At 71.8% G+C, this 56,814-nt stretch carries 48 protein-coding genes, 3 pseudogenes and 1 riboswitch (2 of these 52 only partly in view); of the genes and pseudogenes, 23 read left to right on the top strand and 28 right to left on the bottom strand.

The features are described 5' to 3' along the window. Positions 1-692 (top strand): annotated as a pseudogene (locus tag ABTY40_RS18965) (tyrosine-type recombinase/integrase) (its annotated part extends 61 nt beyond the left edge of the window); the annotation flags it as partial. Positions 693-838: 146 nt separating this feature from the next. Here ABTY40_RS18965 and ABTY40_RS18960 read toward each other — a convergent pair. Together ABTY40_RS18960 and ABTY40_RS18955 are read right to left on the bottom strand one after the other, a co-directional pair. Beyond that, a complete protein-coding gene (locus ABTY40_RS18960) occupies positions 839-1,195 on the bottom strand; it encodes a DUF7674 family protein (protein ID WP_352060550.1) in 357 nt (118 codons plus the stop codon). Beyond that, positions 1,195-8,469, bottom strand: a complete 7,275-nt coding sequence (locus tag ABTY40_RS18955; protein WP_352060549.1) for a polymorphic toxin-type HINT domain-containing protein — start codon at positions 8,467-8,469, stop codon at positions 1,195-1,197. Before ABTY40_RS18955 ends, ABTY40_RS18960 begins: the two co-directional genes overlap by 1 nt. Before the next feature lie 712 nt (positions 8,470-9,181). Between ABTY40_RS18955 and ABTY40_RS18950 the strand changes: the two genes are divergently transcribed. Beyond that, entirely contained in the window at positions 9,182-12,331 is a 3,150-nt protein-coding gene (locus ABTY40_RS18950) for an FG-GAP-like repeat-containing protein (protein WP_352060548.1), read from the top strand. A gap of 387 nt (positions 12,332-12,718) precedes the next feature. Next, a complete protein-coding gene (locus tag ABTY40_RS18945; RefSeq protein WP_352060547.1) occupies positions 12,719-13,777 on the top strand; it encodes a hypothetical protein in 1,059 nt (352 codons plus the stop codon). Here ABTY40_RS18945 and ABTY40_RS18940 read toward each other — a convergent pair. The 3 genes from ABTY40_RS18940 to ABTY40_RS18930 all read right to left on the bottom strand — a co-directional run bounded on the left by ABTY40_RS18940 (position 13,774) and on the right by ABTY40_RS18930 (position 16,336). Next, a complete protein-coding gene (locus tag ABTY40_RS18940) occupies positions 13,774-14,049 on the bottom strand; it encodes a hypothetical protein (RefSeq protein ID WP_352060546.1) in 276 nt (91 codons plus the stop codon). The two genes, ABTY40_RS18945 and ABTY40_RS18940, sit on opposite strands and share 4 nt — an antisense overlap. Continuing rightward, the gene (locus ABTY40_RS18935; RefSeq protein ID WP_352060545.1) at positions 14,046-14,609 is read right to left on the bottom strand and encodes an RNA polymerase sigma factor; all 564 of its coding nucleotides are present in this window, start codon (positions 14,607-14,609) and stop codon (positions 14,046-14,048) included. Before ABTY40_RS18935 ends, ABTY40_RS18940 begins: the two co-directional genes overlap by 4 nt. Before the next feature lie 287 nt (positions 14,610-14,896). Next, positions 14,897-16,336: an MFS transporter gene (locus ABTY40_RS18930; RefSeq protein ID WP_352060544.1), complete on the bottom strand. Its 1,440-nt coding sequence runs from the start codon at positions 16,334-16,336 to the stop codon at positions 14,897-14,899. Between the two features lie 299 nt (positions 16,337-16,635). Here ABTY40_RS18930 and ABTY40_RS18925 point away from each other — a divergent pair, with 299 nt between their 5' ends. Continuing rightward, entirely contained in the window at positions 16,636-17,310 is a 675-nt protein-coding gene (locus ABTY40_RS18925; RefSeq protein ID WP_352060543.1) for an HD domain-containing protein, read from the top strand. Positions 17,311-17,564: 254 nt separating this feature from the next. After that, positions 17,565-18,785, top strand: coding sequence for a Cmx/CmrA family chloramphenicol efflux MFS transporter (locus tag ABTY40_RS18920; RefSeq protein ID WP_352060567.1), 1,221 nt, complete (start codon positions 17,565-17,567; stop codon positions 18,783-18,785). A gap of 68 nt (positions 18,786-18,853) precedes the next feature. On the opposite strand, the gene ABTY40_RS18915 is transcribed toward ABTY40_RS18920, so the two are convergent. Both ABTY40_RS18915 and ABTY40_RS18910 read right to left on the bottom strand, forming a co-directional pair. Then, on the bottom strand, positions 18,854-19,123 hold the full coding sequence (locus tag ABTY40_RS18915; RefSeq protein ID WP_345278735.1) for a DUF4031 domain-containing protein: 270 nt from the start codon (positions 19,121-19,123) through the stop codon (positions 18,854-18,856). Between the two features lie 70 nt (positions 19,124-19,193). Continuing rightward, on the bottom strand, positions 19,194-19,550 hold the full coding sequence (locus ABTY40_RS18910) for a DUF8819 family protein (protein ID WP_352060542.1): 357 nt from the start codon (positions 19,548-19,550) through the stop codon (positions 19,194-19,196). 136 nt (positions 19,551-19,686) lie between these two features. Here ABTY40_RS18910 and ABTY40_RS18905 point away from each other — a divergent pair, with 136 nt between their 5' ends. The 3 genes and pseudogenes from ABTY40_RS18905 to ABTY40_RS18895 all read left to right on the top strand — a co-directional run. After that, positions 19,687-20,604 carry a MurR/RpiR family transcriptional regulator gene (locus tag ABTY40_RS18905; protein WP_309057325.1) on the top strand — a complete coding sequence of 306 codons (918 nt, stop codon included), beginning with the start codon at positions 19,687-19,689 and terminating at the stop codon, positions 20,602-20,604. A 24-nt stretch (positions 20,605-20,628) separates the two neighbouring features. Further along, a complete protein-coding gene (gene murQ, locus ABTY40_RS18900) occupies positions 20,629-21,564 on the top strand; it encodes an N-acetylmuramic acid 6-phosphate etherase (RefSeq protein ID WP_352060541.1) in 936 nt (311 codons plus the stop codon). Between the two features lie 218 nt (positions 21,565-21,782). Beyond that, positions 21,783-22,502, top strand: a pseudogene (locus ABTY40_RS18895) (aldo/keto reductase); the annotation flags it as partial. Between the two features lie 31 nt (positions 22,503-22,533). Here ABTY40_RS18895 and ABTY40_RS18890 read toward each other — a convergent pair. The 3 genes from ABTY40_RS18890 to ABTY40_RS18880 form a co-directional block, all read right to left on the bottom strand. After that, positions 22,534-23,034, bottom strand: coding sequence for a DinB family protein (locus ABTY40_RS18890; RefSeq protein ID WP_345278747.1), 501 nt, complete (start codon positions 23,032-23,034; stop codon positions 22,534-22,536). 53 nt (positions 23,035-23,087) lie between these two features. Beyond that, positions 23,088-23,219: a hypothetical protein gene (locus ABTY40_RS18885; RefSeq protein ID WP_352060540.1), complete on the bottom strand. Its 132-nt coding sequence runs from the start codon at positions 23,217-23,219 to the stop codon at positions 23,088-23,090. 79 nt (positions 23,220-23,298) lie between these two features. Further along, entirely contained in the window at positions 23,299-24,288 is a 990-nt protein-coding gene (locus ABTY40_RS18880; protein WP_352060539.1) for an NAD-dependent epimerase/dehydratase family protein, read from the bottom strand. A 290-nt stretch (positions 24,289-24,578) separates the two neighbouring features. Here ABTY40_RS18880 and ABTY40_RS18875 point away from each other — a divergent pair, with 290 nt between their 5' ends. Together ABTY40_RS18875 and ABTY40_RS18870 are read left to right on the top strand one after the other, a co-directional pair. Further along, positions 24,579-25,343, top strand: coding sequence for a class I SAM-dependent methyltransferase (locus tag ABTY40_RS18875; RefSeq protein ID WP_352060538.1), 765 nt, complete (start codon positions 24,579-24,581; stop codon positions 25,341-25,343). Between the two features lie 44 nt (positions 25,344-25,387). Then, positions 25,388-25,513: pseudogene (locus ABTY40_RS18870) on the top strand (deoxyxylulose-5-phosphate synthase); the annotation flags it as partial. 104 nt (positions 25,514-25,617) lie between these two features. Here ABTY40_RS18870 and groL read toward each other — a convergent pair. The 4 genes from groL to thrC all read right to left on the bottom strand — a co-directional run bounded on the left by groL (position 25,618) and on the right by thrC (position 29,868). Further along, positions 25,618-27,240: a chaperonin GroEL gene (gene groL / locus ABTY40_RS18865; protein ID WP_345278755.1), complete on the bottom strand. Its 1,623-nt coding sequence runs from the start codon at positions 27,238-27,240 to the stop codon at positions 25,618-25,620. 383 nt (positions 27,241-27,623) lie between these two features. After that, positions 27,624-27,827: a cold-shock protein gene (locus ABTY40_RS18860; RefSeq protein ID WP_005315736.1), complete on the bottom strand. Its 204-nt coding sequence runs from the start codon at positions 27,825-27,827 to the stop codon at positions 27,624-27,626. 412 nt (positions 27,828-28,239) lie between these two features. Further along, positions 28,240-28,518, bottom strand: coding sequence for a MoaD/ThiS family protein (locus ABTY40_RS18855; RefSeq protein WP_352060537.1), 279 nt, complete (start codon positions 28,516-28,518; stop codon positions 28,240-28,242). Between the two features lie 15 nt (positions 28,519-28,533). Further along, positions 28,534-29,868, bottom strand: coding sequence for a threonine synthase (gene thrC, locus ABTY40_RS18850; RefSeq protein ID WP_352060536.1), 1,335 nt, complete (start codon positions 29,866-29,868; stop codon positions 28,534-28,536). Next, a riboswitch (SAM riboswitch) is annotated at positions 29,853-30,006 on the bottom strand. (Overlaps the previous gene by 16 nt.) 120 nt (positions 30,007-30,126) lie before the next feature. Between thrC and ABTY40_RS18845 the strand changes: the two genes are divergently transcribed. The 3 genes from ABTY40_RS18845 (at position 30,127) to ABTY40_RS18835 (ending at position 34,156) form a co-directional block, all read left to right on the top strand. Next, positions 30,127-31,068: a glucosyl-3-phosphoglycerate synthase gene (locus ABTY40_RS18845; RefSeq protein ID WP_352060535.1), complete on the top strand. Its 942-nt coding sequence runs from the start codon at positions 30,127-30,129 to the stop codon at positions 31,066-31,068. A 38-nt stretch (positions 31,069-31,106) separates the two neighbouring features. After that, positions 31,107-32,615 carry a hypothetical protein gene (locus ABTY40_RS18840; RefSeq protein ID WP_352060534.1) on the top strand — a complete coding sequence of 503 codons (1,509 nt, stop codon included), beginning with the start codon at positions 31,107-31,109 and terminating at the stop codon, positions 32,613-32,615. Between the two features lie 95 nt (positions 32,616-32,710). Beyond that, the gene (locus tag ABTY40_RS18835; RefSeq protein ID WP_352060533.1) at positions 32,711-34,156 is read left to right on the top strand and encodes an alpha,alpha-trehalose-phosphate synthase (UDP-forming); all 1,446 of its coding nucleotides are present in this window, start codon (positions 32,711-32,713) and stop codon (positions 34,154-34,156) included. Here the strand turns inward: ABTY40_RS18835 and ABTY40_RS18830 are convergent. The 5 genes from ABTY40_RS18830 to ABTY40_RS18810 form a co-directional block, all read right to left on the bottom strand. Continuing rightward, complete coding sequence (locus ABTY40_RS18830; protein ID WP_502990619.1) at positions 34,153-34,692, bottom strand: GNAT family N-acetyltransferase; 540 nt, start codon at positions 34,690-34,692, stop codon at positions 34,153-34,155. The genes ABTY40_RS18835 and ABTY40_RS18830 overlap by 4 nt on opposite strands. Before the next feature lie 43 nt (positions 34,693-34,735). Further along, entirely contained in the window at positions 34,736-35,227 is a 492-nt protein-coding gene (locus ABTY40_RS18825; protein WP_352060564.1) for a lasso peptide biosynthesis B2 protein, read from the bottom strand. A 71-nt stretch (positions 35,228-35,298) separates the two neighbouring features. Then, a complete protein-coding gene (locus ABTY40_RS18820) occupies positions 35,299-37,122 on the bottom strand; it encodes an albusnodin/ikarugamycin family macrolactam cyclase (protein ID WP_352060532.1) in 1,824 nt (607 codons plus the stop codon). Positions 37,123-37,199: 77 nt separating this feature from the next. After that, a complete protein-coding gene (locus tag ABTY40_RS18815) occupies positions 37,200-37,334 on the bottom strand; it encodes an albusnodin family lasso peptide (RefSeq protein ID WP_352060531.1) in 135 nt (44 codons plus the stop codon). A 173-nt stretch (positions 37,335-37,507) separates the two neighbouring features. Beyond that, positions 37,508-37,714, bottom strand: coding sequence for a hypothetical protein (locus ABTY40_RS18810; RefSeq protein WP_352060530.1), 207 nt, complete (start codon positions 37,712-37,714; stop codon positions 37,508-37,510). Between the two features lie 391 nt (positions 37,715-38,105). Between ABTY40_RS18810 and ABTY40_RS18805 the strand changes: the two genes are divergently transcribed. After that, entirely contained in the window at positions 38,106-39,350 is a 1,245-nt protein-coding gene (locus tag ABTY40_RS18805; RefSeq protein ID WP_352060529.1) for an NsdA family TPR-like regulatory protein, read from the top strand. A gap of 5 nt (positions 39,351-39,355) precedes the next feature. Then, entirely contained in the window at positions 39,356-39,919 is a 564-nt protein-coding gene (locus ABTY40_RS18800; protein WP_502990616.1) for a GNAT family N-acetyltransferase, read from the top strand. A 136-nt stretch (positions 39,920-40,055) separates the two neighbouring features. Here the strand turns inward: ABTY40_RS18800 and otsB are convergent, their stop codons facing one another. The 3 genes from otsB to ABTY40_RS18785 form a co-directional block, all read right to left on the bottom strand. Next, positions 40,056-40,907: a trehalose-phosphatase gene (otsB, locus tag ABTY40_RS18795; RefSeq protein ID WP_352060528.1), complete on the bottom strand. Its 852-nt coding sequence runs from the start codon at positions 40,905-40,907 to the stop codon at positions 40,056-40,058. A 75-nt stretch (positions 40,908-40,982) separates the two neighbouring features. After that, on the bottom strand, positions 40,983-41,249 hold the full coding sequence (locus ABTY40_RS18790) for a DUF3263 domain-containing protein (RefSeq protein WP_309051483.1): 267 nt from the start codon (positions 41,247-41,249) through the stop codon (positions 40,983-40,985). A 145-nt stretch (positions 41,250-41,394) separates the two neighbouring features. After that, entirely contained in the window at positions 41,395-42,678 is a 1,284-nt protein-coding gene (locus ABTY40_RS18785; protein ID WP_352060527.1) for an extracellular solute-binding protein, read from the bottom strand. 209 nt (positions 42,679-42,887) lie between these two features. On the opposite strand from ABTY40_RS18785, the gene ABTY40_RS18780 reads away from it, so the two are divergent. The 3 genes from ABTY40_RS18780 to ABTY40_RS18770 all read left to right on the top strand — a co-directional run bounded on the left by ABTY40_RS18780 (position 42,888) and on the right by ABTY40_RS18770 (position 46,090). Then, the gene (locus ABTY40_RS18780; RefSeq protein WP_352060526.1) at positions 42,888-43,856 is read left to right on the top strand and encodes an ROK family protein; all 969 of its coding nucleotides are present in this window, start codon (positions 42,888-42,890) and stop codon (positions 43,854-43,856) included. Further along, positions 43,856-45,025 carry an N-acetylglucosamine-6-phosphate deacetylase gene (gene nagA, locus ABTY40_RS18775; RefSeq protein ID WP_352060525.1) on the top strand — a complete coding sequence of 390 codons (1,170 nt, stop codon included), beginning with the start codon at positions 43,856-43,858 and terminating at the stop codon, positions 45,023-45,025. The genes ABTY40_RS18780 and nagA overlap by 1 nt, the downstream gene beginning before the upstream one ends. 144 nt (positions 45,026-45,169) lie before the next feature. Beyond that, positions 45,170-46,090 (top strand): 1-phosphofructokinase family hexose kinase, encoded by a 921-nt coding sequence (locus ABTY40_RS18770; RefSeq protein WP_352060524.1) that lies wholly within the window; start codon positions 45,170-45,172, stop codon positions 46,088-46,090. A gap of 155 nt (positions 46,091-46,245) precedes the next feature. On the opposite strand, the gene ABTY40_RS18765 is transcribed toward ABTY40_RS18770, so the two are convergent. Together ABTY40_RS18765 and cdgB are read right to left on the bottom strand one after the other, a co-directional pair. After that, on the bottom strand, positions 46,246-47,226 hold the full coding sequence (locus ABTY40_RS18765; RefSeq protein ID WP_352060523.1) for a CBM35 domain-containing protein: 981 nt from the start codon (positions 47,224-47,226) through the stop codon (positions 46,246-46,248). Positions 47,227-47,335: 109 nt separating this feature from the next. Further along, complete coding sequence (gene cdgB / locus ABTY40_RS18760) at positions 47,336-49,063, bottom strand: diguanylate cyclase CdgB (RefSeq protein WP_352060522.1); 1,728 nt, start codon at positions 49,061-49,063, stop codon at positions 47,336-47,338. A 268-nt stretch (positions 49,064-49,331) separates the two neighbouring features. Between cdgB and ABTY40_RS18755 the strand changes: the two genes are divergently transcribed. Beyond that, positions 49,332-49,895, top strand: a complete 564-nt coding sequence (locus ABTY40_RS18755) for a flavin reductase family protein (protein ID WP_345278783.1) — start codon at positions 49,332-49,334, stop codon at positions 49,893-49,895. Between the two features lie 148 nt (positions 49,896-50,043). Here ABTY40_RS18755 and arfB read toward each other — a convergent pair whose 3' ends face one another. Continuing rightward, positions 50,044-50,475, bottom strand: a complete 432-nt coding sequence (gene arfB / locus ABTY40_RS18750; RefSeq protein WP_352060521.1) for an alternative ribosome rescue aminoacyl-tRNA hydrolase ArfB — start codon at positions 50,473-50,475, stop codon at positions 50,044-50,046. Positions 50,476-50,630: 155 nt separating this feature from the next. Between arfB and ABTY40_RS18745 the strand changes: the two genes are divergently transcribed. Continuing rightward, a complete protein-coding gene (locus ABTY40_RS18745; protein WP_309057418.1) occupies positions 50,631-51,206 on the top strand; it encodes a TerD family protein in 576 nt (191 codons plus the stop codon). A 186-nt stretch (positions 51,207-51,392) separates the two neighbouring features. Here ABTY40_RS18745 and ABTY40_RS18740 read toward each other — a convergent pair whose 3' ends face one another. From ABTY40_RS18740 to ABTY40_RS18730, 3 genes are all read right to left on the bottom strand, one after another. Then, positions 51,393-51,833: an NUDIX hydrolase gene (locus tag ABTY40_RS18740; protein WP_352060520.1), complete on the bottom strand. Its 441-nt coding sequence runs from the start codon at positions 51,831-51,833 to the stop codon at positions 51,393-51,395. A 31-nt stretch (positions 51,834-51,864) separates the two neighbouring features. After that, a complete protein-coding gene (locus tag ABTY40_RS18735; RefSeq protein WP_352060519.1) occupies positions 51,865-53,265 on the bottom strand; it encodes a M1 family metallopeptidase in 1,401 nt (466 codons plus the stop codon). A 109-nt stretch (positions 53,266-53,374) separates the two neighbouring features. Further along, positions 53,375-53,914 (bottom strand): GlcG/HbpS family heme-binding protein, encoded by a 540-nt coding sequence (locus tag ABTY40_RS18730; protein WP_352060518.1) that lies wholly within the window; start codon positions 53,912-53,914, stop codon positions 53,375-53,377. A 415-nt stretch (positions 53,915-54,329) separates the two neighbouring features. Between ABTY40_RS18730 and ABTY40_RS18725 the strand changes: the two genes are divergently transcribed. The 3 genes in view from ABTY40_RS18725 to ABTY40_RS18715 are tightly spaced (at most 59 nt apart) and all read left to right on the top strand, a layout consistent with a single transcriptional unit that may run on beyond the window. Beyond that, positions 54,330-55,460, top strand: a complete 1,131-nt coding sequence (locus ABTY40_RS18725; RefSeq protein WP_352060562.1) for a sensor histidine kinase — start codon at positions 54,330-54,332, stop codon at positions 55,458-55,460. Further along, positions 55,457-56,077 carry a response regulator gene (locus tag ABTY40_RS18720; protein ID WP_345278795.1) on the top strand — a complete coding sequence of 207 codons (621 nt, stop codon included), beginning with the start codon at positions 55,457-55,459 and terminating at the stop codon, positions 56,075-56,077. Before ABTY40_RS18725 ends, ABTY40_RS18720 begins: the two co-directional genes overlap by 4 nt. Before the next feature lie 59 nt (positions 56,078-56,136). Next, positions 56,137-56,814, top strand: partial view of an FAD-dependent monooxygenase gene (locus ABTY40_RS18715; RefSeq protein WP_352060517.1) — the 5' portion only. 558 nt of this gene lie beyond the right edge of the window; the window shows 678 of its 1,236 coding nt (coding positions 1-678); the start codon lies at positions 56,137-56,139; its stop codon lies beyond the right edge, outside the window.

Below are 56,814 nucleotides of genomic sequence, written 5' to 3'. Positions count from 1 at the left end.
CCCGACGCTTCGAACCCCTCACCACCGACGAAGCCCGCCAGTTCCTCACCGCCGCCCAGGACCACCGGCTGCACGCGCTGTTCGAACTCGCCCTCCACACCGGACTCCGCAAGGGCGAACTCCTCGGCCTGCGCTGGGAAGACCTCGACCTCGACGCGGGCACCGCCGCGATCCGCCGCACCTTGCAGCGCACCGCCGCAGGCGGGCTCACCACGCTGCCCACCAAGACGCGGGCCTCCGAGCGCCGCATCGCGCTTCCCACCCGCTGCGTCCAGTCGCTGGAGCTCCACCATGAGCAGCAGAAGGGCGAGCGTGATGCCGCGGGCACCACGTGGCAGCACGACGGGCACGTGTTCACCACCACGCAGGGCCGACCGATCGACCCGACCAACCTCACCCGCACCTTCATCACACTCCTCCGCAAGGCCGGCCTCCGCCGCATCCGCTTCCACGACCTCCGGCACTCGACCGCCACCTTGCTCCTGGAGCAGGGGGTTGAGCTGGTCGTGATCAAGGAACTTCTCGGCCACGCCCACATCGGCGTCACCGCCACCGTCTACGCGCACGTCCGACTCCGCCTCCAGCGAGACGCCATCGACACCCTCAGCACCGCACTCGGCAGCCCGGAGACCACCAAGACGGTCAGCTCCGACGGCGACGAGCCGCCACCCTGCGCCGCCCTCGTCCGCTGACGTTGCCGTCAACTACTGCCGTCACCCCACGCAGAAGCCCCGCCAGGACGCACCTGGCGGGGCTTCATCTTTGCTGAGGCTATCTGACTTGAGTGCGATGAAATCGCTTTGAGCAACCACGTCTTGCGACTCAGCATTCGCAGAGTTTAACGCTCCGTAAACATCTTACGGAGATTCCCCGTCAGGTGTTCACGAATGCGGAACCCCTCTTGACCAGAGTAAGGCAGGTTTTCAACGAACGAAACCCTGACCAATTCCCTGACTGCGCAATCGCCATGCACGTACGCATCCTCGATGAAATTGATCAACCGAATCCCGGTGGCTTCCTCGGTCGAACTCTGGCCAGCCTCACTGAACAAACCTACCGCCCATCGGACGACGTCTGCCAGGAAAACATGGGAGAGGAACTCTTCGTAGAACTCCACATGCTCGGCATGCAAGCTCTCAAGCTGTGGAAAGTTCTGAAGGAGGCCATGAAAGAACTGATCTTCGTTCATCTCCATCAATTCCCTGCGAGGGCCGACTTGAGGTCGGCAAGTAGGCTTCTCGCCACGATCAAGTCGTGCGGGTCGCCGTCTCTGTGATTCCTTGAAATCCACTTATTCAGCGCCTTGGCATACTGGTTCCCCTTGGCTACATGGTTGCGGCCATGTACGAGTTGACCTGAGCTGAGCTCCTCGCGAATCGCCGACATCGTCGTACCATCTCCAGTTCGGGCCGTATTAGTCGTCCCCTTATAGAGATCGTCAACCAAGTTCTGAAGCTTGGAATCAGAGACGCTTGGCGTTGGCAGGATGTCGCAGTTGCTGTTGTGAACGAGTACCGGCGTCTTGCCCGCCAGCACATAGTACGTGTGGAAGTCGGCAACCGTGAGGTTGCGCACGCTGGCATTCTGCGTCCAAGCCCGAACCGCAGAGATCTGGACCTTGGTGCCGGCGCTGGTGCGAAGCCACTGGCCCGCCTTCAGGTCCTTCGCCTCGACCCACTCGCGGAGGTCGGGTACCCAGAATGGGTGGCCTTCGGTCGCAGTAAGCGAGGTGGTGCGATCGCCCTGAGAGCCGTCCGCGTCGACTACGACGCGGACCAGCCGCTTCTCGCCTTCACCCTCGATCGTCGCAGTGACGTCCTTCGCGACCGTCTCCCCGGTCTCTTCATCCGTCGCAAGGACCTTGTCACCAGGCTCGAGATCCTTTATTGCCCTGGTGGTGCCATCCGCGAGTACGACCCTTGTTTCAGAGGTGAAGCTATTGCAATCGCCCTCCATGTCGCCCCGAGGCTTGGGCTTCTTGAGCTTGGCGCTGGATCCTCGTCCACCGCCTAGAGCAAGAGATTCCGCCATGTTGGTGTAGCGCTCTTCATAGAGATCGTCGGAGCATTCCACACCATCCTGATGGCAGGCCGACCAATGGGCGTTCAACTTCTGCCAGGACTCATTTGAGCGCCAGCTATCCGGCGAATAGCCGACAGCTTTGAGCGTCTTGTGGTACGACTTCAGATATCTAGCAAGCCCCTTCGTGACCTTGGGCAGGGGGGCACTTCCCTCCCCGTACTTCAGATAGGTCGTTTCGTTGACCGCCGGGCGCTCCTTGTACCGGTAACTACTCTTGGCCGGCGCAAACTTCCCCCCCGAATTCACCACGAAAACCGTGTTGGTCTTCTTGAGGAACGCGTCTTCATCGCGTGCGTTGCCACCCGTGATCATCGGCCTGAGACCGGTCGGGTCGGAAAGAGTGACAGGGCTGTTGTTGGCGTAGGCGTACCCGTTCATCTGAAGCGGGTCCGTCAGGTCCATGATCGGGTCCGCCGACAGGAAGCGGCCCGTCGTCGCGTCGTACTCGCGGGCGCCGATGTGGGTGAGGCCGGTGGTGGGGTCGTCGACGCCGGTGCCTACGAAGCTCTGGCGGCCGGGCCATGCGTTCGGCTCGGTGCCGCGGGGGTTGCCGTAGGGGTCGAAGGCGCGGCGGGTGACCGTCTGGTGTTCGTCGGTCTGCTGGACGGAGGTGATCGGGGTGCCGTGGTGGTCGGTGAGGAGCAGGTTGAGCTTGTGGGCGGAGCCCAGTGCGGTGCGCACGGTCGTGGGGGCGCCGGGGTGGCTGTAGTAGCGCTCGGCGCGCAGGGGCGTGCCCGTGGTCGTGACGGTGACCTGGGCGTCGGGCAGGTAGAGGGTGCGCGTGGTCGCGGTGGTCTCGATCAGGCGGTTGCCCGACGCGTCGTAGACGTAGCTGGTGGCGTCGCCCAGGCGCCACTTCTGGGAGTTCTGCTGGGTGCAGGGGGCGAGGGTGAGGTCCTTGCCGTCCGTGTATTCGGCGTTGGGGACCGCGACGCAGGTGTTGGTCGCGGCGTTGTGGAGCGAGTCGTCGGCGGGGCGGTGGGTGAACTTCTGCTCCGGGCTGCCGTCGCAGTTCTCGATGACCAACTGGGTGCCGGCGACGGCCGCGCACTTGGTGAGGACGCGCAGGGTGCCTTCGGTCAGCTTCCACTGCTGCGGGCCGGTGTTGTTGCAGGTGTGGAGCTGGATCGGGGTGCCGGGAGTGGTGTTGCCGCTCTGCAGGTCCAGGCACTTGCCGGACGGATTGACGAGCGGGCCCTTGCCGTTGCCGAATCCGGTCACCGAGGTGAGCTTGTTACGGCGGTCCCAGGTGAGTGACTGGCTGTCGCCTCCGATGACGCGCGCCGTCGTGTTGCCGAGGGCGTCGAAGGCGTGGGTGGAGGACGCGGTCACCACCGAGCCCGCGTTCTTGGTGGTGGAGTCGACCCTCGCCAGGGTGTGCGGCTGGCTCGTGGCCAGGGGTTGGGTGCCGTTGTTGGCGTCGGTCCTGCCGTAGGTGTAGGTGTGGGTGTCGTCCAGTGCCGGGTCCGCGAGGTCGTGAACGGTCAGCTTGGTGCGGTTGCCGATCGCGTCGAACTCATAGCTGTGCCAGTAACCGCCTCCGTTGGTGCCCGGGGAGAGCTGGCTCAGGCTGGGGCCGGCGACCTGGGAGGTGGTCGACGCCGTGGTGGGGCAGCCGGCGTTGCCGGTCCAGGCGTGGACGAGCCGGCCCATCGGGTCGTAGGCGAAGCACTGGCGGTCGGTGGCCAGGGTCTTCGAGGTCTGCCCGTTGGTGGTGGTGACGGTCGTCTGGAGGTCGCTGATCGAGGTGATGTTGCCGACGGTGTCGTAGCCGTAGGAGACCGTGGAGATGTGCGCGTTGGGAATCGTCGATTCCCGCTGGCTCTCGGTCGACGTGAGACGGCCGGTGAAGTCGTCGTAGATGTTGCTCGTCCACACGCGCTTCGGGGACTGTCCCGAGGTCGTCCGCAGGACCTGGCCGTAGGGGCTGTAGTAGGTGCCCGAGGTGTACCAGGCGTGCCCGGAGGTGGTGATCGGGGCACCGTCGGCGTTGTACCGGGTGACCAGCTGTTCGGCGTTGAGGCCGGCGGGAGTGGCGGGCAGGCTCGTCTTCAGGAGCTTGCCGGTGGGGCTGTAGGTGTAGCCGTAGGCGTACGTCCCGTCGATGCCGGCGGTGTCCACGGTGGACGGGATGGTGATCTTGGTGCCGGTGGGACGGTACTCGGTGTCGTACCCCGTGACCTCGCTGGTGTACGGAGCACCCTGGTGGTACTGGACGGAGGAGACGGCGAGCCCCTTGGCGCCGGGGAGGCTGTCGTACGTCCACTTGGAGATGAGCTTGCCGGTGGAGGAGTCCTCCCGCAGTTCGGTCGCACGGCCGAGGACGTCGTACAGGGTGTGCTGCGTGCGGCCGAGGGTGTCCTCGGTCCAGGTCTTGCGGTCGAGTTCGTCGTAGCCGAAGGACGCCCTGCCGATGTCGGGGTCGGTGGAGGCGACCAGCCGGCCGCGGGTGTCGTAGGCGTAGGTCCAGGCGTTGCCCTCGGCGTCCGTGACCTTGGAAAGGTTGCCTCGTACGTCGTAGGCGTAGGTCGTGACGAGACCCGCGGGATTGGCCTGGGCGAGGTCGGTGGTGGTGAAGTGCTTGACCTCGGTGGTACGGCCCAGGGCGTCGGCCGTCGTCTTGACGGCACGGCTTCCGGAGAGCGGCGCGGTGCCGTTGGCCGACATACCGGTGCGCGTCAGGGTCCAGGTGTCGCCGTACTGCGTGGTGGTGGTGTGGTGGGCGACGTCATTCTTGAGGGTGGTGACCCTGGTGGGACGGCCGAGGCCGTCGTAGGCCGTCTTGGTGGACGCCGGGATGTCGAAGACCGTGACCGGCGGGAAGATCTTCGTCTCCGGTTCGCCCTTGGCCAGGTAGGCGCTGGTGGTCTCGCTGACGGATCCAGCGGCGTTGTACAGGGTGTCGGTGACGAGTCGGCCACCGCCCATGGCCTCGGTCTGCGTCTGGCGTGGGCGGAGGAAACCGTCGTAGAGGGCGACGGACGTCGCGTAGGTGCCGTTGTCACGGAGGGTCTTCGTGACGACAGCCGGGACCTTGTTGTCGGCGATCTGGTAGACGAACTCGGCCGAAGGCGATCCGGCCGTGCTCCGTGAAGGTGACCAGACCTTGAGCACTCGGCCGAGGCCGTCGTAAGTGCTGGTGGTCTTGCGCCCGTTGGGGTCCGTGACGGTGAGGACCGAGCCGCGACCGGGGTCGACGCTGCTCGTCGTGGAATGGGTCGCGGCGTTGGTGACGGTGGTCTCGAACGCCGGCCCGGTGGCGGGCTTGTACGTGGTGGTGGTGGCGTTGTTCTTGGCGTCGAGGGCCTTGATCACGCGTCCGAGCGCGTCGTAGTCGGTACGGACCGAGGTGATCCAGCCGGTGCCGTCGGCCTCGATGGTGTCGACCTGCCGCGGGAGGCCCTTCGTCGGCGCGTTGCCGAAGGAGTCGAAGGCGTCGTAGGAGGTCCGGGTGGCGGAGACGATCCGGTCGGTGGCGGGAGGTGTGGTGACGCAGCCGCCGGCGATGGTCAGCTCGTGCGCCGGGAGCCCGATGACGTGATCATCGGTGTTGTGGACGTACTGCGTGGTGGTGCAGGTCTCGTCGGTGAGGCTCCCGTCGGGACCCACCGTGGCGTTGTGCACGGTGGTGGGAAGACCGTACGCGTCGTCGTAGGTGGTCTCCGTGCGGCTCTTGCGGGTCTTTCCGCCGCTGAGTGCCTGGATGGTCTCCGTCTTGACGGTCCGGGTGCGGTGTGCGGTGAGATCCGGCAGCCCGTCACCGCGTACGCGCTTCGCGATCTGCGTCGTCGTGGGCCAGCTCAGCTCACGCGCGTGTACCGCGCCGTTGTCGGCAGCGGTGTAGGTGATCGTCTCGGCGGCGCGGCCTTGGTAGACGGACAGGTCCTCGCCGAGGAGCTCGCCACCGGAGGCCGTGACGAAGACCGGTTCGGCGCTCTTCTCCTTGGACATGCCCTGGAAGTAGCGGGTGACGGTCTTGGACTTCTGGGTCTCCGTGGGAGTGCCGACGTTCTGGGTCGCTCCGCGGGTGACGGTCACCTCGGCGTACCCACGCCACTGGCTGTAGGTGCGGTGCTCGGGCTTGGAGAACTCGTCGGTCTCCTTCGCCCAGGCGGCCTCGTCCTTGCCCTCGCTGTTCTTGTAGGTGTACGCGGTGACCACGTCCAGCCCCTGGGCGGCCCGGTCCCGTTCGCTGACGCTCTCGACGACGTACTTGTTGAACCACTCGATGCCGGGCGTGTCGTCGTCGGGGTCGACGGACCAGTGCACCGGGAAGCAACGGCTGGTGTTGTCCTTCGGCGCGGGGCGTGCGGCTCCGACCGCACAGGGGGCGGAGTAGTCGACCTTGATCTCGCCGCCGGTCTCGGTGCGGATGGTTTCCACGCGGAGCCGGTCGAAGTCCGGTGTCTTGTCCTGTGCGCTGGACAGGACCCGGTTGGGCATGTCGACTTCGTTCGCTTCGAACGCCACGGGCGGCATGGGAGTGGCGCTTCCGTCGGCGCCGTATCCGGTGCGCGTGATGGAGTCGAGCCACAGCGGCGGGTGCGAGTCGAATCGGTCCTCGGGGAAGTCCTGCTTGAGGGTCCAGCTGTCGACCTTGGACAGCGCGGTCGAGTTCGGCGTGCGCTGGCCGTAGGTGTTGACCGCGACGAGGCGTCCCTTGGTCCAGAAGGTGGGAGCCGTGACGTAGCAGGTGGTCGCCTTGAACTTGCAGTGGAGGGTCGCGGGGGTGTCCCACCACGGCTGCTTGTCCGCGTAGTTCTTCGACTCGAACTCGGACAGGACACAGGCGACGGGTCCCTGCTTCTCGCAGCGTTCGTGGACGATGAACTCGACCCTGCCCGCCGGAGGACCGGTCAGGTTGTCGCTGCGCAGACCGTAGAGGATCTGCGTGGGGTAGCCCCCGCGGATGTAGTCCTTGACGTTCTTGTGGTCACCGTTCTGGCCGTAGCGGTTGGCCTCCGGGAACCAGTCGATGACCATGGCGTTGCCGTGTACGTCCTCGACGTAGTCGAGGTTCCAGCGCCAGGCCTGCTTGCAGAGGGACGCCGCGAAGGTGGCTTGGTGGCACGGTTCCCCGCTGTGGTTGCCGGCCACGTCCACGGTGAACACGGAGCGGGTGAGGGCGCGGGTGCCGGCACCGTCCAGGTCGTCACGGCCGAAGTGGTACTTGGTGCCGTCGCGGGTGGTGAGCCGCCAGTACTCGCCGGCGTACTCGCCGGTCTGCTTCCCTTCGGCCTTCGCCGCGCCGTTCCTGTCGAGGTACTCGATCTCGGTGCCGTCGTCGTTCGCGGCCACCCAGCGCCCGTCCGCGTCGTGGACGAGTTCGGTCGTGGTTCCGCCCATGGACAGGACGAGATTGTCACTGGCCCAGCACAGATCCGACTTCTTCTTGTCGTTCTCGTTGTTCGGGGCGTTCTTCCGGTCGTCGGAGCACGTGCGGTAGCGCCGCTCGACGAAACCGGGGTGGTAGTCCCAGCCGTCCCCGATCCAGGAGGCCTGGCCGTTCGCGACGGACGTCTTGCCGTCGACCGCCTGGGAGGAGTAGGAGAAATCGATCTTCGGGGCGGGGCCCGCTGCCGGCGCGGGTACGGCAAGGGGGTAGGACCAGGAGAAGCCTCCACCACTGCCACCCGCCGTCCAACTGCCCGTGGGAGACAGAGAGGACGCCTTGAAGGAGCCGGCGCCGCCGGCGCCGGAGTCCACGGGTGCGAGGACGGTCGTGCCGCCGCCCGCCTGCGCGGACAGTCCCTGAACGGGGGTATCGGCGGGGTCGACCGTCGCGGTGACCGTGCCCGTGGCGGGATCGTTCACGCTCGGCACATCGGTGGGAGTGGAGCACTCGGGCAGTTCGGGCGTGCTGAGGAAACACTCCGGCAGCTGCACGAGCTTCATCCGGGAAGCCCACTCGGTCCCGTAGAGGTCGGCGAACTTGCTGTAGTCGAGCTGGACGTCGACGGGGGTGGACCCGCCGGCCGGGGGCGTGACGGTGAGAAGGGTGCCGTCGACACCCACGGCCTCACTGGTCGCCTGCGACTCCACCTCGACGTTCCAGGTGCCGGTGGGAGCGGGCGGTGCCGGTTCGGCCTCGGACGGGCTCGCCTGTCCGATCTTCACCGGAAGGTCTTCGACGGGCACCAGCTGTCCGGCGGCCTGGCTGAGGTTCGCGGCGCCCGCGTCCGGTGCCGGGACGGTGGCCTCGTTGGGGATGTATTCGGCGGGGGGCTCCGCAGGGGTGCCGGACCAGTTGCTCAGCTGTTCCGCTTTGGCCTCGTCCTTGGCCGCTTCCTCGGTCTGCTGCAGGGCGGGAAGCTCGACGGCGTGCGGCTGCGGATCGTCCGGGGGAGGCGCGGCCATGGCCTCGGTCGGGATGAGCGAGACGGCCACGGCCGTGGCGAGAAGGACACCGGTTCGCCGGCGGCCTCGGCGGCGTGTGCCGCGCCGAGGCGTGCGGAACGGCCATCCCGAGCGGGACCAGGACATGAAGAGACCCCCACTTCCGCCGCGGGTCCGGGCGGGCCGGCTGCGCGGGGAAAACCAACAGATATTCAGCAGATTCTGCAGGCCGCCCTCACGGGAAATCCACAGACCGCCGACATGGGTGACTTACCTCACGGGTCATTTGAATTCAGAAAGGGAGTGTGCGGGATGAATTCCTCGGCAGGGATTCAATGATCGGAGATGCCCACGCAGCACGCGGATGCCGCCAACCCTTGCCCGGTGGGGCATAACCCCTTCCCCCGTGGGCTGGTCTGCCCTGATCTGCTCTTTCCGTCCCTGCCAGGTCCGGCCTTCTCACTGATAAGAGCGTCTGGGGCGGCCTTACGGTTCCCGACTCCCTCCGTCCGGGCACCACGTGACGAAAGCGTGAAGATGCGCGATGCTCTGCTGGCACTCGTGTGCGTACCGAAGGAATTGCCAGGGCTCCGCTGCGCGGCGCTCCGGACCAGGGGGGAAAGGGACTCTCATGGACGCCTCAAGGAGGCCGGAAAACGCCGGGCAGCCACCCACCGGAAAAAGCGGCAGTGATTCTGGGACGGCCTTCGCCAGGGGCATCGGCCGACGGCGGAAGTCACTCCTTGCCACGGCGGCCGCCGCCTTGTGCGCGGTCGTCGCCCTCCCGGTGCTCGTCCACGAGCGCGGCACCCCCGCCCCCACGCCCAGGCCGCAGAAGCAGAACAAGGCGCAGGCCGACCCCGCGACCGATCGGGGGATCACCGCCGCACAAGCCTCCCGGGAGGCACGGCGGACGGGCAAGGACGTCGAGGTGACGGCGGACCGTACGGCACACTCGACGGTCTGGGCACAGCCTGACGGAATGATGAGGATCCGTACCCACAGCGACACCATCCGTGCCAAGTCCGGTGGCGAATGGAAGAAGATCGACACCACGCTCCGACGCGTCGAGGGGGGCTACGCGCCCACCGCGGTCAACACCCCGTCGCTGTTCAGTGCCGGTAGCGCTGCACGGGAAGCCGGTACCCAGGAGCGTGTCTCCCGGGCGCTTCCTCGTGGACCGCTGCCGGCGTCGGCTGCCGCTGCCGCGGAGGACGGTACGTGGAGCGAACTCGTCCGCCTCACCTCGGGCAACCACGACGTCGTCGTGAGCTGGCCCGGCCCCCTGCCCGCCCCTGTCGTGGACGGTTCCAGGGCCCTGTACCGGAACGTCCGGCCGGACATCGACCTGCTCATGACCGCGCGTGACGGCGGCTACTCCCATGTCCTGATCGTCCACACCAGGCAAGCGGCAGCCGATCCGCTGCTCGGCGAGCTGAACTACCGCCTCTCCTCCCCCACGCTCGATTTCCGCCTGGACGCCACCACCCATGCGGTCACCGCGGTCGACAGCGCCGGCACGGAGATCGCCGTGGCCCCCACGCCGTACCTGTGGGATTCCGCGGGCGAGCCCGCCACCACGCTGGGCGAGAGCGGCGCCACCGCCGGCCCGTCCCCCGATCCGTCGCTCACACTGCCGGGCCTCGCCGGCCCGCAGCCTGGCAGCCACGGCACGCCCCTCGGCGCCACCCTCACGGACGGGGTCCTCGACCTGGCCGTGAACACGCGTGTCCTCAACGACGCCGACACCGTCTACCCCGTCTTCATCGACCCCTCCTTCAAGGTGCACAGGAACGGCTGGGCCCTGCTCTACCAGAGCGCCCCCTCATCCAGTTTCTGGAACGGGCAGAACTTCAACGACGGCACGAACGAAGCGCGCGTCGGGTACGAAGCCACGACCAACGGGCTGTCCCGCTCGGTGTTCAACTTCCCCCAGGACCGCGCACTCCACGGGGCGGCCGTGAGGTCCTCGACCTTCAAGGTGTGGCAGACCTACTCGTGGGGGTGCACCGCTCGCCAGTACAACGTCCACCTCACCAGCGGAGCGACGCCTTCCCATACCTGGAACAGCCAGCCGGCCTGGGGCCGCGTCATCGACGGTGTCAGCAACGGCTACGGCTACCGGGCGGACACCTGCCCCGACCAGTGGGCCGGCGTCGACATCAAGTCGGTCGCCCAGGAAGCGGCGACCGGCCGTTGGAGCCTGATCGCCCTCGGCCTGCGTGCCGCGAACGAGGCCGACACCGGCGCGTGGAAGAAGTTCATGGCCAACGGCGAGTTCTCGCCCTACATCGAAACGGTCTACAACCACCCGCCCAACGAGCCCCTGCAGGTGGGCATGTCCACCGTCCCCGGTGGCACCTGTGATCTCACGAACCCGTACGTCACCATCGGCAAGAGTGACATCACCTTCCGCGTCACCGGCGTCGACATCGACCGCGACGACCTGCGCTACGTCCACCTCAAGGTGTGGCCCAACGACAACCCCGCCGCACCGGTCATCGACTACGACTTCACGCCCTACGAGGACGGCACCATCGCGTACCGCATCGACTGGGAGAAATTCGCGAGCAAGACCTACTCCTGGACGGCGTGGACGGTCGACCACTCCGGAGCCAGATCCGCCGCCGGTCCGTCCCGCACGAACGCGTACTGCCAGTTCACCGTGGACCAGAAGGCACCCGGCAGCCCGACCGTCACCTCCGCGCAGTTCCCTCCTCCCGGCCGGGATCTGGACCAGTGGAGCACGGTTGAGTTCGGCACCGCCGGCACCTTCACCTTCTCCACGGCCGTGACCGTCGCAGGAGTGACGAAGGTCGACACCAGCGTCTCGCGCTACGAGTACTCCCTGAACATCGCGAACCACACGGCCAATCCCTACCTGCCGACCAGCAGCGGGGCCGCCGTGAGCAAATCGCTCAGGCCGACCGCCGCCGGACCCAACATCCTGTACGTGTGGGCCGTCGACATCGCCGGCAACCGCTCGCCTTCGCCGACGAAGTACGTCTTCTACGTCAAACCCCGGAAGAACCCGGATCCGGCGGGTGACCTCACGGGCGACGGCACACCCGACCTCCTCGCCATCGACGGCGAGGGCAACCTGCTGACCTACACGTCCGAGCCGGAGGGTGACATCGCCATCTCCCTCCCCGCCGGACTCGACAGCGCGGGCCAGGTCCTCGACGACGGTCACTGGAAGAACAGTGCGGGCGCGCCCGCGCTCATCACCCACCGCGGGGACTGGTACCCCGGCGACGGTGTCAACGACATGCTCGCCCGGATGCCGGACGGCAAGCTCTACGCCTACCCCGGTGACGGATACGGCAGCTTCAACACGTCCGAACGCGTCGATGTCCTGATGCCTCCCGGCTCGCCCAGCACCGCGTCTCTGACCCAGATCACCGCCGTCGGCGACGTCACCGGGGACGGGCTGCCGGACGTGTTCGCACGGGCCGGTGGCCAGCTGTGGGCGTTCACCGGATACACCGGAGCCAGTTTCGCCCAGGCCCGTCTCCTCGCGAGTTCGGGGTGGGACACGCGCGACATCGTCACTGCCGGTGACATCACGGGTGACGGGGTCGCCGACCTCCTCTTCCGTACTGAGGAGGACGGCCGGGGACTCCTCCTCCGCCACGGCAAGGCGGCGGCCGGCGGAGGCGTCGACCTCGCCTCCCTCGCGGCCGCGGCGAGCTCGGGGACCGGTAAGGACGAGGTCTACGGAACCGGAGGCTGGGACCGGGCGGGCATGCCCAGGATCGTCGGCATCCCGGATTCCAACGGCGACAAGATCCCCGACCTCTGGGCCGTGTCCTCGAACGGCAGCATCTACTTCTACCCGGGTACGCGCACCGGTCACGGTTCCCCCGCCGTCGTCGGCGCCGGGGGCTGGGACAACCTGCTCGCCCTCGGCTAGAACGGGCCGGCGCATTGCGCCAGTCGGCCTGCTCTCGTCACTTCGCCCCGCTGGATCCGTCCAGCGGGGCGAAGTGCTGTCACGGACCGGAAGCATCAAAAAATACCGAGGAGCCCGTTGGGAATTGTCCTTCTGTTCGAACCCTGACGGGGGGCGTGCTCTCGTCTGCCGACTGTTCACGGCGGCCCGGCAGCCGTCGGGCCGGATCGGTGCTTTACCGAACTCGTGTGATCGCCAACGGACTTGGTGATCACTCGAACGGGGGGTTCTTCACTCTGCGTGGCCGAAGTGGCATATGCGCGCTGTACGTTCTCAGCAAACAGCCCCCGCGTTGGTAGCAGCCATCCGCGGGGGCCTGAATCACGAGTGGAAACAGGCAGACCACCCATGATCTATCGGCACTTTATCGCGCCCACTCAGGGCTACACCCTTTTTCAGCACACGATCATCCGGCATCCGCGCCTCAGCCCCGACGCCGCGCGCATCCTCACCTGGCAGTTGTCGTTCCGTCCCGACGAGCGGGAACCGCTGTGGGAGACGGCCAGGAAGGCCAAAATCGGTGCGAGTGCGTTCATCACGGCCAAGCGGCAGCTCAAGGCCGAGGGATTCCTGCACGAGAAGCGTGTGCAGGGGCCGGGCGGGAAGTGGGAGACGTGCCAGCTCGTCACCAACGAGCCGCTGTCCGCCGCCGAGGCCGCCGAGCTGCTGGCGTGGATGTCGTCGCAGGTGGCGCCGAGTGACGGCGTTCCGGCCGTCGGTGGGCCGACCCGTCGGGCGGCCGACGGTCCTCCAAAGAGAAAACCGGTAGAAGACTCCTCCTCCTTCCGTCCGCCGCTCCAGGAAGCCGAGCCCGCACCGGAACCCGCACCGGAGCCTGAGCCGGAACCCGAGCCCGTGGCCGTCACCGGTCCCGAGGTTCCGCCGCCCCCGGCCCCCGACCCCGTCGCGGAGGAGGCGCGGGCGCTCATCGGGGCCCTGCCGCTGCTGTCTCCCGCACTGCGGTTCGTACCGGCGGGAATGCGGGCGGAGTTGACGCACCTGGCGGCACGGTGGCTGGTCGCCGGGCACACCTCCGCCGACGTACGGGAACACGTACGGCGCTGCCTGCCACGCGACGGCACTCCCGTGCACCGGCCCGGCGGCTTCCTGCGCTACCTCCTGCGCGAGGTGCCGCCCCCGCCGCCGCCCGACGTGCCGGACGCGCCCGACGTGTCACCCGTGCCCGACCGGCCGCGTCTGTCGCCGCGGCTCGTGGGGGCGCGGGAGTGCGAAGGGGAGCACATCCAGCCCATGCTGTTCCGGCCGGTCGGGGACGAACGGCTCTGCCGGGCCTGCTCCGAAACCGGGGCCGACGTCAAGTCCGCGACCGGGGCCAGAGACGGGGCCGGAGCCAGGGTCAGGGCCGGAGTCAGGGCCGGGCGTGCCGTCCTCGCCGGGGTTCCCTAGCGCGCCGTGGTCAGCTCGCACCTCCCGTCCGCGCACGAGCGGCGCAGGCGGCCCGCCGAGACCGTCTCCGCCAGGCCCATCACCCAGCACATCGGGCAACCGCGCAGCGCGACCAGCCCGGCCGGGAGGAGCAGGAGGCTGAGGGGGCCGAGGGCGGGGAGCAGCGCCAGGGCGCCCGCGAGGGCGCCGAAGCCGAGGGCACCCCGGGCCAGATGGCGGGGCACGGTGGCGCTCGCGAAGCCCCGGGGTGCGCGGCCGCGTGGCGTGGTCATCGGTTCTCCTCCTCGCTCAGTGCCTCACGGACGGCCGAACGGGCCCGGTGGAGGCGGGACTTCATGGCGGCGGTGCTCAGGCCGAGCCGGTCGGCGACGGTACGGCCGGGCAGGCCCTGGACGTCCCGCATGACCAGGACCCGGCGCTGGTCGACGGGGAGGGCGGCGACAGCGGCGGCCACCCGCTCCGCCTCCAGGCGCAGTAAGGCGTCGTCCTCGGCGGACCGGGCCGTGGCGCCGGGGGCGGTTCCGGACGGTACGGGATCGGTGGCCGGTGCCCGGTGGAGCAGGGCCCGGGTGCGGCGCAGGCATTCGTTGCGGACGATCCGGAACATCCAGGAGGCGAGCGCCCCGGAGGCGCGCAGCATGCCGATCTTCCGGTAGAGGATGATCACCGCCTCCTGGGCGGCGTCCTCGGCGTCCTGCGGGGTGGCGCACAAGCTGTGCGCGAACCGCCGCACGTGCGGATAGGAGCCGTACACGAGCGCAGTGAGCGCCTCCACGTCGCCGTGCTGCGCCGCCGTGACGAGGCCGACGCCGGGCCAGCCGCGGTCAGCCACGGTGACGCCGGCGGCGGCGCAGGGTGACGGCGCACGCGCACACGAGCAGCGCGGCGGCCGCGACGGCGATCACGACGATGGTGGTCATGGGGTCCTCCCGGTGGGCTGGGGAGCGGACGCGGTCGTCCGCACGCCTATGAGAGGCACCCCGTGCGCGAAAGGATTCACCCTCCCCGGACCGGCCGCGCGTGACCGCCCCCCAGGGGTACGGAGAAGGGGCCGCCCGACATCCGTGGGGACGGACGTCGGGCGGCCCCTGGGGCACGTGGTGGCACGCACCCGGTGCGTCACGCGCGGGCCTTCTCGGCCTGTGGGGCGGACGCCGGGGCGGCCTCGGCGGCCTTGTCGCCCTTCATGACGAGGAGGGTGATCACGCCGCCGGCGGCCGCGACGACCGCCGCGCCGATGAAGGCGGCGGAGAAGCCCTCGGTCAGGCGGGGCAGGTTGCCGAGCTGGTCGGCGCCCTGCGACATGGCGACGGCGGTGAGCGCGGCGAGGCCGAGCGCGGAGCCGGCGTTATAGGTGGTGTTGACGATGCCGGAGGCGAGACCGGCCTGTTCCTGCGGGGCGCCGGACATGGCCGCGATCATCGCCGGGATGTAGGCGAGGGACATGCCGAGCGCGGCGACCAGCGAGGCCGGCAGGACGTCGACGAGGAAGGTGCCGGTCGGCTCGACGGCGGCGAGCCAGACGAGACCGGCCGCGAGGAGCAGCAGACCGACGCCGATGAGCGGCTTGGCACCGACCTTCGTCATGAGCCGGGAGGTGAGGGCCGTCATGAAGATCATGAGGAGGACGGTCATCGGGAGCAGCGCGGCGCCGGAGGCGAAGGCCCCGTAGCCGAGGACCTGCTGGAGGTACAGGTTGAGGAAGTACCACATCGGGATCCAGGCGGCGCCGAGCAGCGTCATGGCCAGGTTGGCGGAGCCGAGGCGCGGGACCCGCCAGACGCTGAGCGGCATGAGGGGCTCGCGGACGGACTTCTGGATCACGAGGAAGAGGATCAGCAGGACGGCGGCGGCGGCCAGCTCCAGGATCGTGGCGGTGGCGCCCCAGCCGACCTCGGGGGCCCGGACGACGGCGAAGACGGCGAGCGCGAGACCGGCGGTGACGGCGACCGCGCCGAGGACGTCGACCGAGCCGCGGCGGGACGCGACGTTCGGGAGGAGCTTGGTGGCGGCGAGGGTCGCGAGGCCGATCGGGATGTAGATGATGAAGACCCACTGCCAGGCGGCCCACTCGGTGAAGACGCCGCCGAGGAAGACGCCCGCGGTGCCGCCGGCGGGGGCCGCGGCGCCGTAGAGCGCCATCGCCTTGCCGAGCTCCTTCGGGTCGTGCATGAACAGCATCATCAGCAGGGTCATCGCGGAGGGCGCGATGAGCGCGCCGCCGACGCCCTGGACGGCGCGGCCGAGGATCTCGACCCAGGCGGTCTGCGCGGCCGCGGCGAGGACCGAGCCGGCGATCATGACCGCCCAGCCGGAGACGAAGATCCTGCGGGCTCCGACGAGGTCGGAGAGGCGTCCGCCGAGGAGCAGCAGACCGCCGAAGACGATGACGTAGGCGTTGAAGACCCACTGGAGCTCGCCCTGCGTGAAGCCGAGGTCCTTCTGCATCTCGGGGAGCGCGACCCCGATGATCGAGGTGTCCATGATGACCATGAACTGGGCGGCGGCGAGCACGAGGAGTGCCCACCAGCGCCGGGGGTTGACGGTTTCTGCTGACATCGCCCTGACCCTTCACTCGCTGCCATATACCCCTGGGGGGTACTTTTGCGGAGCACCGTAACATACCCATGGGGGGTATGTAAGGGGGGAGGGAGAAGACCTGTCGGCGGCGAAGGAACGGGCGGCTCCGGAGACGGGCGGACCCCGGCGGGGCCGAGGTTCCACCCCTGGAGCGGAGGGGGCGGCGGGAACGGGCCGGTGGGGACCTCCGGGAGCGGGCGGAGCGGCGGGAACGGAGGTCCGGGCGACCCTCGGGAGCGGGCGGCGAGAACGGCCGCCGGCGGGGCAGAATGCCCCGCATGACCGCAGACCAGGACCCCCAGCTGCTCCGGCGCTGGACCGCCACCCTGCTCGCCGCCCGCGCCGGCCGCGAGGGCCCGGACCCCGTCCCGTACGGGCGGAACCTGCTGGCCCGCTGGTCGGAACCGCAGCGCCGCTACCACACGGTCGACCACCTCAGGGCGGTCCTCGACCGCATCGACGAACTGGCCGACCAGGGCGGGGAGGGCGGGGAACTCGAACTCGTCCGGCTCGCCGCCTGGTTCCACGACGCCGTCTACCGCCCCGACCGCTCCGAGAACGAGGAGCGCTCCGCCGCGCTCGCCGAGAAGGCCCTGACCGAGGCCGGCCTCACGGCCCGCGAGGTCACGGAGGTGGCCCGCCTCGTCCGCCTCACCGTCACCCACGACCCGGCGCCCGGCGACCTCAACGGCGAGACGCTCTGCGACGCGGACCTCGCCGTCCTGGCGGGCGGGCCGGATACGTACGGGGGGTATGTGGCGGCGGTCCGCGAGGAGTACGCCTTCGTGCCCGACGACGCCTTCCGCGCCGGCCGCGCCGCCGTCCTCCGCCAGCTCCTCGCCCTGCCACGCCTCTTCCGCACGCCGTACGGAGCGACGGCCTGGGAGGAGCGGGCCCGGGAGAACCTGGAGCGGGAACTCGCCGAGCTGACGGACGCCTCCGGGACGGGCTGAACGGCGGCCGCGCCCCCCTCGGGGCGGGACCGCCGCCCCGAGCGGTGCCGTCCCGGGAGCCGTCTCGTATCGCGAGACCCTTGCCCATCCCGGGAATGACAGGCACAAACGGCCCGTTGACCCATGTCATGCCGTCTTCGTCAGCCGACCCCACGACCCCGCCCGACCCCACACCCGAGAACGCCACCGGAACCCCCACCGAACAGCCGTCCGCCTCCACGACGTCCGCCGCGTCGTCCGGGAACTCCGGCCGGATGCCGCTCGCCGTCTACATCCTCGGACTCTCCGTCTTCGCCCTCGGTACGAGCGAATTCATGCTCTCCGGCCTCCTCCCGCCCATCGCGGAGGACATGAACGTCTCGATCCCCCGCGCCGGCCTGCTCATATCGGCCTTCGCCATCGGCATGGTCGTCGGCGCGCCGCTGCTGGCCGCCGCCACCCTGCGGCTCCCCCGGAAGACGACCCTGGTCGCCCTCATCACGGTCTTCGGCCTCGGCCAGGTCGCGGGCGCCCTCGCCCCGAACTACGGGGTCCTCTTCGCGTCCCGGGTCGTGAGCGCCCTCGCGTGCGCCGGGTTCTGGGCCGTCGGCGCCGCCGTCGCCATCGCCATGGTGCCCGTCGGCGCCCGCGCCCGCGCCATGGCCGTGATGATCGGCGGCCTGTCGATCGCCAACGTCCTCGGCGTCCCCGCCGGCGCCTTCCTCGGCGAGCACCTCGGCTGGCGCTCCGCGTTCTGGGCGGTCGGCGCGGCCTCCGCCGTCGCCCTCGTGGGCGTCCTCACCCGCATCCCGCACATCCCGGTGCCGAAGACCGCGCCCCGGCTCAGGCGGGAACTGGTCATCTACCGCGACCGGCAGGTGCTGCTGTCCATCGTCATCACGGCGCTCGCCGCCGGCGGTGTCTTCTGCGCCTTCTCCTACCTGGCCCCGCTGCTCACCGATGTCTCCGGCCTCGACGCCGGCTGGGTCTCCGCCGTCCTCGGCCTCTTCGGCATCGGCGCCCTGGTCGGTACGACGATCGGCGGCCGGGTCGCCGACGCCCACCTCTTCGGCGTGCTCCTGAGCGGCATCACCGCCTCCACCGTCTTCCTGGCGGCGCTGGCCGTCTTCGCCTCCAGCCCGGTCGTGACGGTGCTGCTCGCCTTCCTCCTGGGCGTCTCCGCGTTCTACACGGCCCCGGCCCTCAACGCCCGCATGTTCAACCTGGCCGGCGCCGCGCCCACGCTCGCCGGCGCCACCACCACCGCCGCCTTCAACCTCGGCAACACCGGCGGCCCCTGGCTCGGCGGCACCGTCATCGACGCGGGCCTCGGCTTCGCCGCCCCCGCCTGGGCCGGCGCGGCCATGACCGTCCTCGCGCTCGTGGCGGTCGCGGTCTCGCTGCGCCTCCACTCCGCGTCCCGGTCCCGCGTGGTCACCGGCGCCCAGGACCGCGACGGCGCCCCCCTGCCCACCCCGGACGGCGCCCTGCGCTGACACCCCTCGTGCCGCGCCGCCGCACGCCCGCCTCCCGGACCGTACGGGGGCGGGCGTACGGCTGCCGGTCAGGCGAGCGGGCGGCCCTTCGGGCGGCGCAGGCCCGCCTCGGTGAGGCGGCGCAGCAGTTCCTTCGACCCGACCTCGACGGCGCCGCCCGCCACCGCGTCCGCGTACCGATCCGAGGGGATGTCGTAGTGGTCCCGCTCGAAGGCGCGCGGCGGGGCGCCGATCCGGGCGGCGAAGGCGTGCAGCTCCTCGAAGGAGACGTCGCTGATGAGGTGCGACCACATGCGGCCGTGGCCCGGCCAGGTCGGCGGGTCGATGTAGAGGGTCACGAGCCCGCCCCCGCCCGCGCGGCCCGGCGCCCGCCGGCGGGGGCCCGTCGCGCCGTGGCGGCCGGCGCCGTCACGTGAGCCCGCCCACCGGTGCCACCACCACGCCCTGCTTGCCGCAGACCCAGTGCGGGTCGGGGCCGAGCTCCGGTTCCACGTCCAGGGCGTGCGGGTCGCCCGAGGCGCAGACCGGACAGATCGGCCAGCGCCCGTACCGTTCGAGCAGGGCGTCCTGCACGTCCTGGGCGACGAGTCCGGCGACGTACGCCACGCCCTCGGGCCACTGCTCGACCCACCAGCGCCGGTGCGTCACCGACTCCTCCACCATCGACACGACCTCGGCGGCGGCCACCTCCCGGGCGGCGAGGTCGGCCAGCACCAGCGCGCGAGCGGCGTGCAGCGCCTGCTCCACGGGGTCGATCTCGTTCATGCGTTCATTGTCACCCGCGCCGCGGCGAAGCGGCGAGAAAACCGGGGTCGGGGCAGGGTCCGGCCAGGGTGGGACCAGGGTTCTCTCCGGGACGGAGGGTCTTGTCGCCGCCGGGGTCCGAAAGTAGCTTTCATATGTGACCCAAGACGTGAAGGAAAGTTTCACCAGCGGCGCGCCGCCGGCCCCCGCCGCACTCGCGGCCAAGGTCCGGACCCTCGCCCCGTCCATGACCCGCTCCATGCAGCGGGTCGCCGAAGCCGTCGCCGGCGACCCGGCGGGCTGCGCCGCGCTCACGGTCACCGGCCTCGCCGAACTCACCGGCACCAGCGAGGCGACCGTCGTCCGCACCGCCCGCCTCCTCGGCTACCCCGGCTACCGCGACCTGCGCCTCGCCCTCGCGGGCCTCGCCGCCCAGCAGCAGTCGGGCCGTGCCCCGTCCGTCACCGCCGACATAGCGGTCGACGACCCGGTCGCCGACGTCGTCGCCAAACTCGCCTACGACGAGCAGCAGACCCTCGCCGACACGGCCGCCGGACTCGACACGGTGCAGCTCGGCGCCGTCGTCGCCGCCCTCGCCACCGCCCGCCGCATCGACATCTACGGCATCGGCGCCTCCGGCCTCGTCGCACAGGACCTCGGCCAGAAACTGCTGCGCATCGGCCTCATCGCGCACGCCCCCGGCGACCCGCACCTCGCCGTCACCAACGCCGTCCAGCTGCGCTCCGGTGACGTGGCCATCGCCATCACCCACTCCGGCTCCACCGGTGACGTCATAGAACCGCTCCGGGTCGCCTTCGACCACGGCGCCACCACGGTCGCCGTCACCGGCCGCCCGGACGGCCCCGTCACCCAGTACGCGGACCACGTCCTCACCACCTCCACCGCCCGCGAGAGCGAACTGCGGCCCGCCGCCATGTCCTCGCGCACCAGCCAACTACTGGTCGTGGACTGCCTGTTCACCTGCGTCACGCAGCGCACCTACGAAACGGCCGCGCCCGCCCTCGCCGCCTCCTACGAGGCCCTCGCCCACCGCCACTCGCCCCGCAGCCGCTGAACCACCAGGAAAGAGCCGCCGCCCGTGCCGACCACGTACTCCGAACTGCGCGCCCAGCTGGCCACCCTCACCACCGAGGCCTTCCGCCCCGAACTGGCCGAGATCGACCGGCTGTCCACCCTGGAGATCGCCCGCACCATGAACGGCGAGGACCAGTCCGTCCCCGCCGCCGTCGCCCGGCAGCTCCCGGCCATCGCCGCCGCCATCGACGCCACCGCCGCCCGCATGGCCGACGGCGGCCGGCTCGTCTACATGGGCGCGGGCACGGCCGGGCGGCTCGGTGTCCTGGACGCCAGCGAGTGCCCGCCCACCTTCAACACCGACCCCTCCCAGGTCGTCGGCCTCGTCGCGGGCGGCCCCACCGCGCTGGTCCGGTCCGTGGAGGGCGCCGAGGACTCCCGGGACCTCGCCGTCGCCGACCTCACCGCCCTCGGGCTCACCGACCGCGACACCGTCGTCGGCGTCTCCGCCTCCGGCCGCACCCCGTACGCCCTCGGTGGCGTCGAACACGCCCGCCGGCTCGGGGCGCTCACCATCGGCCTCTCCTGCAACGCCGACAGCGCGCTCGCCGCCGCCGCCGAACACGGCATCGAGGTCGTCACCGGCCCCGAGCTCCTCACCGGCTCCACCCGCCTCAAGGCGGGCACCGCCCAGAAGCTCGTCCTCAACATGATCTCGACCATCACCATGATCCGGCTCGGCAAGACGTACGGAAACCTCATGGTCGACGTCCGCGCCTCCAACGAGAAGCTCCACGCCCGCTCGCGCCGGATCGTCGCCCTCGCCACCGGCGCGCCGGACGAGCAGATCGAGGCGGCCCTCGCCGCCGCCGACGGCGAGGTGAAGAACGCCATCCTCATGATCCTCGCCGACATCGACGCCCCGACCGCCGCCCGCCGCCTCACCGCCTCCGCCGGCCACCTCCGCGCGGCCCTGCACCCGGGCGGAACGAGGCCGTGACCGAGAAGGACCGAAAGCCCCTCGGCCGGGGCACGTCGGCATGCCCTCGCCCCATGTGACGCGTGAGCCGACACCGTCGACGTACCCCCGGCCCGGCACCGGCACGGTGCCCGGTGGGTCGCCTGACCTCCGTGCCCCCCAACCCCCTTGCGTCACAAATTACTTCGTGCTCGTCCCGCCGCCGGAGGATCATCCCCGCCATGACAACAACGCGCGCCATGACCACCACCACGACCACCCCGCCCTCCGCCGACGGAGCGGGCACCTGGACGCTCGGGGATCTCACCGTCCGCCGGATCGGGTTCGGCGCGATGCGGTTGCCGCAGTACGGGGAGGCCCTCGTCCCGCACGCCGTTCCGAGGGACCGCGCGGAGGCGATCGCCGTCCTGCGCAAGGCCGTCGACCTGGGCGTCAACCACATCGACACCGCGGCCTTCTACTTCTCGCCGCTGCGCTCGGCCAACGAGCTGATCAACAGCGCGCTCGGCGGCCCGTACCCCGAGGACCTCGTCATCGCCACCAAGGTCGGGCCCGCCCGCGACGCCTCCGGCGCCTGGGCCGAGCACGCCCGCACCCCCGAGGCGCTGCGCGCCCAGGTCGAGGAGAACCTGCGCCAGCTCGGCCGCGACCACCTCGACCTGGTCAACCTCCGGATCACCGGCACCGACTCGATAGCCGAGCGCTTCGGGGCCCTCGCCGAACTCCGCGAGGCGGGCCTCATCCGCCACCTCGGGCTCTCCAACGTCACCCCGGACCACCTGGCCGAGGCCCGGGCCATCGCGCCCGTGGTGTGCGTCCAGAACATGTACGGGATCGGCGTCCGCCCCGAGTACGAGGAGTTCGTCCGGCACTGCGGCGAGCAGGGCATCGCCTTCGTGCCGTTCTACGCCATCGCCGCCGGCTCCCTGCGCCTCACGCCCGAGGACCTCGAGACCCTGAACCGCCTTCACCGCGCCGGGCGGTGACGCCTCAGCGGCCCACGGCGCCGTCGATCCGCTCCCGCAGGATGTCGGCGTGGCCGGCGTGCCGGGCGGTCTCCTCGATCATGTGGACGAGGATCCACCGCATCGACGGGGGAGCCGTCTCCCGGAGGGACCGGGCCCCCGGACGGTTCAGGTCGTCGCACGTGACGACGATCGCGTCGGAGTGCGCGGCGGCCGCCCGGTAGGCGGCCACGAGGCTGTCCGCCGTGTCCTGCGGGGTGAGGGCGTCGTCCTCGGCGAGGGCTATGTCCTCCCCCGCGTAGGCCCAGGCGAACCAGCCGCGTTCGACCTCCGTCAGGTGCTTCAGGAGGCCGAGGACGCTCGTCCCCGACGCCACCCCGGGCCTCCGCAGCGCCTCCTCGGGAGCGCCGTACGTCTTCGCGACGACGGCCTCCCGCAAATATCGCAGGAAGGCCAGCAGGGTCGTCCTCTCGTCGCCCTCGACATCGGGCGGCCGCACATCACCACGTACCTCACTGTTGGTCATCCGCCGACCCTACGCGGCGCCCCGGCGTGCGGCCGGAAGCACCCGCCGCCGCCCTAACGCCCGTTCTTCCGGGCCGCCTTGGGCGCTCCGCCCGTGGTCCGCAGGTCGTACCAGGCGGTGAGGGCCTCCAGGCCGACCGCCGCCCAGCGCAGTGCCTTCACCACGGCGCTCCCCAGTTCCTCCATCGTCTCCCTCTCCCTTCGCGGTCCTCTCCGGAGAGGACCGGGCGCGGCCCGCGAAGGTTGCCCGGAGCGGAAACGCCGGTCAGGCGTCGAGGAGGGCGAGGAGTTCGCGTTCGCGGGCGGGGCTGAGACCGGCCCGCCGGTCGCGGTCCAGGCCCGCCTCGCGTTCCCAGGCGAGGGTGTCGGCGATCAGCTCCTCGCGGGAGCGCTGCCGCAGGCCCGCCGCGGCCGCCGCCTCCCCCGAGCGGGCCTGGAAGCCGCGCCAGTCGTCGTCGGCCAGCCACAGCGGCAGGGACTCGGGGCCCATGTACTGGCCCACGCCCTGCTCCAGGAGCCACTTCGAAGGAGCGAGGACGACGGGGCCGGTGTGGCCGCCGGCGGCCCGGGAGAGCGCGATCCACTCCCGGAAGGGGATGGCCGGCCCCACCGCGTTGTACGTGCCCGTGCGCCCCGCCTCCGCCGAGTCCAGCAGCCAGCCGGCGAGGTCGCGCACGTCGATCGCCTGCGTCGGCAGCTCCGGCTCGTCCGGCACGAGCAGCGGCGCCTGCGGGTCGCGGGCCGCGCGGGCGGCCCAGTAACCGGTGCGGCAGCTGTGGTCGCCGGGACCGCCGATGAGCCCCGCGCGGGCGATGAGGAGCCGGTCGCCCACGGCCGCCGTGGTGGCCTGCTCGCAGGCCACCTTGGCCTGGCCGTACAGCTCGCGGTCGACCTCGCCCAGCTCCGTCGGCGGCAGCAGGGGCGCGGACTCGTCGGCGCCCAAATCGTCGTGGGAGGCGTAGGCGCTGCACGAGGACACGTACGTCCAGTGGCGGGCCCGGCCGCCGAGCGCGTCGAGCGCGCCGCGCACGAACGCGGGCTGCCAGGACACCTCCACCACCGCGTCCCAGTCCCGCTCCCGGAGCGCGTCGTACGCCCCCGGGTCCCGCCGGTCCGCCGCCACCAGGACGGCCCCCTCCGCCGCCTCTCCGCTCTCTCCGCGCGCCACGCAGGTCACCTCGTGACCCCGCTCCAGCGCCTGCCGCGACAACTCGCGGCCCACCCATGCCGTACCGCCCAGAACCAGAATGTCCATGCGGCCAGTGGACCACCCCAACTCCCCGTATCCGCAGGGCGTTCGCCGTCGGCGGAGCCCGCGCGGACGGCGGGAAACCGTCCCGGGCGGCGTCCGGGAAGGCCGCTTCCCGGGCCGGGAAGGGGCGCCGGGAGCCTTCGGCGCGGGCCCGCGGCCCTGGCGTCGACGGGCGGCCCCGCACCCCGCCCACAGGCCGTACAGCCGCTCCCCACCGGGTCGCCACACCCCCTCCGACCTGGGCTTTTTCCCCTCTTCTCCCTAGGCTGGCGGAACACGGAGGGGAGATCCACATGGTGGAGACGGACCGCGGGATCCGTACGGTCGAAGATGTCATGGCCCTGCTCGACGGGCTGTTCGCGCCCGGCGCCGACCGGTGGTCGGAGGGCGGCGCCGGATGGTGGGACGGGTTCTACGCCGACCGCGAAAGGCCGGTGCCGTTCTTCGTCGCGAAGCCGGACGAGAACCTGGTGTCGTACGTGGAACGGGGCCTGCTCCCGGCCGGCGGCGCGGGCGTCCGGCGGGCGCTCGACCTCGGCTGCGGGCCGGGCCGGAACGCCCTGTACCTGGCCTCGCTCGGCTACGCGGTGGACGCGGTGGACCTGTCCCCCACGGCGATCTCCTGGGCCCGGGACCGGGCTCAGGAGGCGGGCCTCGCGGACCGGATCCGGTTCGTGTGCGGCAATGCCTTCACCTCCCCGGAGCTGGGCGCCGACGGCCCGTACGACCTCGTCTACGACTCCGGCTGCTTCCACCACCTGCCGCCGCACCGCCGCGTCACCCACCTGGCGCTCCTCGACCGCGTCCTCGCCCCGGGCGGACACTTCGCCCTGACCGCCTTCGCGGCCGGCGAGGGCGGCATGGGCTCGGAACTGCCGGACGCCGCGTTCTACCGGAAGGGCGCACTGGAAGGCGGCCTCGCCTACACCGACACGTCCCTCCGCGCGATCTTCTCCCCCATGACGGCGAAGGAACTCCGCCGCATGCTCCCCCAGCCCCCGGCCTCCCCCCACTTCGGCGAACCGTTCCTGTGGACGGCCCTCTTCCACCGCCCCTGACCGGTACGCACCGGTGACGGGTCCCATAGCCTCGGCCCATGGGACACGAGAGCTGCTGCGGAGGGCCTGGGTACCGGCCTCGGGCCCTGTCCGAGGTGAAGACGCGCATGGCCCGCGCCCGCCGTACCGGCGAGCCGTTCGCCGCCGCGCTGGTCGACCCCGACGCCTGAGCGGGCGCATGCCGCCCGGCCGGGCCGGGGAACGCCCGAGGGCGGCACCCCCGGTGGGGGTGCCGCCCTCGGCGTCGTACGGATGGAGCCGCTGAGCCGGTGGCTCAGAAGTCCATGTCACCGCCCGGCATGCCGCCGCCGGCCGGCGCGGCGGCCTTCTCCGGCTTGTCGGCGATGACGGCCTCGGTGGTGAGGAACAGCGCCGCGATGGAGGACGCGTTCTGCAGAGCGGAGCGCGTGACCTTCGCGGGGTCGATGATGCCCTCGGCGATCATGTCGACGTACTCACCGGTCGCGGCGTTCAGGCCGTGGCCGACGGGCAGGTTGCGCACCTTCTCGACGATGACGCCGCCCTCGAGACCACCGTTGACGGCGATCTGCTTCAGCGGGGCCTCCAGGGCCAGCTTGACGATGTTGGCACCGGTGGCCTCGTCGCCCTCCAGCTCCAGCTTCTCGAAGACGCTCGACGCCTGCAGCAGGGCCACGCCACCGCCGGCGACGATGCCCTCCTCGACGGCCGCCTTCGCGTTGCGAACGGCGTCCTCGATGCGGTGCTTGCGCTCCTTGAGCTCGACCTCGGTCGCGGCACCGGCCTTGATGACGGCCACGCCGCCGGCCAGCTTCGCGAGGCGCTCCTGGAGCTTCTCGCGGTCGTAGTCCGAGTCGCTGTTCTCGATCTCGGCGCGGATCTGGTTCACGCGACCGGCGACCTGCTCGCTGTCACCGGCACCGTCGACGATGGTGGTCTCGTCCTTGGTGATGACGACCTTGCGGGCGCGGCCCAGCAGGTCGAGGCCCGCGTTCTCCAGCTTGAGGCCGACCTCCTCGGAGATGACCGTGCCGCCGGTGAGGATGGCGATGTCGTTCAGCATCGCCTTGCGGCGGTCGCCGAAGCCCGGGGCCTTGACGGCGACGGACTTGAAGGTGCCGCGGATCTTGTTGACGACCAGGGTCGACAGGGCCTCGCCCTCGACGTCCTCGGCGATGATCAGCAGCGGCTTGCCCGACTGCATGACCTTCTCCAGGAGCGGGAGCAGGTCCTTCACGGAGGAGATCTTGGAGTTGACGATCAGGAGGTACGGGTCCTCGAGCGAGGCCTCCATGCGCTCCATGTCCGTGGCGAAGTACGCCGAGATGTAGCCCTTGTCGAAGCGCATACCCTCGGTGAGCTCCAGCTCCAGACCGAAGGTCTGGGACTCCTCGACGGTGATGACGCCTTCCTTGCCGACCTTGTCCATGGCCTCGGCGATGAGCTCGCCGATCTGGGTGTCGGCGGCGGAGATGGAGGCGGTGGAGGCGATCTGCTCCTTCGTCTCGACCTCCTTCGCCTGGTCGAGCAGAGCGCCGGAGACGGCCTCGACGGCCTTCTCGATGCCGCGCTTGAGCGCCATCGGGTTGGCGCCGGCGGCGACGTTGCGGAGGCCCTCACGGACGAGCGCCTGGGCGAGGACGGTGGCGGTGGTCGTACCGTCGCCGGCGACGTCGTCCGTCTTCTTGGCGACTTCCTTGACCAGCTCGGCGCCGATCTTCTCGTACGGGTCCTCGAGCTCGATCTCCTTGGCGATGGAAACACCATCGTTGGTGATCGTGGGGGCGCCCCACTTCTTCTCGAGGACGACGTTGCGGCCCTTCGGGCCAAGGGTGACCTTGACGGCGTCAGCGAGCTGGTTCATGCCGCGCTCGAGACCGCGCCGGGCCTCCTCGTCGAACGCGATGATCTTGGCCATGTGAAGTGGTCCTCCCGGACATGGGGTGGATAACGCTCCAGGACCGCGCCGACGCCCGCGACGGACGGCCTCCGCGCTCCGTGTGGTTCCTTGCCCCACCCGGCCGGCGACCTCGCCAAGCTCGATCCTCGTAGCACTCTCACCTTCCGAGTGCTAACGCCAATGATTAGCACTCGCCCTAGGAGAGTGCAAGCGCCTCTCGGTTTTAGGGCCTGTCCGCGCGAGGCGCGCCCGGCGCCGGGTGGAGGGTTCGCGCCACCTCCGACCGTACGGAACCGGCCGGTCGCGCGCGGGGCGGACCGCCCCCGCACGTGCGAGGGGCCCGCATCCCTCGGGATGCGGGCCCCTCGACGGCGTTGCGTCGGTGGCCGATCGCGCCGCGCTCAGACGGCGAGCTTGACCATGTCCGCCTGCGGACCCTTCTGGCCCTGCGAGATCTCGAACTCGACCCGCTGGCCCTCTTCGAGGGTGCGGTAGCCATCCATCTGGATCGCGCTGTAGTGGACGAAAACATCCGCACCACCGTCGACCGCGATGAAGCCGTAGCCCTTCTCCGCGTTGAACCACTTGACGGTGCCCTGAGCCATGCCTAACTCCCCTATTACTGGCCCTTGCGCGGGACCGCACTTCGCGGACCCGGGTCAGACCCTGCGCCGGAACGCGTCGACCGCGGCTGAATGTATCTGCCCAACTGCCCTCTGCAACAGGCCATTCGAGCGAGAATTCTGGGCGCGACGGAAAGGTGAATTCGTCTGATTCCCCCGAATTCCGGGGCAAGTCGGGCCCGGCAAAGCGCGCAGAAGGTACAGATCGTGCGTGCACATTGGCTGCTTCTTGTCGCGCGGAGACGCATTCTCATATGCGTCCGGCATGAGCAGCGGAGGGGGCTTCCCCAACTCTACCGCGCTCAACCATGCAGAATTGCCCCCTCCGCTTTATGGCGCGGAAGGGGCAATTCGAGAGAGAAGGGGGAGAAGAGGAAGCAGGGGAAGGAGAGGCTCAGCAGCCGCCGGCCACGGCGGGGATGATCGAGATGCCGGCGCCATCGGGCGTCGCCGTCTCCAGGCCCTGCTCGAAGCGCACGTCGTCGTCGTTCACGTACACGTTGACGAAGCGGCGCAGCTTGCCCTGGTCGTCCAGGACGCGGGCGGCGATGCCCGTGTGGTTCTTCTCCAGGTCGGCGATGACCTCGGCGAGGGTCGCGCCCTCGGCGGGCACCTCGGCCTGCCCGCCGGTGTAGGTGCGGAGGATGGTGGGGATGCGGACGTTCACGGCCATGTGTTCACGAACCTTTCAGTGGGCCAGGCCGGCGTCGCGGAACGCGTCCAGGCTGGGGCGGATGGTGGCGGTCGCCTGGGAGCTGTCGGCCACGGCGTCCAGGGTCTTGAGGCCGTCGCCGGTGTTCAGCACGACGGTGGTGAGGCTCGGGTCGATCACGCCGTTCTCGACCAGCTTCCGGGTGACACCGACCGTCACGCCGCCCGCCGTCTCGGCGAAGATGCCCTCGGTCCGCGCCAGGACCTTGATCGCGTCCACGACCTGCTCGTCGTTCACGTCCTCCACGGCGCCGCCGGTGCGGCGCGCGATGTCGAGGACGTACGGGCCGTCGGCCGGGTTGCCGATCGCGAGGGACTTGGCGATGGTGTTCGGCTTCTGCGGGCGGACCACGTCGTGGCCGGCCTTGAAGGCGGCGGAGACCGGGGAGCAGCCCTCGGCCTGCGCGCCGAAGATCTTGTACGGCTTGTCCTCGACCAGGCCCAGCTTGATGAGCTCCTGCAGCCCCTTGTCGATCTTCGTCAGCTGTGAGCCGGAGGCGATCGGGATGACCAGCTGGTCCGGGATGACCCAGCCGAGCTGCTCGCAGATCTCGTACGCGAGCGTCTTGGAGCCCTCGCCGTAGTACGGACGGAGGTTGACGTTCACGAAGCCCCAGCCCTCACCGAGCGGGTCGCCGATGAGCTCCGAGCAGAAGCGGTTCACGTCGTCGTAGTTGCCCTCGATGGCGACGAGGTCACCGCCGTACACGCCGGCCATGACGACCTTGCCCTGCTCCAGGTCGTGCGGGATGAACACACAGGAGCGGAAGCCGGCGCGGGCGGCGGCGGCGCCGACGGCGCCGGCCAGGTTGCCGGTGGAGGAGCAGGAGAGGGTGGTGAAGCCGAAGGCGCGGGCGGCCTCGAGGGCCTGGGCGACGACCCGGTCCTTGAAGGAGTGCGTCGGGTTGCCGGAGTCGTCCTTCACGAACAGCTTGCCGGGCTCGACGCCGATCTCGCGGGCCAGGTTGTCGGCCTTGACCAGCGGGGTCCAGCCGGGGTTCAGGTTCGGCTTCTCGGCGACGTCGGCCGGGACGGGGAGGAGCGGGGCGTAGCGCCAGATGTTGGCGGGGCCCGCCTCGATCTTCCTACGCAGCTCCTCGGGGTCGCCGGCGGGGAGCTCGTAGGCCACTTCGAGGGGGCCGAAACAGAGTTCGCAGGCGAAGATCGGGCCGAGGGCGAAGACCTCGCCGCATTCGCGGCAGGAGAGTCCGGAGGCGGGTCCGAGGTCGACGGTGGTGCCGGCGGAGCCGGTGGCGGGTGCGACGGTCTGTACAGCCATGGAGGCGAGGCCCTTTCTCCTCATCTTCCTCATGACGCGTTTCGCCATGAGACGGATTTGGCACCTTCCCTAGCCGGGGACCCCGCTGGCGCGCCGTGGCGCGGACGAGAACCGACTGGAGGGTTGCCGGGGCTTCAACGGGCCGTATCCCTCTGCCCCTCTGGATGAGCGGTATTCGGTTGTGGAACGCGCTCGGCACCCCGACATGCGACGGGCCTTCGCGTTGTTCAAGACTGTAACCGAAGGCATGGACGGTTGAGATGGTCGTCCGAACCGCGAGATGGAGATCACGTGCTGGAAGAGGTGGAGCGCTGGCTGGGCCGGCGGTCCTGGTCCGTGGCCGACCGACCGCTGGAGCGGATTCTCGCCGCCAAGCGCTCGACGACCGTCAGCGTGGTGCTGCCCGCGCTCAACGAGGAGGCGACGGTCGGGGACATCGTCTCCGTGATCCGGCGCGAGCTGATGACCGCGTCGGTGCCGCTCGTGGACGAGCTGGTGGTGATCGACTCCGGTTCCACGGACCGTACGGCGGAGGTGGCGGCGGCGGCCGGGGCGCGGGTGGTCGCGCGGGACTCGATACTCCCCCGGATACCCGCCGTGCCGGGCAAGGGCGAGGTCCTGTGGCGGTCACTGATGGTGACGGGCGGAGATGTGGTCTGCTTCGTGGACGCCGATCTGCGGGACTTCTCGGCCGACTTCGTCACGGGTATCGTCGGCCCGCTGCTCACCGACCCGGACGTGGACTTCGTGAAGGCGATGTACGACCGCCCGCTCGGTGACGCCCCTGGTCAGGGCGGTCGCGTGACGGAGCTGGTGGCGCGCCCGCTGCTGAATCTGCACTGGCCCCAGCTGGCCGGTTTCGTCCAGCCGCTGGGCGGCGAGTACGCGGCGCGGCGCTCCCTGCTGGAGCGGCTGCCGTTCCCCGTTGGTTACGGAGTGGAGCTGGCGCTGCTGGTGGACGCGCTGCACACGGTGGGCCTGGACGCCCTCGCGCAGGTGGACGTGGGCGTCCGCAAGCACCGGCACCAGGACGGTCAGGCGCTCGGCCGGATGGCGGCGGCGATCTACCGGACGGCGCAGCTGCGGCTGTCGCGGGGGCACCTGGTGCGGCCGTGGCTGACCCAGTTCGAGCGGGGGGAGTCGGGCTTCGAGCCCCGGACGTACGCGGTGGACACGGAGGAGCGTCCGCCGATCGCCGGGATCACGGAGTATGCGCGGCGCCGCGTGGCGTAACGCCCGGAAATGGTGGGTTTTACCTACATTTCCGTTGTATGCGCTTCAGACAAGCCCACTGCGGACGGCCGCGCCCCGGAAGGGTGCTCGCGGCCGTCGTCCTGGCCGCGAGCGCGCTCCCGCTCGCGGCGGCCGCCCCGGTCACGGCGGACAGCCCCCCACCCGCCCCCGCTCCAGCCGTCACCCCCTCGTCGGCGGACGTGGTCGAGCCCTTCGGCCGGCGGTACGGGGCCACGCTGTACGGGGACTTCACCACCGCCGGGGCCTCGGTCATGCGGTGCGCCGGCGCCCCGGCCCCGTGCGCGGCGGACGGCCGGGTCCCGCCCGGCGCGAAACCGCCCGTACGCGAGCGGGCCGACCCGGCGGGGCTCTCGTCCGGCGGGAAGGCCCCCGCGTACGGCTCCGGCACCGCCGGGATCCGGGTACCGGCGGGCGCCAAGGTGGCGTACGCCCGTCTCTTCTGGGGCGGCCACGCCGGTACGTACGGCACGGCGGACGGGCGGTGGCTGCGGCGCTGTGCCGCCTCGGGCGCGGACGCCGTGCCGTCCCCGGGCGAGCCGGCGACGACCGCCCCCCTGCTCCGCGTCGGGACGGGCCGCGCGGCTCCGGTCTCGGTCGACAGCATGGTCACGGACCCGGCGAAGACCCCGGGACCGCACTTCTACACCGGCGAGTCCGACGTGACGGCCGCCTTCGCGGGCGTCTCGGGACCCGGCGCGACACCGGTGGCCGTCGGGAACGTCTGGGCGCCCAACGGCGCGGGCTGCGCGGCCGGCTGGTCCCTGACCGTGGTGTACGCCTTCCCCGGGCCCGACGCGAAGGCGGGACGCGAGCGGCGGGACGTCCGCGTGTACGGCGGGCACGTCCTGCAGCGCCCGGCCTCGCGGGCCACCACGCTCACCGTCGACGGGCTCGCCGGTGGCGGCGGTACGGTCCGGGCGGCCCTGACGGCGTTCGGCGGCGTGGCGCCGGGGGACCGGTTCCTGGTGGACGGCCGGAGCGCGGCCGCGTCCCGTACGGGCCTCCCCGGTGTCCTGCCCGGGCTCGACGTCGGCACCTTCGAACTGCCCGAGGGCACCGTGCCGCGGGACGCGACCTCGGTGGAGCTGTCCTTCGCCCCGGACGGCGACACGTACGTGCCCTCCGCCCTGGCCCTCTCCGTACCGGCCCCGGACGCGGCGGGCACGGGAGCGGCGGGCGCGCCGGCGGCGGAACCCGCCCCCGCGGGCGGGACGGCTTCCGCCCCCACGGCCCCGGCTCCGACCCCGACCGCGTCCCGGAGCGGCACCCCGGCCGCGTCCCCGACTCCGGCCCCGAGCGCGCCCCCGGGGCCGACCCGGACGGCGTACCCGTCCGGGTCCGGGATCTCCCCCGCCCCGGCCGGTGCCCCGGGGCCCGGCCCACGGGACGTGCCCCCGGCGGGCGGGGCGATGGCCTCGACCGGCGGCGACGGTGAACGGCTGTGGCTGCTGGGCGGCCTGGCCCTCGCCCTCGCGGCCACCGGTCTGGTGGCGAAGGCGGCCCTGCGCGGGCGCCGCGACCTCTGAACCGCTCCCCCGGCTCCGGGGGCCCGCCCCTGGCCGGACCGGCCCGTCTCGTATACGCACGTTTGAGCGTTTACGGGACGGGCTAGGTTCGGCACATGGCTTCTGTGCTCGTGGCATCCAACCGGGGACCGGTCTCGTACACGCTCGGCGAGGACGGGTCGCTCGACGCCCGCAGGGGCGGCGGCGGCCTGGTCTCGGGCCTGAGCGCCGTCTCCTCGCAGGACAGTCTGTGGGTGTGCGCGGCGCTCGGCGAGGGCGACCGCGAGGCGGTGCGGCGCGGCGTCGCCGAGCCCGGCGTCCGGATGCTGGACATCGACCCGGAGGTGTACGCCGACGCGTACAACGGCATCGCCAACTCGGTGCTGTGGTTCCTCCACCACCACCTGTACGACATCCCGCGCGAGCCCGTCTTCGACGCGGAGTTCCGGCGCCGCTGGGAGGCGTACCGCGCGTACAACCGGGCCTTCGCCGAGGTGCTGGCCGCCGAGGCGGACCAGGACGCGGCCGTCCTCGTGCAGGACTACCACCTGGCACTGGTCCCGGGCATGCTGCGGGAGCTGCGGCCCGACCTGCGGATCGGACACTTCACCCACACCCCGTGGGCCTCCCCCGCGTACCTGTCGATGCTGCCGGACGACATCGCCGGGGAGCTGGTGTGGGGCATGCTCGGCGCGGACGAGCTGGGTTTCCACACCTGGGAATGGGCGTCGGCGTTCATCAGCGGCGCGCGGCGGGACGACGCGACGGGGACGGCGGAGGGCGTCTGGCCGAGCGGCGACCCCTGGCACGGCGTCGAGCATGTGCGGTACGGCATCGGAAAGGGCCGCACCCGGGTCCGGGCCTACCCGCTGGGCGTGGACGCCGGCGAGCTGCGGGCCCTCGCGTACCGCTCCGAGGTGGACGAGCGGCTGGCCCGGCTCCGCGAGGAGGTCGGAGAGGGCCGGAAGACGATCGTCCGGGTGGACCGCACCGAGCTGTCGAAGAACATCCTGCGCGGCCTGCTCGCCTACCGCGAGCTGCTGGCCACCCGCCCCGAGTGGCGTGGCCGGGTGGTCCACCTGGCCTCCGCGTACCCCTCCCGGCAGGACCTGGAGTCGTACCGCGCCTACACGGAGTCGGTGGCACGGCTCGCCGCCGAGATCAACGCCGAGTTCGGCACGGACGACTGGCAGCCCGTCCTCGTCTCGGTGGAGGACGACTTCACCCGCTCCCTCGCCGCCTACCGGCTCGCGGACGTGGCCCTGGTGAACCCCGTCCGCGACGGCATGAACCTGGTCGCCAAGGAGATACCGGTGGTCTCCGAGTCCGGCTGCGCCCTCGTCCTCTCGACGGGCGCGGGCGCCCACGGCGAGCTGGGCGAGCACGCGCTGACGGTGAACCCGTTCGACGTCTCTCAGACGGCCGAAGCCCTCCACACGGCCCTCTCCATGCCGGACGACGAACGCGCCCGCCGCACCGAACGCCTGGCGGCGGCGGCCACGGCCCTCCCGCCCCAGCGCTGGTTCCTGACCCAGCTGGAGGCGTTGCGGGAGCTGGGCTAACGCGCACCCTCCGTCCGGCCGGGTTCCACCAGGGCCCGCAGGACGGAGGGCCCGTCGAAGTCACGGACGAGCACGTCCATGATCGTCTCGTCGCACACCTCACCCATCCAGTACCCCGCTTCCCGCAGCGTGCCGGCGACCCTGAACCCGGCTTTCTCGTACGCGCGGACAGCGCTGGCGTTGGGGGAAAGCACCTTCAGCCACACCATCCGCACGTTGACGACGTGGAACGCGTAGTCGAGGACGAGACGGGTGGCCGCGCTCCCCAGCCCGCGTCCCCGCGCCTCCGGGGCGATCATGACGACGTACTCGGCGGTGCGCACCTGATGGTCCGGGAGGAGCGTGGCGACACCGACCGGAACGGGGTCCGCGCCACCGAGGTCGTACACGGTGAAGCGGATGTTCTGGCCCTTGAGCTGGTGTGCCATCCCTTCGACACGCGCTTCCAGGGATTCCGGCGCCTGTCGCCCGTAACCCACGAGGAGAGCGGGGTCCTGCTCCCACCGCCAATACGTCTCGACGAGGTCGGGCCGGATGGGGCCGAGGCCGCAGGCGGCGTCCTTGATCCACAGAATCGGGTCATTGCTCACGGCGATCTCCGAAGACGAGTACGGGGGTGTAGGCGCGGGTCGAGCCGGGTTCGGCCACGAGCTCGCCGTGCTCAGTCTGGACCCAGGCGTGTAGCCGGACGGGATCCGGCGCGATGCCATGGCACCAGGTGACGGACAGACCCCGGGCCGCCAGGAGCAGGACGGCAGCGGCCGATTCCTCCAGGCAGGCCGTGCGGCCGGGTGACCACCAGGCCGCACGACGGACGGCCAGCACGGCTGCCGTGGCCTGGCGGGACGTGGCCGGACGGCGGCTCAGCGACATGGCGGTCCGGAGCGTCGTGGTCAATCGGTGCATCGCGGTGCTTTCGCTTCCCGCACGTTTGATCGCGAACACGCATGCGAGAGCCACGGCGGCGGAAAGGCTCCACGCACCACCCAGCCGTTCCGTCCCCGCGATGTGCTCGTCGCTGCCCCAACTGGAACGTGGCGCGACAACCGGTTCCTGACTCCGTCCGGGCACCTGGCAACGGACTCGGCCTGTGCGGTAGTCGATCACGACCCGGACGTGCCCGAAGTCCACGGATCCGTATCTCACGGGGCCTCCAGCGGCAGGCTGACGTCCCAAGCGGGGGCCGGATCACGATGGTGGGCGTGCAGCCAGGCCTCGGCGAGGAGTGCCTGTTCGAGGGTGGCGAGCGCCATGGGGACACCGGCGGCGGCGTGTCGGAGATGTTGGCGGAAGCGGGCGGGGTCGAGGAGGCCGAGAGCTGCCAGATGTCCCTCACCGAGCCCTTGAAGTTCCTCCAAATTCTGGCGCATCCCTGTGAAATGGTCGGCCTCGAAACTCCCCTTGGTGGTGCGAGCGGCCACGGCGGGCGGCAGCAGGTCGCCGACAGCACGCACGAGGAGCGGCTTGTAACGGTGGACCGGTGGCCGTCGCTCCAGCGGATTGCGCAGCACAGCGTCGACCACGGACGCGTCCAGGAAGGGATTGTGGAGTTCGAGACCGCAGAACTGGGCGAGCTCGGCATCCGCCCTGGCGGAACGCGCGACTTCCCGGATCTCGTCCACAAGAGTACGGAGGGATGCGTCGAGCCGGTGGAGGGGATCGATCGCAGCGGCCGCCCCGGCAGCGGCGTCGGCCGCATAGCTCAGGGCCATGGGTTCCGCCCACTCGGGGAGTGGAAGGTGCGTGAACCAGCGGATGCTGCTGCGGCCGTGGTCCGATGTCGTCTCCCCGGAGAAGTAGCGGCCCAGGTCGGCGAGAGCGTTTGAACCGCTGGTGCGGGCCATCACGAGAGCGCCACGCAGCAGGGGAACGACCGGAGTGCGCCGCAGGCGCGCCCAGCCGTGAGCCTCGCGGAAGGCCCGACGCCATGATCCGGCGCATACAAGGTCGGCGAGCTGAGCCGGGGGCTGGAACAGGACGCTGTCACCGCCGTCACCGGTCAGATGGAGACGAGTCCCCAGTTCACGTCGCATCCAGCGAAACTGTCCGAGGAGTCGGGCCTGGGTGAGGGTCGAAGGGGCCGGCTCGTCGGTGGCCGGTACCGAGGTGATCCCGCTGTAGGGCAGGTGCTTCACACCCAGGGGAAGAAGGTGGTGCGCCATCCGGCCCGCCGAGGCCTCGGCCGTCAGCCGTGCGTAATGCAGATCAGCGCCGTCCAACCGCCCCTCAGGATGGATAGTCACCGCATTGAGCACCTGTTTGTCGCCGAGTGCACAAGCGGCGAGAACGGAGACCGTGGTCGAGTCCAGACCGCCGGAGAGATCGGAGGACACCGCGGGATCCGCTCGGACACGCAGCGCCACGGCTTCCGCGAGGCCACGGCGAAGCCGGCGATGCGCCAAGCGGCAGGGTTCCGGTTCGGGGTCCCACGTGATGGCACAGCGAAAACTGTCTCCGTCTCTGGGCAGTTCGATTCGAGCTCCGGGCGGGAGCTGTTCGACCCCGGCGAAATAGGTCCTGTTGGCGGCCAGTGCGGGCACGGAAGGCGCGAGGATCGCGCAGGCGAGACGCCGCCCATCCACATCGGCACGGATCAGTGAGGCGAGAGCGCGGGCAGAGGTCGCCCACGCCCAGCCACGGCGCCATCGTGTGGCATACAGCGGGAAAGCCGCGGCCGGGTCGGTGTGCACCACCACGCAGTCGGTACGTTCCTCGATCACGGCATACGAGCCGGGCCACCGCCACGTCACGTCAGCGGGGACCGGCGAGTCGGGAAGATCACGTAACTGACCGACCGTCGCGCCACACCACCCGATCACCAGGATGCGGCGGCCCCCCGCGTCGGCGGGCAGTATGTGCACGGGGGTGTCACCCAGCCGCCACACGGGGCATGGAGGCGCTGGATTCCGAGAGCCCAAAGGGCTCGGGACATCGTCCGAGGTCGTGCTGAATCCGCCGAGGGTCACGTTTCCTCCGGGTCTGGGCGGGACGGGACGGGGTGTGCGGCCCGACCGGCGTCGGAGCCGCACACCAAGAGGAGAGGTCAGCAGTTGTACGCGCGCCGCTTGTCCTCCGACTGACCGCCGCCCTGGCCCTGGGTCAGGACAGCCACATCACCGATGTCGAGCAGGTCCGGCTCGGTCGTCGGTACGTTTTCCTCGAGGGTCGGTTCGTTCATGACGGTGCCTTTCTCGTAGTGGTTGTGGGTGGGACGACCCGCCTCGCACCGGCTGCGGAGCCGGACGGGAAGCGGGACTCTGTGGGCCTACCGGCTGGGCGTCGCCGCGACGGTCAGAGTGATCACGAGAGCGCCTGTGACCACGGCGTGGAGCAGGACGACGAAGTGCTGTCTCACCCGTTGGCCTGGATGTTGGCCACCGCCGTCGACCACTCCGCGCCGGACTCCGACCGGATGTGGGCGACGCGCACCCGGCGTCCGTCGCCGTAGATTTCGTACGTGACTGCCATGAGCTCGCCCTCTCCCCGCGAGGCGATGTCCCTCACCTGGTGTCCGAGCAGCTCGTGCTGATCACGTCCGGCATGGTCGACAGTGCTCACCGGTCGCGCCCCTCATCGGATTGCACGGGGGCGAAGCAACGCAGAAACTTCTCCCATCCCCGGGCCGCTCGTTCTCGTAGTTCCCGACTCGGCACGCCGTGTTCCGACCTCGGCATGCCGGTCTTGTGTCCACTCGCCCCAGGTGTGCGGCGTGGTAGAGCGCCGGCCATCGACTGCCTCCTGCTGTATCGATGAAACGGGAAGCCGTCCGGGCCGGTAGGGGAGACACACGCATCGACCCGCACCGGACGGCCTGTGATCAGTCAACGGCCCACCGGCGGTCCGGAACAGGAAAGGTCACCGACGGAGGTGCCGAGCGCGACCGGAAGACTTTGCCCGTGCTTTGCGAAGCCGCTGGCCACGCGGTCGGGCCACGTCTACGTTCTTTCCCGTGGCAGTCAACGCCGTGCTCAAGCAGCGGATGGCAGACCTGGGTCTCACGCAGGAGGAGTTGGCGAACCGGATGAACGCCGCTCTGCTGGAGATCACCGGCAGGCCGGGAGACGTGTCGGACCGCACCGTGCGGAACCTGGTCAACGGGACCACGCGTCGCCCGATCGGTCGCACGCGCAGGGCCTTGGAAGCGGTCTTCCACTGCCCACTGAAAGATCTGGGGTTCGCTGTCCCCGCAGAACGGTCGGAGGACCCAGTGGAACGCCGCCACTTCATCACCGCTTCCACCGCGTTGGCGCTTGCTCCAACCGTTCCGAATTCCGGCTCCCCCCGCCGCGTGGGTACCAGTGACGTCGAGCGTCTTCAACGAAGATTCGCTGAGGTCATCGCCAACGACCACCGGCACGGCGGCCGGCTCGCCATCGAGCGCACGGCGGTGGCTCTCGCGGACGAAGCCCTGGTCCTCCAGGGCTCCGGCAGCGCGGGTCAGCGCGTCAGGAAGCAGATCTACGCCTCGGCCGCGGCGTTCCGGTCGTCGGCGATGTGGGCAGCCGTCGATGGGCGGCGATTCGATGACGCCGCCGCCCACATGCAGGTCGCTGTGCAACTGGCCGAGATGGCCGGTGATCCGTACATCAAGTTCCGTATCTGGTCCCACGCAGGCACGATGTACCGGCACATGGGACGGCCTGCGGACGCCGCCGCGGCCAACGACGTGGCCCGCAAACTCGGTATCACCCGCCAGGACCCCATGTTCGCTTCTCTCGGTCTTGCCAGGCAAGGCGCGATCCACGGGGTGGCAGGGGACGGCGCCGCTGCCCGCCGCGCATTCGACCAGTCGCAGGACGCGATGCAGCGCGCCGACCCGGCGGCCGCTCGTCCGGTGTGGATGAACGCTTTCTACGACCAGGCGGAACTCGACAGCCTCGCCCTGTGCGCCTACCTGTCCCTCGGCGACTTCGAGCGGGCCGAGGCTCACGGACACCGCTGTCTGTCGGCCTTACGCCCTCACATGCAGCGGTCCAAGGCCATCGCCACCACGCGCGTCGCTCGGGCACAGCTCGAACAGGGGGCCCTGGAAACCGCCGTCGCGCGCGCCATGTCCGTCCCCGGCGAGGCCGCGAACCGCCATCCCCGTGTGGGGGGCATGCTCCGCGCCTTCGGTCGTCGCCCGGAGGTCATCGCCCCGGGGAGCGCCACCGCCCGCACATGGGCCACCTACATCCGCGACACTTGGAGGTAGTACGCATGACCCCTCTGCTTCGCCGCTACGCGGACACGCCCGAAGACATCGAGCAGGTCGTCATGCCGCTGCTCGAGGTGTACGCGAAGGTGCGCGCGCCGCTGCTTCACCTGCCGAACTACGCGGTGGCGGCCTTCGCCGAACGCCTGGAGCGCCACATCGGCGAAGCCGGTTTCGGGGCGGTCCTGGCCTTCGACGAGGAGGACCGGCCGGTGGGCTACGCATACGGCAACACCGTGGACAGCGGCGACCGGTGGTGGCGGCGGATGGGCGAGGTGGCAGCGGTGCACACCGCCATCACGGCCCTGGCCATCAAGGAGATCGGGGTGACGCCCCCCTACCGGGGGACCGGCCTGGCACGGCGCATCCATGACGCCCTGCTCTCCGGCCGGAGCGAAAGGAACGTCTCGCTCATGGTCAACCCGGAGGCGGGTGACGGAAAGGTGCAGAGGGTCTACGAGTCCTGGGGCTACACGGTGATCGGGGCGAGTCGGCCGTCTCCCGACTCCCCCGTCCTGACCGCGATGATCAGGCCGATCGCCTACACGAACGAGGTGGCCGCCGGCTGAACCGCCGCGCGGGCCCTCATCGTCACCGGCCCCTACCTCGCGCTCGGCGTCATCACCCCGGCCGCGCGCCGGCGGACCCGCTCCCTCGGGGCGGTACGGGAGGCCTCGGCCTCCCGTACCGCCCCCGCCGCGTCCGTCAGGAGCGGGGCGCCTCCGCCACCGCCTTCGCCAGGTCCGTCAGGAAATCCACGACACCGGACGGGCCCGGGACGGCGAGGTCAGCGCGGTCGGCGAGTGCGGGGACCTCGGAGGAGCCGCTGCACACGAGGACGCCCGGGGTGCCGTCGGCGCGGAGCTTCTCGACGGCGGCGAAGGCGGGCAGGTCGCCCAGGTCGTCGCCCGCGTACAGGACCGACCCGGCGTCCGTCTCGCGCAGGTACGAGGCGAGCGCCACACCCTTGTCCATGCCCGGGGGCCGCAGTTCCAGGACCATCCGGCCCGGTTCCAGGACCAGGCCATGGCGGGCCGCCAGGTCGCCGAGCGGGCCCTTGAGGGCCTCGAAGGCGCCCTCGGGGTCGGTCGCCCTGCGGGTGTGGACGGCGACCGCGCGGCCCTTCTCCTCGATCCAGACGCCCGGCCAGGCGCCGTGCCGGTCGAGGAAACCGGGGAGCTCGGCACGGACGGCGGCCACTCCGGGGTGCGGGGCGGCGGCCGTGACGGTTCCGGTGGCCGCGTCCCAGCGCTCGGCGCCGTAATGGCCGAGGACGACCAGGCGGTCGAGGCCGGGGACACCGGCGAAGCCGCCGTACCGGACGGCGACCCCTGCGGGGCGGCCGGTCACGACGACCACGGAGGCGATCCGGGGGGCGAGGGCGGCGAGCGCGGCCACGGCACCCGGATGGGCGCGGGCCTGCTCGGGGTCGGGGACGATCTCGGCGAGTGTCCCGTCGAAGTCCAGGGCGACGACGGCCTGCTCGGGCCGCGCGAGCAGCGCGGCCAGGCCGTCGCGGCCGGCGGATGTGGTCGGGTGCGGAAGGCTGCTGACCATGCCATGACCCTACCCAGGGACGGGCGACTCATCAGCGTGGCCCGGCTCACCCCGGCCGTACGCCGTCCGGGCGGTTCAGCGGCGGCGGCGCTCCCGCTCGGCGCGGACGCGGCGCAGCCGGTTGACGGTCACCGGGTCGTGGGCGAGGGCCCGCGGATCGTCCAGGAGCGCGTTGAGCAGCTGGTAGTAGCGGGTCGGCGAGAGGCCGAGCTGTTCCCGGACGGCCCGTTCCTTGGCTCCGGGGCCGGGCCAGGAGCGGCGCTCGACGGCGAGCAGGGCGCGGGCGAGCGCGCCGAGCCCGCTCCCGTCGTCCTGTGCCGCGTCCTGCTCCCCGGTGGTCATACGACCAACCTATTACCCGGCACCGACGGTCGCGCCCGGGAGCCGTACGGGCGCGCCCCCGGGCCCCGGGAGCCGTACGGGCCACGGGTCCGCCGCCCCCGGAGCCGTACGCCCGCCCGCTCCGCCGCCCCCGGAGCCGTACCGCCTACTCGGCCGCCTCCGCCGCCGTCGCGGCGCGGCCGATCGCGCCGAGGACCTCGGCGGGGCGGCCGCCGGGGGCGACGGCGCGGCCGATGTTCTGCTTGATGTTCTCGCTGACCGCCGCCCACGAGGTCTTGCCGACCGGCGGGAGCTGGGTGTCGGGAAGCGCCTTGAGGAACTCGCGCAGGTTGGCGTGCTGGGGGTCGGTCTCCATGCGGGCGGAGGCGGTGAGCGTGACCGGCAGGAGGTCGTTGTCACCGGCGAACTTGAGGACGTTCTCGTCGCTGAAGAGGAAGTCGAGGAAGTCGCCGATCTCCTTGCGGTGACCGTTCTGCCTGAAGCCCATGATCCAGTCGGCGACGCCCATGGAGGTCTTGGGCTTGCCGTCGATGCCGGGCAGCGGGACCTGGCCGACGCGGATGCCCTTCCCGGCGGCCTCCTTCACGAGGGAGGGATGGCCGTTGAGCATGCCGACCCGGCCCTCGGCGAAGGCGGCGAAGGCGGCCTTGCGGTTGAGTTCGGCCGGGGCGACGGGGCCGGTGAGGCCCTTGCCGACCAGGTTCTTCCGCAGCCACTCGAAGGTGCGGATGTTCGCCTCGGAGTCGATGGCGTAGTGCTCGCCGGCGTCGGTCCAGCCGCCGCCCCCGCTGAGCAGCCACATCATGGCCTCGGCCTGGGCCTCCTCGGGGCCGAGCGGCAGCGCGAAGGGGGTGGGGACGCCGTGCGCCTTGAGCTTCTCGGCGGCGGCGGCGAGCTCGGCCCAGGTGGTGGGCGGCTGGGCCCCCGCCGCCTCGAAGAGGTCCCGGTTGTAGAAGAGGGGGCGGGTGGAGGCGACGAAGGGGAGGCCGTACTGGGTGCGCCGGTTCTCCCCGGCGGCGACCAGCGGGGCGAGGAAGTTCGCCTGAACGGGTATGGAGAGGAGTTCGTCGGCCGAGTAGAGCCGGTCCGCGGCGGCGTGGTCGGCGTAGGCGCCGATCTGGGCGATGTCGGGGGCCTCGCCGGCCTTGACCATCTCCGCGACCGTGCGGTCCACGTCGTTCCAGGACTCGATCCGCACCTGGACGGTCACCTCGGGGTGCTTGGCCCGGTAGGCGGCGACCAGTCCGTCCCAGTACCTCTTCGTGCTGTCGCCGCCGGTCAGGTCGTAGTCGGCCGCGACCACGGTGAGGGTCACGTTCCCGTCGTCGCCGCCGAGGACGCCGCAGCCGGCGGCCGTACCCGTCGTCGCGAGGGCGGCGGCGGCCGCGGTCAGTCCAAGAAATCGTCGCCGCTCCACGGCTTCATCCACCTTTTGCTCGTCGTTGAGCTGCACGTTCGTACCGCTTGAGGCCGTCAGTCTCCCCCCGGCCCGGGTAAGAGGTCTACACCACGCGGGTATCACTTCCGCAACCGGGTGGGAAGCATGACTCCATGAGGGAGCCCGCATTTGTATCCGCACGCAACAATCCACGAAAGTGGACTAGACCTTTGGGGTGGTCGCGCGCCACACTGTCCCCCGTGAATCACGTCATCGCCCTCGATGTGGGCGGCACCGGCATGAAGGCCGCCCTGGTCGGGGCGGACGGCACCCTGCTCCACGAGGCCCGCCGCGCCACCGGGCGCGAGCGCGGCCCCGAGGCCGTCGTCGAGACGATCCTCGGCTTCGCCGCCGAACTCCGCGCCCTCGGCGAGGACCGGTACGGCGAGGCCGCCGCCGCGGCCGGCGTCGCCGTCCCCGGCATCGTCGACGCCGAGCGCGGCATCGCCGTCTACGCCGCCAACCTCGGCTGGCGCGACGTCCCCCTCCGCGCCCTCCTCAGCGACCGCCTCGGCGGCCTCCCCGTCGCCCTCGGCCACGACGTGCGCACCGGCGGCCTCGCCGAGGGCCGCATCGGCGCGGGCCACGGCGCCGACCGCTTCCTCTTCGTGCCCCTCGGCACCGGCATCGCCGGCGCCATCGGCATCGGCGACCGCATCGAGGCCGGCGCGCACGGCTACGCGGGCGAGATCGGCCACATCGTCGTCCGCCCCGGCGGCACCGACTGCGGCTGCGGCCAGCGCGGCTGCCTGGAGCGGTACGCCTCCGCCTCGGCCGTCTCCCTCGCCTGGGCGGAGGCGAGCGGCGACCCCGACGCGGACGCCGCCGACTGCGCCAAGGCCGTCGCCTCCGGCGACCCCGCGGCCGTACGGGTCTGGCAGGAGGCCGTCGACGCGCTCGCCGACGGGCTCGTCACCGCGCTCACCCTGCTGGACCCGCGCACCCTCATCATCGGTGGCGGTCTCGCGGAGGCCGGGGAAACCTTGTTCACACCCCTACGGGCCGCGGTGGAGGAACGGGTCACGTTCCAGAAGCTGCCCGCCATCGTCCCGGCGGCCCTCGGGGACACCGCCGGATGCCTGGGCGCGGGCCTCCTCGCCTGGGACCTGCTCGCCGACCGGCGCCCCGAGCCGGCCCGGCGCCCCACCGACCCGGAGGTTTCCGCCTGATGGCCGATCACAAGGTTCTCGCCGGCGCACACGTCGTGCTGCCCACCGGGACCGTCGAGAACGGGCGCGTGATCATCGACGGCCGGCGCATCGCGGGCAGCGCGCCCGGGGACGCCCCCGTCCTCGACCTCACCGGCCACTGGCTCGTCCCCGGCTTCGTCGACATGCACAACCACGGCGGCGGCGGCGCCTCCTTCACCTCCGGCACCGTGGACGAGGTCCTCCAGGGCGTCCACACCCACCGGCTCCACGGCACCACCACCACCGCGGCCTCCTTCGTCACCGGCGACATGGACTTCCTCGTCCAGCGGGCCGGACTGCTCTCCGAACTCGCCGAACAGGGCGAGATCGCCGGCCTCCACTTCGAGGGCCCCTTCATCTCCCCCTGCCGCAAGGGCGCCCACGACGAGACCCTGCTCCGCGACCCCGATCCGGCCGAGGTCCGCAAGCTGATCGACGCCGGGCGCGGCCAGGCCCGCATGGTGACCCTCGCCACCGAGCTGCCCGGGGGCCTCGACTCCGTACGCCTCCTCGCCGAGCACGGCGTGATCGCCGCCATCGGCCACACCGACGCCACGTACGAGCAGACCGTCGCTGCCATCGACGCCGGTGCCACCGTCGCCACCCACCTCTACAACGCGATGCCCGCCCTCGGGCACCGCGCGCCCGGCCCCATCGCCGCCCTCCTGGAGGACGAGCGGATCACCGTCGAGCTCATCAACGACGGCACCCACCTGCACCCTGCCGCCCTGGAACTGGCCTTCCACCACGCCGGCCCGGAACGCGTCGCCTTCATCACCGACGCCATGGACGCGGCCGGCTTCGGCGACGGCACGTACGCCCTCGGCACGCTCGCCGTCGAGGTCAGGGACGGCGTGGCCCGGCTCGTCGAGGGCGGCTCCATCGCCGGCTCCACCCTCACCCTGGACCGCGCCTTCAAGCGCGCCGCCACCGTCGACCTGCTGCCCGTCGAGGCGATCGTCCAGGCCGTCTCCGCCAACCCGGCGCGCCTCCTCGGTGTGTACGACCGGGTCGGCTCCCTGGAGCCGGGCAAGGACGCCGACCTGGTCGTCCTCGACCGGAACTTCGACCTCGCGGGCGTGATGCGCAAGGGCGAGTGGATCGTGACGCCCACGGCCGCGCGGGCGGAGGCCACGACCGGGGTCTGACGGGGGCCGCCGGTCAGGGGCGGTGGGCCGGGGCCGGGGGTCCGGCCGGGGGGACTGTGCCAACCGCCTTTCGTTTGGCATGATCGATGCCCGTCGGAGCGTTCGTTCCACAGGGTCGTCCCAGGGAGTACGGAGGGTGGGCAGGTGATCCTCACGGTCACTCTCAACACGGCGCTGGACCTCACCTACCGCGTCCCCGCCCTCGTCCCGCACGCCTCCCACCGCGTCACCCAGGTCATCGAACGACCCGGCGGCAAGGGCCTCAACGTCGCCCGCGTCCTCGACGCCCTCGGGTACGAGACGGTCGCCACCGGCTTCGCGGGCGGCGCCACCGGGGCGGTGCTCCGCGAGCGGCTGGCGGAGCTCTCCACGGTCCGCGACGCGCTCGTGGAGACCGCCGGGCCCACGCGCCGCACCGTCGCCGTCGTGGACACCACCACCGGCGACACCACGCAGCTCAACGAACCGGGACCGACCGTCACCCCGGAGGAATGGGCCGCCTTCCGGGGCCGCTTCACCGAGCTGCTCGACGGCGCCCGGGCGGTCGCCCTCTGCGGCAGCCTGCCGCCCGGCATCCACGTCGGGGCCTACGCCGAACTCGTCCGCGCCGCCCGCGCGGCCGGCGTCCCCGTCCTCCTCGACACCAGCGGCGAACCGCTGCGCCGGGGCATCGCCGCCCGCCCCGACCTCGTGAAGCCCAACGCCGACGAACTGGCCCAGTTGACCGGCGCCCGCGAACCGCACCGCGCCACCCTCGACGCACGCCGGCGCGGCGCCCACGCGGTGGTCTCCTCACTCGGCCCCGAAGGCCTCCTGGCCGCCACCCCGGAAGGCCTCTGGCAGGCGTCCCCGCCCGCCCCCGTCCACGGCAACCCCACCGGAGCCGGCGACTCCGCCGTCGCGGGCCTCCTCTCGGCCCTGGTCGACGCCACCCCCTGGCCCACCCGCCTGACCCGCGCGATCGCCCTCTCCGCGGCGACGGTCCTCTCTCCGGTGGCGGGCGAGTTCGACGCGCGGGCGTACGAGGAGCTGCTGGCGAAGGTGACGGTGCGGGAGGTGTCCTGACCGGGCGCCAGGGGCACGCCCGCCGGGTTCTGACCCGCTGACCGGGGGTCAGCGACCGGTCTTCCCCCGCGCCGGGAAGCGCCGACCACCCGGCGGACGGCCGGGCCCGGCGGGAGGGGACCGGCAGTTCCGGTGACCGGCCCGTGAGGGCGGTCCTACGGCTCGGGAGTCACCTGCAGCCAGTCGAGAAGGACGTCACACTGGTTGCCCTGCTCGCACGAGATCTTGATCTCGTTCTCGCCCTTCTGGAGGGTGACCGGCGCCCAGGTGGTCTGCCAGTTCTTCTCCAGGTTCGGGTCCGAGGAGTGGATGAAGTTCTTCAGGCCGATCGGCTGCTGATTCGGCTTGCCGTTGACCGTCAGGGTGGCGTTGGCGTCGACCGCGGGGATCGTGTAGCGCACGGTCAGCCGGTACTGGCCGCCGTCGGGCATGTTCGCCTTCCAGGTCACCGAGGAGCCCGGCGCGTTGAAGCCCGCGACGTAGGCGCCGTCGATGCCCTCGGCGCCCTTCACGTCCTTGCCGAGCGCGGCCGAACCGCCGAGTCGCAGCGTGGCAGCGTCCTGCTTCGGCAGCTCTTCGGGGGTGGGCTCGCTGCTGGGCTCCGCGCTCGGGGTCTCCTGGCTCTGGGACGCGGGCGCCGTCGGAACGGAGGTCGGCGTCCCGCCCCCCGCCCGCGGGTCCTTGTCGTCGCGCGTGTTCGAGATCACGGCCGCGGCGATGCCGACGACGACGACCGCGACGACCGCGACCGCGCCGATCAGGAGGCCCTTGGTGTTCGGGCCCCGGCCCTGTCCGCCGCCGTGCTGCGGGGGGGCCGGGGTCGGGCGGGACGGGGGGCCGCCGTAGGTCTCGGGCGCCGCGTACTGCGGGTGCGGCTGGCCGTACGGCGCCTGCTGCTGCGGCGGTACGTAGGCCTGGCCGTGGCCCTGGGTGGGGGCGCCGTACTGGCGCTCTCCGACCGTGCGGACCTGGTTGTACGAGGTGCGGGGCACACCGGGCTGCGCGGGCGCGGGGCCCGGGTAGCCGTAGCCGCCGCCCTGCGGAGCCTGCGCGCCGGCTGCCTGGCCGTCCGCGTACAGGTAACCGAAGGGATCGTCGTCCTCGGGCTTGCTCGCGCCGTTGTTACCGGCAGCCATCCGGGTCACTCCTATCCATGCTCGCCAGCCGTCGCCGACCGGGCGAGCCTACCCCGAACGGACCAGGCCCCGGTGCGGCCCCTTGACCCGCCGGCGGCCCCCGGGACGGTCACCCGGCGCGGCGGTGAACCTTGGCGCGGGAGCGTTTCTCCACGTACATCCGCTGGTCGGCGGAGTTCAGGACCTCCTCCACCGACATGCCGCATTCGGCCCAGCCGATGCCGAAACTCGCCCCGACCCGCACGGCCCGGCCGTCCACCCGGATCGGCGGGATGATCGCGTTGCGGAGGCGTACGGCCAGGTCGGCGGCGTCGGCCGCGCCGAGGCCGTCGGCGAGGACGACGAACTCGTCACCGCCGAGCCGGGCGACCGTGTCACCGTCGCGGACGCCGGTGGTGAGCCGGCGGGCGACCTCGATGAGGACGGCGTCACCGGTGTGGTGCCCGAACCGGTCGTTGATCGACTTGAAGCCGTCGAGGTCGCAGAAGAGGACCGCGAGCCCCTTCGTGCCGTCGTCGGTCTCCCCCGCGGAGGGGGCGGCGAGGTGGACGTGGTGGTCGTAGGCGCCCGCCACCCCGGCCGGCTCGAAGCCGAAGCCGTGCTCGTGTTCGTGGTCGTACTCGTACGGCGCCTCGTAACCGGGCTCCGGGCCGGGCCCGAGCGCGGGGCCGGGGCCCGCCCCGTACCCGTACGTCCCCCCCTCGTGTCCGGCGGCGTGCGCCGGGCGCTCGCAGAGGCGGGCGGAGAGCCGGGAGCGGAGCTCGGCGCTGTTGGGCAGCCCGGTGAGGGCGTCGTGCGAGGCGCGGTGGGCGAGCTGGAGCTCGTGGCGTTTGCGCTCCTCGATGTCCTCGACGTGGGTGAGGAGGAAGCGCGGCCCGTCGGCGGTGTCGGCGACCACCGAGTTCCGCAGGGAGACCCACACGTACGTGCCGTCACGCCGTCCCAGCCGCAGCTCGGCCCGGCCGCCCTCGGCGGAGGTGCGCAGCAGTGTCCCTATGTCCTCGGGGTGGACGAGGTCGGCGAAGGAGTAGCGCCGCATCACGGAGGCGGGGCGTCCGAGGAGCCGGCACAGGGCGTCGTTGGTCCGCAGCAGCCGGCCGTGCTGGTCGCCGCCCATCTCCGCGATGGCCATGCCGGAGGGCGCGTACTCGAAGGCCTGCCGGAAGGACTCCTCGCTGGCGCGCAGCGCCTGCTGCTCGCGCTCGAGCCGGACGAGGGCCCGCTGCATGTTGGAGCGCAGGCGCGCGTTGCTGATCGCGATGGCCGACTGCGAGGCGTACATCTGGAGGGCTTCCTGGCCCCAGGGCCCGGGATGCCGGCCGTTGCGCGGGCGGTCGACGGATATGACGCCGAGGAGCTCCCGGCCGGAGCCCGCCGGTCCGCCGCCCTTCCCGGAGCGGACTCCGGGGGCGTACATGGGGGCGTAGAGCCGGTCGTGGGGGTGCCACTCGTCCTCGAAGCGGGGCGCGGGTCCCTCGGTGTGCCACTGGGGGACGTCGTCGTCGAGGAGGACCCAGCCCTCGGTGTGCGGGATGAACCGGAGGTCGCCCCAGGCCACGCCCATGGACAGGCGACGGTCCCAGGCGGCGCGGGAGCCGACCCGGCCGGTGATGAGGGCCTCTGCGGCGGAGCTGCCGGCGAAGGCCGCGACGACGAGGTCACCGTCGGGCCGGACGAGGTTGACGCAGGCCAGCTCGTAATTGAGGCCGGCGACGACTCCGTCGGCGACGGTCTGCACGGTGTCCGCCAGGCTGCGGGCGGTGTTGAGGTCCGCCACGACCTGGTGCAGCTGCCGCAGGGTCGAGAGACGGACGTAGGGCTCCGACTCGGTCTCCATCGCTCGCTCTCCCCGAGACCTCGACAGCAACTCCAGGGTTCTCATCGGCATCGTGTGCACTGTCACGGCCACTGAATCACAGCGAGCTGCGCACCCGGTACACAGGGTCAACAAATACTGGCTTCTGTGACTCAAGTCACAGGACGTCGGGGTGGGTCGTCGCAGGTAGCGGGCGCACAGCGGGTTCCCGGTCCTAGGACCGGAGGGGGTGGACCGCTGGTCCCCGGGCCCGATGCGGGGCGCGGCGGGCCGGGGCTAGCGTGCGGGTGTGCTGCAGAAGACCCCCGCCTCCCCTCCCGTGTCCGACCTGGCCGTCCCTCATGCTGAGGGGGTGAGCAACGACGAGTTCCGGGCGGCGATGTCCCGCCTCGCGGCGGGTGTGGTCCTGGTGACGGCGCACGACCCCGACGACGGCCCGCGCGGCGAGGACGTCGGCATGACCGCGACGGCCTTCCTGTCCGTCTCCCTCGATCCGCCGCTGGTCATGGTCAGCCTGCGCAACGGTTCCCGCATGGACGACCTGCTCGCCGAGGTCCCGGTGTGGGCGGTGTCCGTGCTCGCGGAGAGCCAGCGGCACGTCGCCGGGCGCTTCGCCATGAAGGGCCGGGTCTCGGACCGGCTCCTCTTCGCCGACCTGCCGTACACGCGGGGCGAGGTGAGCGGCGCGCCGCTGATGGGCGGGGCACTGGCGACCCTGGAGTGCCGCACCGAGAACCGGGTCGTGGCGGGGGACCACACCCTGGTGATCGGCCGGGTCCTGTCGGTGGGCCTGCCGTCGGGGGAGGGCGAGCCGCTGACGTACTTCCGGGGGAAGTACCGCCGCCTGGGGTGAGCCGGGGCCGGCCTCGGGCCGTGGGGTGCGGCTGCGGGGGGTACGGCTGCGGGGCGTGCCGGGGCCTGTCGTCAGCCCGTCCCGCAGCCAGCCGGGGGCTGTCCGGTGCCGGCCTCGGGGCCGGTGGGGAGCCGGCCCCGCAGGGGTCTCAGCTCCAGTCGCCGCCGCCCCGGCGGGTCCGCTTCGTCTCGGAGCGCTGTTTCTTCTCCCGCAGCCGGCGCTCGTTGATGCCGCGCGGGATCTTCGTCGGGCGGCGGGGCTTCGGGGGCGGGGCCGTCGCCTCGGCGAGCAGCGCGGCCAGGCGCACGGCCGCCGTCTCGCGGTTGCGCCACTGGGAGCGGTGCTCCGAGGCCCGGACGGTGACGACGCCGCCGACGAGGCGGGAGGCCAGCCGCTCCAGGGCGCGCGCCTTCCACACCTCGGGCAGGGCCTCCGTCGCGGCCAGGTCGAAGCGCAGCTCGACCTGCGAGTCGCTGGTGTTGACGTGCTGGCCGCCGGGCCCCGACGAGCGCGAGAAACGCCACTGGAGCTCGGCCTCGGGCAGGGAGACGGAGCCGCGGATCGGATACGGACCGGACATGCCCCCATGTTCCCCGTAGGGGACCCGGGGCGTCACCCTGATTTCCGCCGCCGGCCCGTCCGGCCGGGAACCACGGGGCGGTCGCGCGCGTTTCTCCGGATGAGCACCGCGCTTCAACTCGAGCATCACGCGCATCACGAGGAAAGGGACATCCCATGGCTGTAAGCCTGTCCAAGGGCGGCAACGTCTCCCTGACCAAGGAGGCCCCGGGCCTCACCGCCGTCACCGTGGGCCTCGGCTGGGACGTCCGCACCACCACCGGCACCGACTTCGACCTCGACGCCTCCGCGATCGGTGTCGACGCCGCGGGCCGCGTCGCCTCCGACGCCCACTTCGTCTTCTTCAACAACAAGTCCACCCCGGACCAGACCATCGTCCACACCGGTGACAACCGCACCGGCGAGGGCGGCGGCGACGACGAGCAGATCAACGTCAACCTGGCGGGCCTCCCCCCGACCGTCGACAAGATCGTCTTCCCGGTGTCGATCTACGACGCGGTGTCCCGCTCCCAGAACTTCGGCCAGGTCCGCAACGCGTACATCCGCATCGTGAACCAGGCCGGCGGCGCCGAGATCGCCCGCTACGACCTCTCCGAGGACGCCGCCACCGAGACCGCCATGGTCTTCGGCGAGCTGTACCGCCACGGCACCGAGTGGAAGTTCCGCGCGGTCGGCCAGGGCTACGCCTCCGGCCTGGAGGGCATCGCCCGCGACTTCGGCGTCAACCTCTGACGACGACGGCCCGCGTCGCCGTCACCCGCGCGGCACCGCACGGCGACCGCCGCTGACGACCCGCCGGCGCCACCCGTCGGGACACGTCGGCGGTACGACAGCGGCACGTCGGCGGTTCGCCACGGCACTTCGAGCCCCGGCCGGATGTCCGGCCGGGGCTCCGTCGTGACCTCGGCCGGCCGCCGGTCAGCGGGGTTCGGTGAGCCCGAGGGCGAGCGCGTCGGCGGCGGCCGGGGACAGCGCGCCGGGCGTCAGGTCCGCGAGGGGCCGCCAGGCGACCTCGGCCGTGCTGCCGTCCGCCTCGGTCACCCGGAGCGGGCCGGGCGCGAGTGCCACCACGTAGAACAGGGCCACCAGGTGCCAGGAGACACCGCCCCGCTCGGCGGCGTACGTGCGGGCGGCGGCGAGACGGGCGCGGACGGGCCGGCGGCCGGTCTCCTCGTACAGCTCGCGCGCCAGTGCCTCCTCCGGCTGCTCGCCGGGGTCGATGCCGCCGCCCGGCAGGTGCCAGAGGCCCGGTGCGAAGACCGGGGAGGCCTCCGACAGCCGGGTCAGGAGCAGCCGCCCGTCCTCGGCGGCCACCGCGTACGCGGAGACCCGCCGCCGCACCTCCGTCTCCGTACCCACGCTCTCCCCCACTTTGTCCTCCGCCGTCCCGTCAGGGGTGTTCCGGCTTCTCGTCCCCGCGCAGCCAGACGTCCCACAGCTCGTCCAGGCCGGTGCCGGCCACGCTCTCCGCGTAGGCCGTGAAGTCGTCCGTGCTCGCGTTGGCGTGCCGGTACTTCGCCGGCCAGCCGCGCAGGATCTCCTCGAAGGCCTCGTCCCCGACGGTCTCGCGCAGCTTGTGCAGGACCATGGCGCCGCGCTGGTACACGGGCGGGTCGAAGAGGTTGGCGGCGGTGGGCGGGGCGGCCGGCGGGAAGGCCCAGTTGTCCTCCTCCGCGAAGGCGCGCGCGAAACTGGTGCCGACCGGGACGTCCTCCGACTCCTCCGCGTCCAGCCACTCGGCATAGGTGGCGAAGCCCTCGCTCAGCCACAGGTCCCGCCAGGTCGCGGGCGTCACCGAGTTGCCGAACCACTGGTGCGCCAGCTCGTGGACGAGGGTCGCCCGGTCGAAGGCGGCGGCGGGGAAGACGGGCCGGGTCTGGGTCTCCAGGGCGTAGGCGAGGGTGTCGTCGGCGGTGACGACCGCTCCGGCGGCGGAGAAGGGGTACGGGCCGAAGCGTTCCACCTGCTCGGCGAGGATCCCGGGCAGTTCGGCGCGCAGCTCGGCGCTGCCGGCGGCGGCCGAGGGCTCGACGGCGGTGACCACGGGGACCGAGCCGAGGGCGGTCGCGGTGCCCGTCTCGTACCGTCCCAGCATGACCGTGGCCAGGTAGCTCGCCATCGGTTCGGCCGCGTGCCACGCGGTGGTGGTGCGGCCGTCGGCGGCGCGCTTCTCGGAGGTCATGACCCCGTTGGAGAGCGCGCGCAGCCCGGACGGCACGGTGAGCGTGATGTCGTACGCGGCCTTGTCGGAGGGGTGGTGGTTGCCGGGGAACCAGCTCATGGAGCCGGCCGGCTGGCCGACGGCGACCGCCCCGTCGGCGGTCCGCAGCCAGCCCTCCTCGGAGCCGTCCGGGTCGGTGACCGGTTCGGGCACCCCGGAGTAGGTGACGGTGGCGGTGAACTCCGTTCCCTCGCGCAGTTCCTCGCGGGGGCGGAGCGTCAGTTCGTCACCGGCCCGGTGGAAGGCGGCGGGCGCGCCGTCGACGGTCGTCCGGTCGACGGTGAGGCCGGCCAGGTCGAGGTTGAAGGCGCTGAGGTCCTGCGTGGCGCGGGCGGTGATCTCGGCGGTGCCGTCGAGACGCCCGGTGGCCGGGTCGTAGGCGAGGTCCAGCGCGTAGTGCCGTACGTCGTACCCGCCGTTGCCGAGCCGGGGGAAGTACGGGTCGCGCAGTCCGGCCGCCCCGGGGGTGCCGTCCACCCCTCCGGTGCAGCCGCCCGCGAGCAGGGCGAGCGCGGTGACGGCGGCGGCCAGGGCCGCGGTCGTGCCTCGGGTCCCGCCGCGTCGTCTCACGTGGCGATCTTAGGTGACGGGCCGTGAGGGCGGACGTATGGAGGGAAAGGTGACGGCGCCCGGCGGGGGTCCGGGCGCCGTCACCGGCACAGGGGGTGCCGCGGGGGTGTCAGCGGTTGAGGGCCGCGACGCCGGCCTGGGCGAACTTCTCGTCGAGGTCGCCGGAGGGGGCGCCGGCGACGCCGATGCCCGCGATGGGGGCGCCCTTGGCGGTGACGGGGGCACCGCCGCCGAGGAAGAGGGTGCCGGGGATGTCCTTCAGGTTGGGGGCCTGGGCGAGGCGGCCGGCGAGGACGGAGGTGGGGGCGTTCCAGGAGACGGCGGTGAAGGCCTTGCGCTCGGCGGACTCGTACGACTGCGGGCCGGCGCCGTCGCCGCGGAGGGTGACGATCGTGTTGCCGTTGCGGTCGACGACGGCGACGGAGATCCGCTGGTTCTCCTTCTCCGCGGCGTCGAGGGCGGCCCGGGCGGCCTTGGTGGCGGCGTCGATCGTCAGGTGGGTGGACTGCTGCAGGTTGTGGTGGTCGGCGTCGGCGCGGACCGCGGCGGCGGGGGCGGCGGCCGGGGCGGTGGCGTTCGCGGAGACCGCGCCGAAGGTTCCGGCGGCGGCGAGGGCGGCGGCGGTGGCACCGAAGAGGATCTTCTTCATGGGGGTCTCCTGGATCGTGCGGGCGGATGGCCGGGCGGTCGTACGGGTCCGTGCGGGTTCGTACGGCGGACGCGGCCCGGGTCGTACGGCGTGGGCGAGCGGGGGTGACGCGGACGGCGTGGTGGGTGCCGGCCTGCGGTGCTGCCGGGGGCCGCCCCGCCGTTCGTTCGCTCTGCATCGATCCTCCGCCGGGAAACGGCGCCGGCCGGTCCACGGTCCGGCTGCCGTCCTCGCGCACACTGGACGACGGCGGGGTCAGCCGATCGGCTGATGCCGGCCTGGTCCTCCCGGGCCAGCATGGACACGTATCCCCAGGTCGTCCCCGGAAGCAGAGGAGGCGGGAAGGTTGACGCGGCCCCTCGCCGAGGCCCCCCGAACGCCCCACGACCCGGACGCCCGCTGGCTGGCCCGGGTCATGCACATCGCGTTCTTCCTGCTCCTCGGAGCCTCCCTCGTCCGCTTCCTCCTGCGGCACGACTGGGAGGACCGCAGCCCGTGGATCATCGCCCTGACCGGGGCCCTCGCCTCCCTCTACCTGCTCGGACCGGTGCTCGGCACCCGTGCCGCCCTGCGCCGGATCGCCTGGCTGTGCACGGTCGTCACCGTGTGGGTGGTCCTGGTGGTGCTGGCGCCCAGCTTCGCCTGGTGCGCGGTGCCCCTCTTCTACACCGGGCTGCGCACGCTCCCGCCGCGCGCCGCCCTCGGTCTGGTCACCGTGCTCACCGCCTTCGTGGTCTTCGCGCAGGTGCAGCTCTCGCACGGCGGCTGGGACCCGAACCTGATCGTCGCCCCGCCGGCCGTGGCCGCCATCGCCACCGCCGTCTTCGTGCACGCCGAGCGGCAGGCCGCCCGGCAGCGGGCCCTCATCGAGGACCTCCTCCGCACCCGGCGGGAACTGGCCGCCACCGAGCGCCGGGAGGGCACGCTCGCCGAGCGCCAGCGGCTCTCCATGGAGATCCACGACACCCTGGCGCAGGGCCTGTCGAGCCAGCAGATGCTGCTGCAGGCCGCGGACCGCACCTGGGACAGCGACCCGGCCACCGCCCGCCGCCACGTCCGTACCGCCGAGTCCATCGCCGAGCGCAACCTGGCCGAGGCCCGCCGTTTCGTCCACGACCTCGCGCCCGCCGACCTCGCCGAGGGCGGCGGTCTCGAAGAGGCGCTGCGCGGGCTCGCGACCCGCGAGTCGGCCGTCTTCCGGGTCGACGGGACGGCGGTGCCGCTGCCCGACCGCGTGCAGTCGGCGCTGCTGCGGATCGCGCAGGGCGCCCTCGCCAACATCCGCGAGCACGCCGGCGCCCGCTCCGCCGCGCTGACCCTCACGTACCTGGACGACCAGGTGGTCCTGGACGTCGCCGACGACGGCGGCGGCTTCGATCCGGCCGCGCACCGGCCGCGGGACGGGGTACGGGGCCACGGCCTGCCCGCGATGCGGGTGCGGGCCCAGCAGCTCGGCGGCACCCTGACCGTGGAGTCCACCCCGGGCGAGGGCACGGTGCTCTCCGCCTCGATCCCGCTCGCGCCCACGACGGAGGCCGGCCCGTGACCGTACGCATCCTGCTCTGCGACGACCACGTCGTCGTCCGTGCCGGGCTGCTCGCCCTGCTCGGCAGCACCCCCGACATCGAGGTCGTCGGCGAGGCCGGCAGCGGCGAGGAGGCCGTCGCCATGGCGGCCAAGCTGACGCCGGACGTCGTCCTGATGGACCTCCAGCTCGGCCCGGGCATCGACGGGGTGGAGGCGACCCGGCGGATCGCGCCGACCGGCGTCCACGTCCTCGTCCTCACCACGTACGACACCGACGCCGACATCACGCGCGCCATCGAGGCGGGCGCGACCGGCTACCTCCTGAAGGCGGAGCGGCCCGAGGAGCTGTTCGCCGCGATCCACGCCGCCGCCCAGGGCCGTACCGCCCTCTCGCCGCCGGTCGCCAGCCGCGTCATGGACCGGATGCGGGGCGCCGCCGGGCCGAGCCTCACCGACCGGGAGCGCGACATCCTCGCCCAGCTCGCGCACGGCCTCGGCAACCGGGAGATCGCGCGGGCCCTGTTCATCAGCGAGGCGACCGTGAAGACCCACCTGGGCCGGATCTACGCCAAGCTCGGCGTCGACACGCGCGCCGGTGCCGTCGCCGTGGCGAAGGAACAACGGCTCCTCCCCTGACACACTGTGACCGTGCGTCGCGTTCCGTGCGCACAGGGTCATCCGCGCGTGGGGCGCGGATGCGTCAGGTCGTCCTCGTGGGAGTGCGCGTGAAGATCGCCGTCGTCGGTGGCGGGCCCGCCGGGCTCTACTTCTCGGTCCTGATGAAGCGTCAAGACCCCGCCCACGACATCACCGTGTACGAGCGGAACCCGGAGGGTTCCACGTACGGCTGGGGCGTCACCTACTGGGCCGGGCTCCTCGACGAACTGCGGGCCGGGGACCCCGAGTCGGCCGCGGTGATCGCCGCCGCCTCCGTCACCTGGACCGACGGCCTGGCGATCGTCCGCGACGAACGGACCGTGCACCGCGGCGGCGCCGGCTTCGGCATCGGCCGCCGCGCCGTGCTCGGCCTGCTCGCCGACCGGGCGCGCGAGCTCGGCGTCCGCGTGGAGTACGAGCACCCCGTCGCCGGCCCCGAGGCCCCCGAACTGGCGGACGCCGACCTGGTCGTCGCCGCCGACGGCGTGCACAGCGCCCTGCGCGAGGCCCACGCCGACCACTTCGGCAGCACCTTCACCGCCGGCCGCAACCGCTACATCTGGCTCGGCACCACCAAGGTCTTCGACTCCTTCAGCTTCGCCTTCAAGGAGACCGACCACGGCTGGATCTGGTGCTACGCCTACGGCTTCAGCGGCGAGCGGTCCACCTGCGTGGTCGAGTGCTCGCCCGAGACCTGGACCGGCCTCGGCCTCGAC

Origin of the sequence: Streptomyces sp. NPDC126503, assembly GCF_040302405.1 — a bacterium.
Lineage (GTDB): Bacteria > Actinomycetota > Actinomycetes > Streptomycetales > Streptomycetaceae > Streptomyces > Streptomyces gulbargensis.
Note: the sequence above shows the minus strand (reverse complement) of the source record. Positions and strands in the feature narration are given on the sequence as shown.

What these genes read in the sequence shown, in the direction of transcription:
- ABTY40_RS18960 (WP_352060550.1), bottom strand. Translation starts at nt 1,195, where the DNA reads ATGGAGATGAACGAAGATCAGTTCTTTCATGGCCTCCTTCAGAACTTT.
- ABTY40_RS18945 (WP_352060547.1), top strand. Translation starts at nt 12,719, where the DNA reads ATGATCTATCGGCACTTTATCGCGCCCACTCAGGGCTACACCCTTTTT.
- ABTY40_RS18940 (WP_352060546.1), bottom strand. Translation starts at nt 14,049, where the DNA reads ATGACCACGCCACGCGGCCGCGCACCCCGGGGCTTCGCGAGCGCCACC.
- ABTY40_RS18930 (WP_352060544.1), bottom strand. Translation starts at nt 16,336, where the DNA reads ATGTCAGCAGAAACCGTCAACCCCCGGCGCTGGTGGGCACTCCTCGTG.
- ABTY40_RS18925 (WP_352060543.1), top strand. Translation starts at nt 16,636, where the DNA reads ATGACCGCAGACCAGGACCCCCAGCTGCTCCGGCGCTGGACCGCCACC.
- ABTY40_RS18920 (WP_352060567.1), top strand. Translation starts at nt 17,565, where the DNA reads ATGCCGCTCGCCGTCTACATCCTCGGACTCTCCGTCTTCGCCCTCGGT.
- ABTY40_RS18910 (WP_352060542.1), bottom strand. Translation starts at nt 19,550, where the DNA reads ATGAACGAGATCGACCCCGTGGAGCAGGCGCTGCACGCCGCTCGCGCG.
- ABTY40_RS18890 (WP_345278747.1), bottom strand. Translation starts at nt 23,034, where the DNA reads ATGACCAACAGTGAGGTACGTGGTGATGTGCGGCCGCCCGATGTCGAG.
- ABTY40_RS18885 (WP_352060540.1), bottom strand. Translation starts at nt 23,219, where the DNA reads ATGGAGGAACTGGGGAGCGCCGTGGTGAAGGCACTGCGCTGGGCGGCG.
- ABTY40_RS18880 (WP_352060539.1), bottom strand. Translation starts at nt 24,288, where the DNA reads ATGGACATTCTGGTTCTGGGCGGTACGGCATGGGTGGGCCGCGAGTTG.
- ABTY40_RS18875 (WP_352060538.1), top strand. Translation starts at nt 24,579, where the DNA reads ATGGTGGAGACGGACCGCGGGATCCGTACGGTCGAAGATGTCATGGCC.
- groL (WP_345278755.1), bottom strand. Translation starts at nt 27,240, where the DNA reads ATGGCCAAGATCATCGCGTTCGACGAGGAGGCCCGGCGCGGTCTCGAG.
- ABTY40_RS18860 (WP_005315736.1), bottom strand. Translation starts at nt 27,827, where the DNA reads ATGGCTCAGGGCACCGTCAAGTGGTTCAACGCGGAGAAGGGCTACGGC.
- ABTY40_RS18855 (WP_352060537.1), bottom strand. Translation starts at nt 28,518, where the DNA reads ATGGCCGTGAACGTCCGCATCCCCACCATCCTCCGCACCTACACCGGC.
- thrC (WP_352060536.1), bottom strand. Translation starts at nt 29,868, where the DNA reads ATGAGGAAGATGAGGAGAAAGGGCCTCGCCTCCATGGCTGTACAGACC.
- ABTY40_RS18840 (WP_352060534.1), top strand. Translation starts at nt 31,107, where the DNA reads ATGCGCTTCAGACAAGCCCACTGCGGACGGCCGCGCCCCGGAAGGGTG.
- ABTY40_RS18835 (WP_352060533.1), top strand. Translation starts at nt 32,711, where the DNA reads ATGGCTTCTGTGCTCGTGGCATCCAACCGGGGACCGGTCTCGTACACG.
- ABTY40_RS18815 (WP_352060531.1), bottom strand. Translation starts at nt 37,334, where the DNA reads ATGAACGAACCGACCCTCGAGGAAAACGTACCGACGACCGAGCCGGAC.
- ABTY40_RS18800 (WP_502990616.1), top strand. Translation starts at nt 39,356, where the DNA reads ATGACCCCTCTGCTTCGCCGCTACGCGGACACGCCCGAAGACATCGAG.
- otsB (WP_352060528.1), bottom strand. Translation starts at nt 40,907, where the DNA reads ATGGTCAGCAGCCTTCCGCACCCGACCACATCCGCCGGCCGCGACGGC.
- ABTY40_RS18790 (WP_309051483.1), bottom strand. Translation starts at nt 41,249, where the DNA reads ATGACCACCGGGGAGCAGGACGCGGCACAGGACGACGGGAGCGGGCTC.
- nagA (WP_352060525.1), top strand. Translation starts at nt 43,856, where the DNA reads ATGGCCGATCACAAGGTTCTCGCCGGCGCACACGTCGTGCTGCCCACC.
- ABTY40_RS18765 (WP_352060523.1), bottom strand. Translation starts at nt 47,226, where the DNA reads ATGGCTGCCGGTAACAACGGCGCGAGCAAGCCCGAGGACGACGATCCC.
- cdgB (WP_352060522.1), bottom strand. Translation starts at nt 49,063, where the DNA reads ATGGAGACCGAGTCGGAGCCCTACGTCCGTCTCTCGACCCTGCGGCAG.
- arfB (WP_352060521.1), bottom strand. Translation starts at nt 50,475, where the DNA reads ATGTCCGGTCCGTATCCGATCCGCGGCTCCGTCTCCCTGCCCGAGGCC.
- ABTY40_RS18745 (WP_309057418.1), top strand. Translation starts at nt 50,631, where the DNA reads ATGGCTGTAAGCCTGTCCAAGGGCGGCAACGTCTCCCTGACCAAGGAG.
- ABTY40_RS18730 (WP_352060518.1), bottom strand. Translation starts at nt 53,914, where the DNA reads ATGAAGAAGATCCTCTTCGGTGCCACCGCCGCCGCCCTCGCCGCCGCC.
- ABTY40_RS18725 (WP_352060562.1), top strand. Translation starts at nt 54,330, where the DNA reads ATGCACATCGCGTTCTTCCTGCTCCTCGGAGCCTCCCTCGTCCGCTTC.